This window comes from Bombilactobacillus apium (assembly GCF_013385145.1).
Lineage (GTDB): Bacteria > Bacillota > Bacilli > Lactobacillales > Lactobacillaceae > Bombilactobacillus > Bombilactobacillus apium.
Genome location: NZ_JABZEC010000005.1, coordinates 1 through 57,671, shown reverse-complemented (window position 1 = coordinate 57,671; position 57,671 = coordinate 1). Strand labels below are relative to the sequence as shown.

The window sequence follows — 57,671 nt, the reverse complement described above, 5'->3', positions numbered from 1 at the left end:
GGTTGATAAACCTGAGCTTGAATCGGGGTTAATTCGGAAAAATGAGCTTGCTTAAAGAAAGCCGCAAAATCAGTTGGTATTTTCATAAATTCCTCACTTTACTAATGGCCCTTGACGGGCGAATTTCTAATTAATCTCTACTTATAAGTTTCCGGCTTGGACATAACGGGCAAATTGACTAGGGGTTCCGTTAAAAACCGATAAATGATAACGTTGGGTAGAAGCCAAACTGGGAATCTTTCCTTGGGAATTATACTCCCAAAATAAAACTTTGCGATTTCGGAGCGGCTGAGGTCGCGAGCGCACCCACAAATAGGGTGTCGCCGATAAAATTGAAAAATCTTTCGTTTGCATTTGAATAATGACCGGACGATGATAATAATTTTCTAAACGTTGGGTAAAATCAACTAACCGCCGTTTCACTGTTGAAGTCCTAAGATTCGGTCGTTGCTGGCAATCAACTTGCACCATAATTGGCAAGTTGCCCAGACTTGTCCCCACCGTATCTTGAAAATTACGAAATTGCTGAGTCGGGGCCGACCAGAGACTAAAATAGTGATAAACTCCTACTGCTAGCCCCGAGCCTCGAATGCGCCAATAACTATCTTGAAAACGATCATCACTATAATTGGCCCCTTGAGTCACCTTTAAATAAACAAAACGAATCTGATGCTTTTGTAAGAGACCAAAGTCTTGATAGCCATCCTCTTGATTCAAGGTAACTCCTAGAACTGGATAATCCTGGCGATTGGGGCGACCCGAATTTTGCCAATAGTGAAAGAACAGCCCCCCACAAAAACAAAAGGTCAGTAGAATTAATATTAGCAAAAAGAAACGACCTTGTGTACTCTGATTTCGGGATCGACGGTAGCGATCTTCACGTTTTTCGTACATTAAAAACTACCCCATTTTTTCATTTTGCGTTATAATTCTTTAATGTTCTGTTTAAAATTCTAATTTCAAAAGTTAGGTAGGTTCCTTTATGACTACAAAACCCAAACAACTGGGAATTTTTACAATTTTGGCGACCGTTGTCGGAACTGTCATCGGCGGCGGCGCTTTTTTCAAAATCGCCAGCGTAACTGCTTTGACTGGCAGCCCCGGATTGACCCTCTTCGTCTGGTTCTTGGCGGGGGTGATTACGATGATGGCCGGTCTGACCGTGGCCGAATTAGCGGCCGCTTTTCCCCAAGCTGGAGGCCCCGTCCTCTATCTAGAAAAAATCTTTGGACCCCGCACTAGCTTTTTGTTGGGCTGGGCCTTGATTATTATCTATTATCCAGCAAACATGGCGGCCTTGGCAATTGTTTTCGCCCAACAGGCCCAACACCTTGGTTGGAACTTCGGCTTGTCACCTAGTATTTTGGCGGGAATCGTGGTCTTGACCATTATCCTAATCAACGCTTTAGGCTCTCAAGTCAGTGGAAAACTTCAGCAGATTACTTTAATTATTAAGCTAATCCCCATTTTTGCAATTATTTTGATGACGCTTTTTGCTCCCCAAAAGACACAATCGGTCTCCTTTTGGCCGCTCAGTCATGCCAGTGCTCCTAATTTCGCGGTCGCCTTAGGTCAAGGCTTGTTAGCTACCTTATTTGCCTATGATGGCTGGATCAGTATTGGGAACTTAGCCGGGGAAATGAAAAAGCCCGCCAAGCTTTTAACCCAAGCGATGATTGGGGGCGTGGGTCTAATCACCATCATTTACTTATTTCTAAATTGGAGTTTCTTAAAGTTACTCCCTTTTTCTCAAATTATGAATAATCCTAATACCGCCGCAATGAGCGCGGAAAAACTTTTTGGGGCCGGGGGCGGAAAATTAGTCACCTTTGGGATTCTAATTTCGGTTTACGGAGCAATCAATGGTTATTGCCTAACCGGTTCACGTTTGCCGCAAACTATGGGGGCTAAGAAACAAATCTTTGCAGCCAAATTCTTCGCCTACCAAAATCCCCACAGCTTTGCCCCCACACATAGTCTCTGGTTCGAAGGAGCAATTGCGCTCTTAATGATTGCCACAGGGTCTTTCGATAGCTTAACCGATATGTTGGTTTATATCTTTTGGATCTTTTCAATTCTTTTATTTATTGGGGTCTTTAAATTGCGAATCCAACAACCGGAACTCTTGCGTCCGTATAAGATTCTCTTCTATCCTTGGCCACCAGTCATTGCCCTGTTAGGGGGGATTTTCATCGTCGTGACCACGACCATCACTCAACCGCTCTTATCCCTGACGGGAATTGGCTTAACCTTGATTGGTCTCCCAATCTACTACGCTCAACAACGGTGGAATTAGTTTTCTATAAACTAAAAAAGATACCATCGCTACTCAAAGGTGAGTTGCAATGATGTCGCAGCAGTAAAACTTTTTAACTTTAGATCAAAAGAGCTAGTGGCCAACCTTAATTGCTGGGGCTGTAGTTGACGGTGAAGCTGGCCCATCTTGCAGAGTATAATGAAGCGTTGTCCGACAAGCGCCTAATTTAGTAACTCCCTTGGCAATTTCTGTCTGCAAAGAATCGGTCGGTAAATTAATTGAATAGTTGAGATTCTTCGGATCATACTTAAGAACCGGGGCTAATCCTTGGTAAATTGTCTGGGCCGTTCCCGTGTTCAGGGCCTGATTGTTCTTAGTTAAGATGGGCCAATTAGTCGAAGCTAACTGATTATCAGCTTTTTTCCGCCAAGGATCTGCTTGGGCTTGTAAGTTTATCTGTTTAGTTGCCCGATCCGCATCCGTTCGGGTATCCTCAATGGTAAAACTAAGGGGTTTTTGGAGAGGAACTTTACCAGCTTTATAGATACTCCAATTTTGAAATTGGAGTTGTTGGGGAACGGTAACGAAACGTAGACCACGATAGTAAGGCTCCCAAACGTAGGTGTGAATTCCACCAGGATTTTGCCCAGCATAACGCTTAGTCAGCTCATCCACTGTCATTGGACTGCCGATTAAATTACTTCTGTCAGAAATATCAGAATCATTTTTGATTTCTTGCCAGTTTTCTGAACGACTAATCTGGGGTGAATCAGCCTCAGGAAAACCCTGACTATCATTAGGGGCTGCTACTAAATTCGTATCACTACCATAAACCCCCATAAATTGAATATTAGGTCCCAGAACTAAGTGGGAGAGTTTCCTACACTGATTAAGCATGTAATTAATATTAGTTACCTTACTGGTGTTAAAAGAACTTAAATTCAAACTTGTTAAACTTGAACAACCAGCAAACATTGTACTCATATCGGTAACCTTGCTAGTATCAAATTTACTAACGTCTAAACTCAGTAAATCATGACAACCATAAAACATACCACTCATATTGGTTACCTGGGAGGTATCAAAATTACTAACATCCAAATTTGTTGAATGATAATTATAAAACATATAACTCATACTGCTGACCTGAGCCGTATCAAAATGACTAACATCCAAATTTGTTGAATGACAACCATAAAACATATAACTCATATTAGTTACTTGAGCCGTATCAAAACTACTAACGTCTAAACTTACTAAACAATTGACAAACATTCCCCCCATATCAGTCACATTAGCGGTATTAAAATGACTAACGTCTAAACTCGGTAAAATTTTACAACCAGCAAACATATAATTCATATCAGTGACCTTGATGGTATCAAAGTTGTTGACATATAAAACCGCTACCTTTGAACAACCAGCAAACATATAACTCATATCGGTGACCTTGCTGGTATCGAATTTGCTGACATCCAAAGCCGCTACTTTTGAACAACTAAAAAACATATAACTCATATTAGTGACCTTGGCGGTATTAAACTTACTAACATCTAAACTTGTTAAACTTCCACAATTATAAAATATCCTGTCCATATTAGTGACGCTATCCGTCCTAAAACCACTCAAATTTAAGTCCGTTAGCTTTGGAGGGACACCGGAAAATCCCATATCAAACATATGGCTCATATTAGTGACTTGGCTAGAATTCCAATTCGCCAACGATAAAGTGATTAAACCACGACAGCCTTGGAACATCCAACTCATGTCAGTCACATGGGAAACATCCCAATTGTTAAGTGCAACCTTTGTAAGTTTTTCATTACCTCTGACAAAGAACTAAGATCAGTCACTTGTCCCATCGTCCAACCATTTAGATCTAACTCTGTTAGTTGATTACAACCCGCAAAGAGTTCAGACAAGCTAATCGGCTGGCCAAAGTTCCAATTCTTAGCCGCAAGGGTGGTCATTTGGGCTGCGCCGGAAATTTCCGGGCTGCTTGGGCGCTGGCCTGGACCGGTTGGTTTAGGTTAAGGATACTACCCCCCAGAGAAATGAGTGAAAATGATAATATTATTTTAACTATTTTGAAGCTTAATCCTTGTCTTGACATTCTTTCTTCCCCTAGCAAGCAAATCGTAAGCATTAATTAATTTTCATTATACCATCTTCTGCTTCCTAAAAATCCCTAAAAAAGCAAGTCTATCCTAACCTTTTCTTACATTAAAAGTTATTTTTTGCTTTAATTTGAAACAATCATTCTCCTCTTAGCGTTTCCGATATTAGCTTTCAACTAACCATTAACTATTATTTGCCAAACCTTGGACACAAGCTATTAATAGCTTACTTCAAGATACAAAAACTTCCTTTCGATCTAGTTAGAGTTGATCTCAAAACTAAAATCCTGAAAGGAAGTCTTTTATATTAAAGTTATTGCGTGTTCCAGAAAGCTGTGGTCTTACTCGCGCAGCGTAAAAACAAAAAATCTCGATACTTTTAATGCTGCCTAAAAAATAAAATAAATTCAAGGATTAATTTACTTCTGTCAGCTTAAAACAATGATTAGAGTGCTACTAATTAATCAAAAAATCTGAGAGGGTATCATTTTTCCCATATTATATTTTGCAAGATTACGTGATTTATTTGTGCTATTTTAGTTTGTATCTCTGAATCACTTCTTGCAGCAAATTGCATAATTGCAAGATAATCCGTGGATTCAATCATGCCCTCATAGACCTTCCCAATTTTAAAATTAACTTCTAGGTTTTGAACCAAGGGTTTCAAAGCCGCTATATCAAATTTAAGTAATCTTCCAGTTTGAGGAAGTACCGTTAAAAAACCAGCCTCCAAGGTTGGTGCTTGGGGAACTAATTGGTAATCAAAACCAGCCTGTAATTTGTATGCAGCTTCATTCATAACTAATCCATACTTGCGTTCAATTGAATTAGTTATCATTAATCCTCCTGTACGACTTCCCATTTCGATAAAAAATGCCTGCCCTTGGGGATTGATAATAAATTCTAAATGAACGGTTCCACAATCTAAATAAGGGGGCGTTAGCAACTGCTTAGTGGCAGCCTTTAAAGTTTGAAAAGAAGATGAAGCTTCCGAAATTGTAAAGTCCGCCCGAGTACTGGCTGATTTACTTAAAGTGGTACTATCACCCAAGTCATTTAAGTATTTTGATACGGAAATAAACTGTAAATACCCTTGATTAACAATTCCATCAACATGATATAACTCGCCTTGAATAAAATCTTCTAAATCCATTTCACCATAACTCGCCAAGGCTTTAGCAACCGACACTGTATTTATATCAGCGCTGGTCTTTAAAACGAATATATCTTTCGATCCCGCCTGATCAACTGGTTTCAGTATTAAAGGAAAACCGTATTCATCAGCAAATCTTCTAATTTCTTCTATTGTAGTTACTCCAGTAAATGGAGGTACCTTTATCCCCTGCTTAATAGCTAATTGCTTCATCGTCAGCTTATCCCGAAACAAAGTTCCACTAAAATAATCTTGTCCCGGAATCTGTAAAAAATCACGTAATTTAGCTACTCTCAAAATATCAAACTCAGATAAAGTAATTAAGCGATCAAATGGTTGTTGAGCGTGTAAACGAAAGATAAGTTGGGCTAATTTTAAGTCGTTATCGTAATCTTTAAATACTATAACTTTTTTTAGCGAATCTCGCTCGTTAGCTGCCAACGGATAAGGTGTAATTAGTGTTACATCTGCCCCTTTGGGAGTCCATTGGTTAAATTGGGCTCGGGCTAAAGGAACTCGATTTATAATTCCAATTCTCATTTAGTCACCAACTTATTCGTAACAATTTTAAACTGTTGCAATACTGATTTACGTCTATCTTCCAACTTAAAATAGTCTGGATCACTAACAATAAAGTATCCCAAGCGTTTTTCTGAATCGCTAAAAGTCGTTACAGTATCACCAACGGCTACCGCCAATTGATGTGGATATTTTTTCAAAATATCTTCCCGTTTAATTTGAACAATTCGCCCCGGTTGGGCATCAAAGTAAGTCTGACTAGCGAATTTAATCGTCTTTTGCTCAAAGACCACGGATCTGTTAGCTAAAAGCTGGCAATATTTCCACAAGAAATCTTGCCCATAGGCTTCAGTAATTAAATCAACAATTCGATCCCCCGGTCTCCGACCTGCACATTCAACCAAATAGGCCTGGTTATTTGCTGTAACTAACCATTCGGCATGTAAAACAGCAGTCCCAATATCGGCCGCTTCAACTAAACAATTCATCATCCGATAAATATTCTGCTTTAAATTATCATTAACGATTGCGGGCACCAAGTGGCCTGACTCCACAAAGAAATCATTATGAAATTTAAACTTTTTCGTTATATTTTGAAAAACTACCTGACCATTATTTACCAAGTACTCACATGAATACTCTGAACCTGTAATCATTTCTTCAGCTATTAGTGAGACCTTTGGTTGAGATTTCTGACAAATTTCACGACTAGAAGAAAACTTTGCTTCTAGTTGTTCTGAACTAGTAATTTTAACCACCCCTAAGGACCCCGCGAGCCCTGTTGGCTTTAAGATCAGGGGACCATGCTGCTTAAAAAAGTGGCTTAATTGCGAAATTGAGTTAACCTCTTGATAAGCGGGCTGATTAAGCGGTAATGGTTGACAGAACTGTCTTAAAGCTGCTTTATTTCGAAAAATTTTAGTTCCCAAGTCACCTATTCTCGGTAAATTTAAAGCTTTGGCTAACTCATTTGCCAAGGTAACAGTGCGTTCAAATGCGGGAATTACGGCATCTACCGAAACTGTTGCCAACGCCTGTAAAACTTTAGCTATCGATTTAGTAGAATCGTGGCTAATTTCTATATAAGGCCCATTTTGAATCTCCGCAGGCATTGAAATTGAGTCTAGATAAGAAGACTCATCAACCACAATAATATTATTTTGGGAACTAACACTATACAACTTCCGTGCTACAACGACGCTTTTACCAACTAATACAAAATTCATGTTTTTACTCCTCTTTAAGCCTAATCCGTTTGAATTTAGGTAAACGGGCAATGATTACTAGTACAATAGCAACCAAGATAAGTATGAGGCCCAAACTCAAGAGCCCGGTTAATACTGAACGATCAATTAATTTCGAAAATAATGGAATCAGCGCAATCATTGATAATGAAACTAGTAAATCACGAAAGCCGGAAATTTTACCATGAATTGCCACGTTCAAATTTAATTGTAAACTCGTCTGAAATAGAGTAATTGATGTTCCATTAAATAACCCGATTACCCACATTACTACTAATGTTAGACCAACATTGTTTGCTTGTGATAAAACAGTAAAACCAAGTCCTTGGATAAAAAGTCCTATCCAAATCAAAGCCTTAAAACTCAAGTGTTGACTTAATCGATTAACCAACACAAAAGATAATACTGATCCCACCGCAAAACAGCCATCCATTATGCTCATCCAAGCGACGTTATGGAGGATTTTTACACTATATTTAATTTCCATTAGATTAACTACATTAACAGCTAGGTAATCAAAAATAGTAAAAATCAAGATAATGAGAATGGGCCATTGTCGCCATAAAGTTTCCAAAAATATTTTCCAATCAGTAATCAAGTTACTTGTTTTCGATTTTGGAATGATTTTTTCTTCATTAAGACTAATAATCTCAATCTGTGATGTACAAACTGCTGAAACAATAAAACTCAAAATATTTAATAAGAGCGCTCCAAAATACCACTTGTAATAAATAAATGGTGTAGCAATAGCAACTCCAATCAGCTGCCCCCCCTGATTTAAAGAACTTCGAACCGCGTTCAGAGATCCTAAGGCTAATCTTCCCCGTTTTATTTCAGAAACATTTTTGAAATTTGCGGCTCTAAAAAATGGCGCAGCTAAATTAATAAAGATCATAGCTAACAGTAGCGAAAGCAAGCGATATTCTGAATTAATTAATAATAAACTAGTCAGGACCGCAACGGCCTGGATTAAATCAGCAAAAATTGCGATATATTTAGAATTAAATTTATCAGCAATATGACCAGCAACTAAATTAAGAGTCCCAGCAATTACATTTTGGATGATAATTAACAGGCCAATCATAGATACCGAATTTGTTTGATCATAAATAATCTTACTGGTAATTAATGTAAAAACACCATTACCAATATTATTGATAAATGTACCCGATAAATAATAAAAAACACTTCGATTTAAATACTTAAAAATTGCTTCACGCATTAGACATTTTCCTTAACTGTTCTAACTAAATCTTTTGAAAATTCTCGTAGTTTATCCTGATCATCATCCTCAGGAAATAATTCAACCTTCACACTTTGGGCCCCTTTTGTGGCGCCTGTTTTTAATAGCCTTTTTTCAAAATTATCGACTGCTACACAAAAATCTTCATAAAAAGTGTCACCCGAACCACAAACCCCAAAAACTCTTCCCGGTAATTGAATACCCTCCAAATCTTCATATAGATCAAGTGCTGGTTCAGGAACCTCCCCATCATCATAAGTATAGGTGACAACAATAAGACAATCATTATCCTTAATATCAGTAACATCTGTAAAAGATAATTCTTGTGTCGTCACTTTAAGATCATCATTCTGGAGATTTTTTTGTAAGATACTTACTATTTCTTCATCATTGCCCGTCATGCTGGCATACGCAATCAATACTTTCACACTATTCCTCCACAATTTTTATTTCGAATTTATTTTCAATTCTTTCCAGAGCTGAGTCTAATTCGCCTAGGGATTTTCCCGTAACAATCATGGTTGCTGTATATAATGATGAATAATCTAGTGGCGGTAAAATAACCCTATCGCCCACCTCTTTCAGAGGCATAAAATTAATTACATTGGGATCTTCAAATATCCTTTGTAATCCACCAATTTTAACCACTCTGCCTTCTTTATTTGCCATAAAATCCTGATGGACCACCAGAGATTTTGGTGTTTTTGACCAATTCTCAAAGGCAATTTCAGCATCAATTGCCATACCTAAGGCATTTTTTATATTTTGTTCCACAAAAGAAATTCCAGAAGCGATTTTTACCAAATGGCTGGTTATGAACTCTCCCCCTGGTCGAGCAGCTATCTCAATTACTTTTAAACTGCCAGCATTAACTTTGCACTCCGCGTGAAAAGAACAACTAGTGATTCCCATACTCTTAATCGCCCGTTTGATATCTTGACGATAACCCTGTAAATTTACTGCTTCTTTTTGAGATGGTTCATACTCTAAGTATTCTGTTGAATATTTATCCGTCACAAATTTATCGGTCATTCCCGCAATAATAATTTCACCTGTTTTTGATGAAACGAAACCTTCGATCGATATTTCAGCGCCCGTCAAAAGTTCTTCATAAATATATTGATTAGGAAAATATTGATAAACTTTATCGGTCTGAACATTAGTCTCTTGTTTTAAGCGCTCCACCGCCTGCGGAATTTCAGATTTATTATTTAATTTAATAATCGATTTACTCCCCGATGCCCCTACCGGCTTTAAGACAGCTGGAAAGCCAATTTTCCTTACGGATTCATCTAAATCCTGAATACTTTTTACGGACTCATACTTAGGGCATAAATCGGGGTTGGTCTTAGAAATCGCCTCCCGCATCAACAACTTATTTCGAGCAATTTTACTTGCTTCAATTGTTGGTGCTGGAATGTGTAGTTTATCCGCAATTAGCGATACTAATTCAACGTCCTTATCTGCCCAAGTTAGCACACCATTAATTTCTTTTTTTTGAGCATACGCGACTACTTTCTTTAAAGCATTTTCCATATCATAAGTATCAGTCACTATATAATTTTCCGGGTCAATATAGCCATCGTCGATGTTAGGTACTTGATCCGTTAAAAGAACGACTTCAATACCTAATTTTTTAGCAGCATACAAGGGCTCCATCCGTTCCACTAGATGCGATCTTAAATTTACAAATAAAATTCTACTCATTTATTTAATCTTCCCTTCAGGTTATCAAACTGATCCGAATATAATTCTTTAGACATCTGCTCTAAAGAAAAGTCGTCGATTTTCATTTCTTCAACCAAATTCACTAAACTTTGGCAAAGGATTTGTAAATAATGAAGATATAAGAAAGATACCCTCAGATTGGACAATGAGAATTCTTCATCACCCTGTCTCATCAAACGGACATCCATTAGTGCCTGATACTCTTTATTATGAATTCGAATGGATCTTGGAATACGAATTGTATTATTAATTGACATTTTTACATGCCCTGCATGATGATATTTATCCAAATTGGCAATATCCGCCATGACCGCTGAAAAATAAAAGTCACGTTTATCCATCTTCAAATTTTCATTTAAAAAGTTAGCCGGCATATAATGCCAACTGTTGTAGAGCATCCTTGTGGTGACAGCCATGTTGATATTCGCAACCAACAGCTTAGGTAATTTAGCCAACATATTTTTTCCTGGAACAACGTAACAAAAATAATTTTTAGGATTTAAATCAATAATTTTTTGATATTCTTTAGCCTTATCCAAAGACAACAATTGACCAATATTACTAAAGAAGCGGGAAAAAGCCATATCAGAATGGGCCGCATCGGTTAACAAAAAAAGTTCTCCTTCTAACAACTTCAAAAAAGCAGCCCGTAAGTTTTGGATATTTTCTGCTAAATATTCTCTTATTCCCCGTATATAGGATTCATCATCATTGAATTTAATATTAAATCTTTGGCATAACATTTCTTGGAGCTTAGTTACTTCAATATTTGAGTCAGCTAACTTCAAAGCATCCAGATATGCTTCGCGCTTCTGTAAACTAATCCCGTTTATATCTCGATAAATAATCTTATTCTTCGATAGTATCTTAAATTCCCGATTTAAAACTTCAGTTTTTTCAAGCAAGGATAATGACGAAAAATCAGCGTCCATTTCAGCGACACCCATTTTTAAATATGTCTTATGCTTTTCAATTAAATATTTTTCTAGTTTCGTAATTGTGATTTGCTGACCATTAAATTCTTCCGCCCTGGTCTGCAACCCCGAAGAAAGAAGATAGTCAAGGAAACAGATAAAAATAATATCCTCTTTTGACCATTGCTCAAGCGCATGTGTTTTTAAAAAAGGAAATAGGAATTTATCTTGATCTCTTCGTCTTTTAGTAAAGAGGTTACTAAGGTAATCAAAATTTGAATACACCTTTTCATCTACGTAATAAATTATTGGTGCCATATGACTTAAATAAAATTCAATGTTATCAATGACGCTATTTAAATTGGTTTTAGCTTTTAAAAGATGCAGGGCCAATTTTCCTTCATCATCAATTCGCCGTGTAGAATCCTGGCAAATTTTTGTCCAATATTTTTTACTAAACTTGAATTTAGCAGCTAACTGATCATTTTTATCTAAAACAGCTTCGCCATCGCGCACCTCTATCTTATTATTGTGATGAAATATAAAAAGACTGATATCGTTCATTCCTGTTTTATTTTCAGACAATAGTTTGTAAATAGCCTTTTCTTTAAATCCCAAAGTCTTTAAGGCGTCTTCTTTCTTTAGTATTCCATCAAGTGTCAATAATCGGGAAAAAACAGCAAATGGATTCTCCTCCTGCTGCACGGCACTAATTACAGAAGCTACTAATGATTTATAATCCATCGTTATTTAATTCTCCCCTTAATTAAATTAATCAGATAATTTACATATAGTTTATATTGTATAAACTTATTTACACTTTATTTTCCAAACTAATTTAAAGTCCAAAATTTTCATATTCCGATCAACTATCAAAGATGGCTGATAAAATACTTTCCATTATTCAAGCTCAAGATACTCTGATCAAAGCTGCATTTACGCTCATTTTTCAACTTCTTAAGAATCAATCCTCTGTAATTTAATTAATAGTTTTTATTAAAATAACATTAAACTTATCAAGTTGTTAACCAGCTAACGTCCAAACCAATCATAGCCTCATTATTCACAACTTTACGCCTAATATTACTACTTGAGCTGAAAACTATTGCAGTTTTAAAAATTTAAAGATAGCTAATATTAGCATTAAATTAACGCGCCAATTTTAATGATTAAATAATTAAATTACCGTTTTATAATATATTGCACTTTTTATTTTGTCAACTATTTCGGTATTCAAATATAATAAAATCAATTAATAATATTAGATATATATTTATATAATATCCAATAATTTATTTAAATTAGGCAAATCAGTATCAAGAAAGGCCACCATTTTTTTATTAAGATTTATAGCTAACCACAGCCGCTAAAGTCAAGAATCCCAACGATACAGTCAGCAACAGCTTTTTCAAGAAAGACTTTTGACTAAAAAATTTTAACAGTCAAAAATTATCTCAACTTTTCTGCTACGTTTATCGAGCAGCCCCACTTACTTTATTCCTCCCAAAATAAAAATGAGCCTTGCATTTTTTGCAAGACTCACTTTTTCAATTCAATTAATTTTAAACTTCAACTGGAACAACCCAACCTTCAGGACCCGGACGGTCACCGAATTGAATTCCGGTTAAGATATCATATAACTTCCGAGTTACTGGACCAACCTCGGTCTCACTGTAGAAGACATGCATTTTGCCTTCATGCTCTAGACCACCAATTGGCGAGATAACAGCTGCTGTTCCACAAGCTCCTGCTTCTTTGAAGCGATCAAGGTCGTTGATATAAACATCACCTTGCTCGGTCTTCATGCCTAACTCATGCTCGGCGAGATAAAGCAGTGAGTACTTAGTGATACTTGGCAGGATAGAAGGTGACTTAGGAGTGACAAAGACATCATCTTGAGTAATCCCAAAGAAGTTAGCAGATCCCACTTCTTCAATCTTCTCATGATGGACTGGATCCAGATAAACACAGTCGGAAAATCCATGAGCATGGGCTTCTTCTCCTGGCATTAAGCTAGCAGCGTAGTTTCCACCGACCTTGCTTTGACCAGTTCCCTTATGGGCAGCCCGATCATATTCAGAAGTTGTAAAGTTCGTTGGGGTTAAGCCACCCTTGAAGTAGTTTCCTACTGGCATTGCAAAAATCCGAAAAATATATTCATCAGCTGGATGAACGCCGATGACTCCACCAACACCCATCATGATTGGGCGGACATATAAAGTTGCTCCATTACCGTAAGGAGGTACAAAACCAGCATTGGCTTTAACCACTTGCTTCACCGCATCTACAAACATTTCCGTCGGTACTTCTGGCATCAATAGCCGTTGACAACTCTTTTGCATTCGAACGGCATTGCGATCCGGCCGGAAAAGTTGAATTTGACCATTCTTCGTCCGGTAAGCTTTCATACCTTCGAAGTCTGATTGACCATAGTGCAAGACAGTGGAACCTTCGCTAATATGTAACGTACTGTCTTCTACCATGCCACTGTCTTGCCACTGACCGTCGCGATAGATGGCCTGATAGCGATACGGCAAATCCATGTAATCAAACCCTAAGTTATTAAAGTCGATTTCTGACGCGGTTACTTTAGTCATAATACCATGCTCCTTTTTAATTTTAAATTAATAAAATGATAGCATTTTATTAGATAATGTCAAGTTTTCCTATTAGTTATTTCATTCCAATATTTACGAGAGAATCCTATTCTAATCAGAATTAGACTTGCAAAAATAAAATTTTAAAATTATTTCCCCTTTCTTTTGTAATTAAAAAATGAAGAGGTTGGGACATAAATATTCTCATGTTTAGCCAATCCGAATAAACGTGTTCCATAAGTCAGACAAGTCCGCTCAAGATATGAACCCCCGCGGGAAAATGGTCACTTTCCTACGGAGGTTCGTTAACTATATGCCTTGTCTATCGGTTTATATCACATTCTCTTCATTTTTACTCCGAGAGTTTCTTGTTCCTATTTGAGCTTTTGGTTAACCTTTTCTACTTGGGACTTTAAAATAGACATCTTCAAAAACCAAACGACCAAATAAACGATGATAAAGGTGATGGTATAAGATATTAACCAATCCCACCGTAAAGGAAACCAACCAGCTAAGATTGCTAGGGGCGTGAAACCAAAGAAGGTCACTAGAAAATGCGTCTCTACTTGCTGTAATAAACTCCAATTATCTATCTTAAAAGCGCTTCGCCCCAAGTAAAAATCCACCCCATTAAGATCCAAAGAACGACCGAAGCAATGATTGCATCTAAAGGTGTGGCAAAATGATTCACGAAGATTGCTGAAGAAGGTCAATATTGTCCCTTCCCCACCAGGTAGGAAATACTAAAGAAATAAAGAAACCAATATTAATGCCAATTGATCCACCTACCATGAATTTCAAAACTGTTTTCGTTTTCATAAGTCTAATCTCTCCTTAATCTCTTGTACTTTTCCCCGGGAAATAGGAACTCGTTGTTGATTTTTTAAAAGCATATCGATCGTGCCGTTGTTATTAACCTCTAGATGATCCATTAACTGAAAATTAAAAGCTAGGTCTCGTCCAGCTACAATAAAATTCTGATTTAATTGCACGGCGACTTGATAAAAGCGCCCTTTAAATTCGGCTAATTGCAGCCAAACATGATCATCTTCTGTATAGACTTGATACAATTCATTCAAATTGATTGGTCTAATTTCCTGTTCTCGATAACCCCAAATATATTGGCTGTTATTTTCGATACTCGTAATTAATTGCTGCAATTCGGTGGTTAAAGTTTGAATATGAAAGCCAGCCCAATCTTCACTTAACTGCGAATCAATTTCTACTTCTACACGCATCTCATCACCTCCATGACCTTATTCTATGATAAAAAAATTTTTAATGAGTTCAAAAACAGTGAACGGTCAAATTCGATCGCTTAGTGATCAGATTTCCCAACTTGTAGGTCAAATACCGCTTGTCTTTTTCCTAGTAATCTAATATTCTTATTTTAATTTGAGGGGAAATCACCATTAGATAGGAGTGACAAAATGCACCCAAAATTACGCGGACTCTGCTTTGTAATCACCGGTGGGATTTTCTGGGGAGCTTCCGGAACGGTTGCCCAATACCTCTTTAGCCGTTATCATTTGGCCCCCCTGTGGCTAGTCGAAATCCGCCTCCTTTGTGCTGGTTTATTATTGCTCTTAACGGCCAGTTGCACTAATCCTCGGCAATTATTCACTATTTGGCGGCAAGCTACTCACCGGCGCCAACTTCTTTACTTTAGCTTTTGTGGCATGCTAACTTCCCAAGCTACTTACTTTTTAGCCATTAACTATGGTAATGCCCCCACGGCCACGGTTCTCCAATTTCTCGGACCTCTTTTTATTATTGCTTGGGTCACTTGGTCCCAACACCTATTACCCCGGCGAATTGATCTTTGGTGTGTCGCTCTCGCCTTAATTGGAACCTTTCTTTTGGTAACTAGTGGGAATTTAAAACAATTATCACTCACTCCGGCAGCCTTGTTTTGGGGATTAGTTGCCGGGATCGGGCAAGCCTGCTATACTTTACTTCCCCGTCAACTATTAAAAGAGTTTCCAGCGAGTATTGTTGTTGGCTGGGCAATGTTACTCGGAAGTCTCCCCTTTAGTTACTTACTTTTCACCCAGCCACTGCCCGCACCAAAACTTCCTCTCTGGGGAGGAATTGGCTTTATTATCGTTTTTGGAACCATGTTTTCTTATTGGCTCTACTTAAAAAGTCTACAAGATTTAAGCCCCGAAACCACGGGCATGTTGAGTTCTTTTGAACCTTTAACGGCGACAATTTTAGCCATTTTCTGTTTACAAACTCCTTTTTCCGGCATCCAACTTTTGGGTGGTGGCTTAATCTTGTCTACGACCTTCTTACAAGCCCTACCGGCTAAGAAGGCCTCAACTTAGATCTAGCAAAAAATCTTGACTAATCGTAGGAAAGAGGCTGGAACATAAGTATTCTCACATTTAGCAAATCTGAGTAAACATCTTCCATAAGCCAGACAAGTCCGCCCAAGACACAAAACCCCGTAGGAAAATGGTTACTTTCCTACGGGGTTTCCTTAGTTGTACTCCTTGTCTACCGGTTTATGTCACACTCTGGTTTACTTATATAAATTTTCTCGAAATTACTCTTTAAAGGCATAGCTAACTTCATCACTAATCCCACAAAGTTCGCTCATCTTACTAAGCAAGGCGACAATTTTATTTGCCGAAAAGTTAGTCTCAATCAACTCGCCGTTAGCCAATTTTTTGGGAGCTCGAAAATCAGTAAAAAGCGCCGTATTTAGAGCTGGATCTTGGCGGATCAACTGGTAGGTCGCACTATCATTTTCCCAAATATAATTTAAAAAGGTCAGTAGCATCTCGGTCCAAGACGTGATCCAATAGTCATTAGCCTGCATCGTTAAGCGGACCGGCTTGAGACCCGTGACACTTAATTCTTCACTGATCAGATGATCCCCACCCCAACTATCATCTTCAACAAACTTACTTAATTGGGGTCGGGGGAAAATCTGACAAAGTTCTTGGGCTAAGGTATCGGTCCGTTCCAAAATCGTCGCTTTATCCCAATGATCATAATTTTGGCCAACAGCTCGGGTCAAAGCAATATTTGATTGGGCATAATAATTTCTTTTTTCACTAAAAAGTTTGTTACTCATTTCTTGGTTATACTTGGTCAAAGTCAAATTTCCCAAGGTATCCCCGTAAATCTGGTTAATAGTTTCCGCTTGAGGTAACTGAATCCGCCAATCAGCAGATAACTGGCGCGGTAAGATATGTTCCACTTGGGCATCTTGAAAGTCAATGGTCTCTTTGGACTGCTCTTCTTCCAATAAAGTTAGGGTCAACTTGGCCCAACTCGTCCGCTTCTTATACAAAGGTAATTTCATCAAAGCATTACGAAATTCTCGATCTTGGGGAAAATCGCTATTTAAAACTTGCCGCTTGAGCTGATTCAATTCTTGGCTAAGATTTACCGGTTGCACCAAAGCTAAAACTAAGCGATTCAAATTATTACTGGGAATTCCACAGATCATTCGGCGGTACAATAAACTTTCCACGATTTGTCCCAATTCACAAACGGTCGTAATCGGCAATTGTTGCTGGTCTAGGAGCCGTAATAATTTCAAGAAATAAGGATAAACTACCTTCTTATCCATGATATTAATATGTTCAATGATGCGGTTCAAATCAGGAAAAGCAGTTTGCGCTTGGAGCAAAGAAGCATAATCTTGGGCAGCAACAAACAATTCTTGTAAGGCTTGCTCAGCAGTAAACTTTTGACTTTGATAATACTTCTTATACAAAGGATAGACTGCTTCCCGCTTAATCAGCTGTTGCGTTTGGACAATCAAATAATGGCGAATAAATTCCGTGAAAACTTGATTGGTAAACAATTGCTCAATTTTTGACCAATACTGCTGGTAAAGTTGCGCCTGCTGCTGCGAGTCTAAATTCATTAAAATAAAATTCCGAATCAAATCGGCTGCTGACAAAGATACTCCGGTTGAATTTAAACTTTCAAAAATCACTTGGGGATTTTCACCCTGACTGCCACTATCCAACTCAATATAAACCAAATTGAAATAATTCAAAGCCGCAAAAAGGTCGGCAACTGAAAGGGGGCTCGCAGCAATCAACTGTTGAAAGAGCTGATAATTGGCAATCACCTTGGAAGCTGCGGTCACCGGCGGTGTGTCGGGATCCATTACGGTCTCAAAAGCCGCGCGATCCTTAGCAACTGGAGCTAATTTCCAACCATTATCCAAGTAGCGATTTCGTAAAAAGCGATCTTCAATTTCGGCGGCTAAATCCTCAGGCGTCTCGGGATTAGTAGCCAAAGCCCGCAAAAGTAACAAACAACTGGTCAAACGCTGCTGACCATCAATAATAACTTCCACATGACTCATATTAGGACCCGATTCAGGAACATAGACCAGTGCTCCTAAAAAATGATCTTGTTGACTTTGAGCTGCCAAGGTTAAATCTTGGAATAACTGTCGACATTGTTCTTGGCCCCATTCATAGTTTCTTTGATAAACGGGAATTTTAAAAATTGTTTTACTCTGAGATAAAAAATCTACTAATTTCGTATTATCAGCTTTCATTCATGTGCTCCATTTTAATCAGTTTAGGCTGAATTTATAGATCTTATTCAATTTTAAACATCCCAAAGAACAAACGCCACTCTTGTTAGCAATTAATCAGCATAATTTTACTTTTGACAATAACGCTTTTTGCTGGGGAACACGAGGCTGAAACAAAGAAATAGTAATAAAAAGGATAACCAAAATTGATAGATTTGCGTATAAGCACGGGGCAGATGACTCAGCGACTTAATTTCTACTCCTTGTAAATTATTAGTCAACATTGAGAGGAAAACTGCTACTCCGAGGACCGAACCGATTTGTCGCAAAACCGCTAGCACACTCTGAGATGCTGTCAATAACTCTCCGGTCAAATTAGAAGCGGCTAAAACATTAACTGACCACAAATAATGCCAAATCCCTGACCACAGACTAAAGTAGCGCGGATAATTCGAAAATTGCTGAGAAGATCCAAGGTTCCTAGTAGATAATAATCTCCCACGAGAAAACTCCCACCGCCCAAAATTAAAAGGCGGGGACCAGGTTGATTAATCAATAAACTACCGAGACCTCCTAAACTAAAGACCGCTAACAACATTGGCAGCAAAACTAAAGCCGCCTGTAATTCAGACTGGGCTAATAGTCGAGTCAAGAAAGTCGGGCATCACTACCACCACCCCAATATAAAAGAATTATCCTAAAAGACCCACTACCGCTGAGCTAACAAAAGCCGGATTTCGAAAAAGTTGAAAATCAATCATCGGTTGCGAACTCTTTTTTTCAACTGTCCCAAAGATAAGCAAAAGTATGCGGCTCTCCCACAAACAACTTTCAGTCTTTAAAGAAGTCCAATGCCAAGCTTGTCCGTTGATCATTCTTAAAGTTAAAAGAAATAAACTGCCCATCGAAAACAAACTTCCCCAGTGGTATCAACTAATGAAATTGCCCGGCGGGCGGGTTTATCGATTGGCACTCTCTACGCCTACTACGACGATAAAAAAGCCATTCTCTTGGCCCTATTGCAACGCTACAATGATTCCTTTGAAATAATTTTCCAAAAATTAAATACTCCTGCTTCCCTTGATTTATTTCAGACCGCCCCGCGAGAATGGCTTTCTGGACTATTAGACTTACTTCTCAAACAGGAAAATCCTCAATTTCATCGGCAAATTGAAAGTTTAGGAAGCATGATCCCTGAAGTTCAACTAACTTTAAAAGTTCAAAAAGAAAAAATGCAAGAACTGACTTACAACTGTCTAACTAACTACTATGGTGATTCTCTGTCAGATAGAGTCCAAATTCGAGCGGGAGTTATTTTGTTATTTGATTTTATCACGGCCCTGGTAGATGAACTTCTTTATGGCCCAAAAGATCCGAAAATTAAAGCAACCATCGCACAACAAGGTTTAGATTTTCTCACTGCAATTATTCAGAATTGGCAAACTCCTTTTCAGCCAAACAAAAAGTCCAGCTAACAATTGCTAGTTGGACTAACATATTTACTTGAAAGATAACTAGTTCGGAATCTTCTGATCAAGGGCCTTTATGTTGGTCAAATACGGCTTGGGGCGGCAACCAAAGCCCCGAGCTCCACCTCCAAAATTTGGCTTCTACCGCGCAAAGTCTTGCGGTAACGATGGTTGACTGGGATATTCCTTTTTACAAACCTTATCCCCACTGGTTAATTTGGAACCTTCCGGTCCAAGATACGATTGCCGCCAATATTCCTCCCCAAGCGACAAAAACTCCTGCTAGCGGAGCTCTTCAAGGAATTGCTTATGGTAAACATCAATATCGGGATCCCAAAATTCCTTTTTATTTTCCTTGAATCCATCATTACCAATTTACAGTTTACGTCTTAGACAAATCTCTCAATTTAACTCCTAGGACCAAGTATCATTCTTTATTAATTGCTCTACAGCCTCACCTATTGCAAAAAGCAGCCATTACAAGCACTTTCCGTTATGCTGATCGAAAGGGTAGATGATTTAACCTTCTCCATTTTTAAATGAAGGGTACAAGGTCATTCCTCCATCAATAAACAAAGTAATTCCCGTGACGTAACTTGATTCTGCAGAAGCTAACCAAGCAGCCCCCGCAGCTACTTCTTCTGGTTTGCCTACCCGCTTCATGGGGATCATCGCCACGGTTTGCTGGTACTGCTTGGGATCGGCCAATTTTTCGGCATTAATCGGCGTAGAAATGGCGCCGGGACCCAAGGCATTGACCCGAATCTGATCAGCAGCATACTCCATCGCAATTGTTTGGGTAAATAATTTAACAGCCCCCTTAGCTGCTGCGTAGCTGGCAAAAGTTGGCCAAGGGATTTGCTCATGAACTGAAGATAAGTTAATAATATTTCCCGCTTGCTGATGGTCTCTAAAATACTGCAAAGCACTCCGCGCGCCCAAGAAGGTCCCTGTCTGATTGACGTCTAAGACTTTTTGCCAATCGGCTAAGGACACTTCATGGGTCGCTTGTTTAATTTCCAGACCAGCATTATTAACCCAAACATCTAAGCCGCCGAAGTGTTCTTGAGTGGCAGTCAAAAGTTTTTGATTTCCGGCTTCGGTACTAATATCCGCTTTCACCGCCACGGCTCGGCCACCAGAAGCCTCGATCTGATCGACTACTTTTTGGGCTGCTTCAGCTTGGCGATGGTAGTTAACGACAACTGCCATCTTTTCTTGACCAAAACGGCGGGCAATCGCACTGCCAATGCCTGTTGCTGCCCCCGTGACCACGGCAATTTTGTCCTGCAAATCTGCATACATTTTCTTAGCCTCTTTTATCTTTTTTCTTCAGAATACTCCCAAGTTAGGGACTAAAGGCAAGTACTTTGCTTACGCCGGAGATTTACTTAATTGTTAACCCCCGCTTCAGGCTCTTGAATAAGCCTAATTCTTCGGTCTGAAGAATTAAACCGGCATAAATTCGCCCAATATAAAGCACCATTAAGAATAGAGAAACTACTAATAAGGCTAAGGAGATTAGATTTTCACCGGTACTGGCCGTTTGATTGATAATTCGAATGGGCATGAAGAAAGAAGATAAGAAAGGAATATAGGATAAAATCTTCACGATTAGATTCTCAGGTTGTTGGCTCAAAATAATTGCCGCAAAAAAGCCAAACATCACTAAGTACATCGCTGGCTGGACCGCTTTATTAGCATCTTCGGGCCGGGTAACTAAGGCTCCGCAGAGGGCTGATAAAACAATATATATTAAGACGCCGAAAACTAAATAGACTAAATTCCAAGACCAGAAATTATGCACCACTTGATCAATCAAATGCTGGTTATCCCGAAATAGTCGCCGAAATTGTTGAATCTGGGGGATCAAATTATAAAGTAAATAGCCTCCCAAAATATAAACTGCGATTTGCGTTAAAATTACCCCCGCAATTCCCGCTAATTTTCCCAGGAAATATTTCATGGCCGTCGTGCTGGAAAAAATAATCTCCATAATTTTGGTTCCTTTTTCCGAGGCAATTTCTTGGGCGGTAATCGTACTGTAAATCAACAAAATCGTGTACATAATAAATAGGAGCACCATAAACGAGATCAGATTTAAATCTTTATTAACGGAATTTTTCATTTGTAAGCTTCGCTGTCTGAAGGTTGGTTGCTGGCGAATAGCTTGTAATTGAGCCGGAGTTAATTGGGCTTGTTGAAAATTATTCGCTAACTGAAATTTTTGGGCAAGCAGTAAATAAGTCTGTTTTTCCCGATTATCTAGCGGGTGTAAACTAGCGTACTGAAACTCAAATTTTCCTTTTTGTTCTTTAATTACTAAATAACCAGCGATCTTGTCTTTGCGCGCTGCTTGACGCGCCGCCGGAAGATTCTTATATTGGGAAGTAGTCGCAATCTTGGATTTCTTTAATTCTTGACGAACCGCTTGACGAATTTGGGGGTCAGAACTAAGGACACTGACTTTGGGATCAGGAGCAGCCATCTTTTCCGATAAATAACCGACACCTAAGGAAAGCAGAGTGATGAAGAAAGGTGCTAAAATCATCAAAACAAAGCTCCAGGATTTAATTTGCCGCCAATAAGTTTCTCCGGCAACCACCAATAACTTTTTCATGCTTCTACCTCCTGCTTAAAAATTTCGGTTAAAGTTGGCGGTTGTTGATAGAATCCTTTGAGAAATTGCCCTTGACTAACGGCTGCATAAATTTCCGGACCAAACTGGGGATCGTCAATAATTAATTTGTAATGATCTTGCTCGATTTCAACAGATAAGACATGTGGCAAAGCCTGTAATTGGGCTAAAGACCAAGAGGTCCGTAATAAAATACGCGTTTCGCCAAAACTTTCCCGGACCACTTGAATTGGCCCCTGCAACTTTAACTTTCCGCGATGAATTAAAGCCAGATCATCACAGAGACTTTCCACACTATTCATATTATGATCGGAGAAAATAATAGTTGCGCCACGCTTTTTTTCTGCCAAGATGGTCTTTCGTAAAATCTCAACATTAACTGGATCTAAGCCGCTAAAAGGTTCATCCAAAATAATCAGTTTTGGACGATGAATTAAAGTACAAATCAACTGAATTTTCTGTTGATTTCCTTTGGATAATTTGGAAATCTTATCGGTTGCTTTTCCTCTAACCTGAAGGCGTTCTAACCATCGTGGTAATTCTTCCTTTACTTTTTTGGCATTCATATTCTTCAGATTTGCTAAGTATTTAACCTGTTCATAGACGGTTAACTTGGTAATCAAACTCCGCTCTTCTGGTAAATAACCAATTTGATCGTAGGTCTTTTCCGTCAATGGTTGCTGATTCCAAGTGATCTGTCCCTCGTAAGTAATAAATTGCAAAATACTATGAAACAAAGTCGTCTTGCCGGCACCATTTTTCCCCAAGAGTCCCAAGATTCTCCCGGTCGGCGCCACCAAGCTAATATCATTCAAAACTTGATTCGCCCCAAAAGATTTCTTAAGCTAGCTGATCTCTAACATCCCATTACTGCCTCCACTCCAACATTCTAATTTGTCATAACTAAAACGCTCTCTTTAAACTTTAGCTAATAATATAATTAAAAAATCTTTTAAAGTCAACTTGCTTTAGAGTATCACTGGCAGTAAGTCTCTTTTGCTGATTTATTTTGATACTTACTAGTTATCTTCAAAGCTTCAACCATTTGTGCCGATTATCCATGGCTGTTTCTGAGTTTTTCAACAGTCAGTTCTGCCCGCCCCCTCTGAATAATAATATTTTTGAAAATCCTTCTGTTTACCAAAAAAAGGGGCCTTCTCTGCAGATAATGATTATCGCAATCAAATATCTGAAGAAAGCATCCCCTTTCAACAGGTTAAGATCGAAGATCTCACCTAGTGAGCATAATTAGTGTCCGTATTTTAATTTAATAAGTAAATTTTGCCTTTAAAGCTAGTCTCCACCAGCCAATCCATCCTAATGCTTACTTAGCAACTGTGACTAAAGATTTAATCGCTGTCCGTTGATCCATAGCCTCATAGGCCGCTTGAATATCATCTAGGGCAAATCGTTGGCTAAAGACCTTACCCGGATGAATTTCGCCTCGCAAAACAGCTGATAAAAGAACTTTTTGATCATCGGTCGTCACCGAGGCAATTCCGCCCCGCAGACCAGTATTTTGCCAGAATAAATTGTTGGTATTCATCTCAGCTTTTTGAGGAATTCCCACCCGACCGACAACCGCACCCGGACGAGCAACTTTAATTGCTGTTTCGACAGATAATTCCGTTCCAACGCACTCTAAAACGGCATCCACCCCGGCTCCTTGGGTTAGCTCTAAAACTTTTTTCACGGCGGCTTCACCCCGTTCCGAAACAAGATCAGTTGCCCCAAAATTAAGGGCTAACTTTTGGCGATCGGCATGGCGGCTCATCGCAATAATCTTTTGGGCTCCGAGTAACTTAGCCGCAATCACGCCGCATAAACCAACTGCCCCATCACCTAAAACGACAACCGTGTCGCCGGCTTTAACTTCCGCACTAGTTGCCGCATGATACCCGGTCGCCATGACATCTGCCAAAGTTACTAAAGAATTCAGCATCTCATCTGAATAATCTTCGGGCTGCCCCGGAATCTTAACTAGAGCCCAGTTGGCATTCGTAAAACGTAAATACTCCCCTTGATAACCTCCGTTGCTTCCAGCTTCTTGGTTACTACAATTACCATCAAAACCTGCCAAACAGGCCGCACAATGTCCACAACCATGGGTAAACGGGGCAATCACGAAATCACCGACTTGAACGTCCTTAACCGCGGATCCTTTTTCTTCCACAATTCCAATCGCCTCATGTCCTACTAAACTAGGAGCGGCACGTTCGGTCAGACCGCGAAACCACCAAAGATCCGATCCACAGACACTAGCGCGGACGATTTTGATAATTGCATCGGTTGGTTTTTGAAGCTTAGGTTTGGGAATATTTTGTACTTCAACTTTACCGGCTTTTAAAAAGACTGCTGCTTTCATAAAAAAACTCCTTAAATGATAACTAAAAACTTTTCAGTGTAATTCTTCTTAATCTTACTGCCCAGAGTTATCATAATCCTTAGTCCCAACTCCAAGGCAAGCTTTTAATTTACTAAATCCTCTGGATTAAAAGATTGCAATAACTCAGGTCGATATTTTTTGGCTTGCGGAGACTGCTTTAGCTGTTGCCATAAGTTGGCAGCAACTTGCAAACGTTGTTCAAACTGCCGGGTCTGAGGATCCGCGAAAAAATCCCGAACGAATTGATTCCACTGATAAGTTTGTTCCTCAGCTAGCTGACGCTTTTTTTCTGGATTTTTTTGTAAGTGGTCAGCTTGCTCTAACAACTGGCCCAAGGTCAGCGTACAATCATGATCACGTTCGGCCTGACGCTTAATCATCGCCATTTCTTTAGTAAATTTAAATTGCTTAACTTGAAAATAAGACCCTAAAAACTGGCGCAAAGCAGCGTTAAATTTTAACCCTGCGTCCACTACCGGTGTCTGCAAAGTAATCTGATCTGCAGTTAAAGAAGGTGCCGTCTGCTTAACTCTTTTTGCCCGAATTTTTCCTTGGGGAATTCCGGATAAATACTGTTCTAGATAACTATTTAATTCTGCCTTTGTCCCTGTAGTTGGCAAATGATATTGGCGACACAAAGTTTGGAGATCAGTCTTATAGTAATAATGTTTGCGAAAGTCAGTTCTGTCATCTTTACCCTCTTCTTTTTAGTTACCACTTGATTCAGCTTTCTAAAATCGGTATTCTAACTTTAGAAAGTAAAAACACAGTTTGGTTGGTAGTCCAAACATAGCCTAGCTATCAGTATCCTTCCCCCTCCTTGGGATGTCCTGCTTTCGGTAAAACTTGAAGGAGGGATTTTCCCATGGTAATTCAATCTTGTCTCACAATTGTCTTCGATGGTGCTTTTTATCAGGCTATTTTCGAACAGCAAACTGTAAAAACTTACTCCGTAGCCCGTATTTCTCTAGGACCAACAGCCCCCACAATGCCTGAGATTTGGCAATTAGTCAATCAGTCTTGGCGACGGTTAGCCTTTCAAACCGTTGTTAACGTACCCACAACTAAGTCCCGACATTTGAACCCCAAACGCCGCCAACGCCAAGTCCAAAAAGAACTGCGCTACCCTCGTTCTTCGACTCGCGCTCAAGTAGTTTTACAATAGCAGTACGAACAAAAAAAGACTAAAAAGCGCCAAGAAAGCCGGCAACAACGCCGATCTCGCCAAGCGATTAAGTTCCAGCAACATCAAGCTAAACGCCGCTCTAAACATCGCGGACACTGATCTGAAAAAGCCCTTTAAGTTGTTTTACACCTGACTTAGAGAGCTTTTTTAGTCCTCATTAGGAAGGAAGTTAAGAAAGCGCTGATTCCATATTTGCTCATAAAAATTAATTAACTGGGTTGCCTTAAAGTTGGGGCGATCAAAAGTCGAACTTGCTCCTCCAACCATCGATAATCGATAGCCCAAATCACGGGCCACCTTGATTGTCGTATCGACACAATATTCTGTTTGTGCTCCGCAAATTTCTAAATCGGTGACCCCTAACTGCTGGAGCAAATCCTGTAAACGGGTTTTATAAAAAGAATCAGCATGAATTTTATCAACTAAGGAATCTCCGAGACGATAGTCTAGTCCTTCTACTAACTGCCAAGCGGCACTCTGTTTGGGTAAATCAGCATCATGGTGTTGAATCCAAATAACTGCTTGTCCCAACTGGCGGTGATGATCAATATGTTGATTAACTAAGGCCAATAGTTGGGGAAAATGATCAATCAGCTGGGGTTGTTGACAAACACCTGCTTGAAGATCAATTACTAATAAAGCCTGCATCATTTTTTCCTTTCGCCTAAAATATCTTGTCGTCTAAGCTTATCCAATTGGACAATTAGCCCATTAACAAGGAACATTACTCCCGCAAAAATGATTAGATAGCAAACTAGTTGTCCCGGTTGGATTAAGTTGCCATCAGGAAAGTAGAGTTGAACTCCATAACCTTTTTCATAACTATCTTGGGCTCCTAAAGGAGCATTTTGAAAGACAGTTGTTAAAGAATCATGCATCATGATTTGTTTTAATAAAGCGTTGATTCCCGTAAGAGGAAACCAAGTAATTAGATTTTGGACTGACTTACCTAGAGAAGCCATGGGAATATAAACTCCCGCTAAAAAACCAATCACGGTTCCAATAATCGTACTAAAAGAGACAAACTGGGAGTTAGTTCGAATGAAATAAATAAAAGGATAAATCATTAATAAAGAAAGGGTAGTACCAGCAACAATTAAAATCAGTACCTCAAAAGTTTCCAGCCAGCCTAACCATAAGGCCGTACCGCCGATGAGGGCAACTGCACTGATAAGGTACAAAAGCAGGGTAATTAAAGAACCAATAATCACCGCTGCGATTAGGTAAGCTAGTTCAATTTGAAACGGACTCAATAAGGTCTGGCGAAAATCTTCATCCCGCTTATGCTGGCGATCATCAACCGAAATTCCGTAAGCCCCTAAAGTGCTCGACATACAAGTGATCGCCACTAGGCCAGAGACCAGCCAATAATTGACCATTTTCCAAGTCTCTGCAGAAACTGACTTCACTTGCATCGCCGCTTTAATCCCATCAACTTGCATCTGTGCCAAAAAAATCTTATATAAAAGCACCAAAATCAAAACCGATAACAAAGAAAGTAAAAAAGCCATTTTATCGCGTAAAAAAACTCGAATATCCCGTTTAATTAAAGCTAGCATTCACCGTCCCCCCTGTTCTTGCCGGACATGAAGTAAATTCAAATAAGAACGTTCTAAGGTCGCGTGGCTAACTTGAAAGTCAATAATCTCCGTGATGCTTTCTACCAAATTCAAAACAGCAATCATCTGGGTCGGCATCGCAGCCTCAACCTTAAATCGTGTTGGCGTCACCCAAGTTATAGGATAAACCGGAGCCAATTGTTCTTTTAATAGTGGCCGCGCCTTGGTCGTGGCCACTTCAATTTCTAACTCATTTTGGGAATAATGTTGGATAAACTTCTGCACGCTTCCGGTATAGTCAATTTGACCTTGTAATAAAACTACAATCTCATCACAATCGGTCATTTCCTCCAGATAATGGGAGACTAAAATTAAAGTCAAACTTTGTTCTTGGTGTAAGCGGGAAATAGCTTGCCACATTGTCAAGCGAGTTTGCGGATCTAACCCCGTCGTCGGTTCATCCAAAATTAAAAATTGGGGATGATTGATCAAGGCGCGAGCAATCTCACATTTTCTTTTTTGACCCCCAGATAAGGAGCCAAAACGCTGGTCAAAAGTTGCCTTTAAATCTAAGTATTGATCAATTTCCTGTAAACGTTGCTCAATTTCTGGACTCTTAAGTCCGTACATTTTCCCCCGAGTTTCCAAATTTTCTTGGACAGTTAATAAAGGATCCAGGCGATTATCTTGAAAAACAACTCCCAAATTTTGACGAATAGCCTTGGAACTTAAACTCTGATCCTTCGCGCGCCAAGTAAAATCCCCACTAGTTGGCGCTAAATTTCCCGTTAAAATATTAATTAAGGTTGATTTTCCCGCACCATTAGGCCAATTAGACCGTAAAACTTCCCTTCTCGAAAATTTAACGAGACTTGCTTCAATGATTGCTGCGTCCCATATTTTTTAGTTAAATTTTGAATTACGACTTCCATAATTAAACTTGTAACCCCCCTCTGTTTAATTTTTATTTAACTATTAATTAAACTTATTTTATATTTATTTCTCTTCCAAAAATTAATGTTTAAGAACCTTTTAATTATTAACATTTGTATTTTAACCCTAAAATAATTTAATCACAAGACTAAACCTATTAGCTTTTCTCCACAAAAAAAGCCTCAAACTGCGCTTAAAACCAGCTTCAGACTTAATTTTTGTTAACTATCCCCAGCGACAAATCAGCCACAAGACGAAGGTAATTCCGGTTCCTAATAAGAGATTATTTTTAAAAACGGCTTTAATATCTTCTCCCAAACTGGTCAAGGGACGTCGTTTAGTTGTCAATTGCTTTAAAATAAAAATTAGCCATTCCGTTAAATAAAGGGCCAAAACACTGCATAAAAACAGGCCCAAAGCTAGATGCGGTTTAACCCCCGTCTTCCACATAACCGGGGTGTTATTGCTCAACAGGGTTACACCAGCCAGTAAGGTTAAGAAATTATACAAGCCCACCCGATTAAAATTCAAGAAAACTAAGATCAATAACATCAAGCTTAGACTGAGAATAATTAAAGCCCACAGACAATAACGTCCCCAACCACCAACTAGTTGGCTACGAAGTACGCTCAGGCTAACGAAAGCGACAATAGCGCCCCCCATAATTCCGGCATCGGCTTCCACTTTAATCTTGGTAAAGCCACTACTATGATCTTCCGGTTCATCTAACCACCAAGAATCATGAACTGCTGCCGAATAAATTAAAGTATATAAATAACCTAAAATGGAAAACTGGATAAAGGCTAAAGTTTCAGCAGCAATTAGCCCCCAGTTTGAAGTTGGGAGCTGCAAGAGCCAAGTATAATAATTACCTCCTAGTGTATAAATAAACTGGCCTAATAACAAATATACCAACAGGGTTAACGGTACCAAATATCTTTGAGCCTGATAAATAGCATCAACAATTGCTATGTAAAACATTGACAGAATATAAAAGATCCCTAGACAAATAGTAAATAATAAAAGTACATTTTGTAAATAAACCTTGCCCAAGGCAACTCCAGCTGACGGCTGACTCAAGACCTGGACTATTTTTTCAACTAAAAAGTGGGGAAACGATTTTTGAAAATGAAGTGGCGCAACTAATAGAGCTAGAAAAAGGGGATAGATGAGCACGCATCCCACCGCAAACCACCGGTAATTACCCGGGTGATTGCGGATCCGATCTGGGGCATTATCAGCTTCGTATTGTTGCCGTAATTTCTGCATAATAGTATTCACGATGGGAACTCCTTCAATAATTTACTTTCGATCAGTCCCCCAAATTAAATAAAAATCCCTCAGCAGTAATTTTACTGCTTTTAGGATTGAGATAAAACTAGGAAATCAGAAAAATAACTAAAAATTAAATTTTTAAGGCCCCGCAAACAAGATTTTTTACGGATCCTGCTGATTTCCAGCCGGAAAACTTGGCTTGGATCAACTCTTCGGCTTAAATTTAATTTCTGAAGTTCATTTTCAAGCCCATCCGGCTTGGAGTAATTGGTAAATCAAAGAAGATTCATCATCGTTCTTATAAAATCTTTAGATCTGCCATCTTTTATTAGACTTACGATCGGTTATCCGCGCAATAGACCTTAATTGCGGCCGCTACAAACCTAGCAGTCCCCACTCCCCCTGCTCGATCAATTGCCAGCGCAAAATCAGAATCTCGTTCATACGAGGGGCCCAGATCAGCCAAATCAGCCTTGGAACAAGGATAGAAATTTTGACTAATAAAATTTTGTAAAGTTCCAACTAACTTTTGAACACTTTCCTCAGCTGGCGCTTGCTCTTTTAACTGACCAAACTGTTCAAAAATGGTCATCATCGCTGCATTTAATTCTTGTCCAGCTAAAGTTTGCTTATTCATTCTCTCCTCGGCTTTCTTTTAATAATCCCCAAATTTACCTAAACGATTTAATCTCAGTAAGGATTCTAAATAATCTGGCAATGTTTCGTTTTTAAACCCTTGCCAACTCGTTAAAATCTTAGTTTGCTCACTAGCAATATCCCAGACTTGATAGCGATCATTAACAAAAGCCTGCAATTGCATCTGCTCAATAAATTGAACAAAACTATTATTGAACTGCTCTAACCAAAGAGCCGTCGTTTGATTAAGATAGACCTTTTGCATTGGCGTTTCCTGGCCTGAAAAATAAGCCTTTAGGTCAACTAATAAGTAATCAATTCGGTCCCGATACCGAACATAGCGATAAGTATTGATTGTTGGTGCCCGATGTTTAGGCCATAGAAAATGGAGATTCAAATTTCCTCGAATTTGGCGATAATCCTCCAACCAAGCCGCTGAATTAGCCTGATGCTGCATTAATTGTTTCCAACCACAAATAATATCGGCAGCTAAGCGAATTTCTTCTCCTGCAACTTGTTCCAATAAACAATAACCTTTGTGCGGCAATTGAAATTTATTACTCAAGGCTTGATACAAACTAGGATCTCTAGCATCACAATCTAGACAGAGTTGATCCACAATACTTGTAATTAATTGCGGATCATTAGTTTTCAAATCTTGATAATAGTCACTTTGATAAAATCTCTCTAACCGGGCCAAATTTTCTCGATAGCCAACTAGCTCGTTTTTCAAGAACTCTTTCCCCCAATCCTAAAAGCTCTGCTTAAAGTTTACATCCGCTGGCTAAAATTCGTCATATTTTTTCGATTAGTAAAATCGTGGCCATTAATTATGAATCTTCACCTGATAGTAATGGACTTCTTAATAGGCCTCATAAAGTCGTTAAAATTATTCATAGTATGTTTGGTAAACAAAATGGGGATAAATAATTACCCCTGACCTTAATTGATTGGTTCTCGATATGGCCCTCAATCAGCTACTGCTTTTATTATCTTTTCCAAAAAATAATTTTCAATCAAATAAAAATGAACCTCTCATTTCTGAAAGGTTCATCATCAATCTAATTTCAAATAAAACTGTTCCGTATGCCAGACAAGTCCAGCCACAATACCCAATAACTCAACTAAAAGTCTCCCAATCACTTATGGCCTTGTTAACTGTCCTGCTTTGCTACCGGTTCTAGTTTCAATCTTCTTCTATTTTCTTTCTAAGGCGATGACACTTTCCACATGTTTAGTTAAGGGAAACATATCCACCGGAGTGACCTTTTGAGCCTGATAATCAGCTTCTAAGAGCTGTAAATCCCGCGCTAGAGTTGCTGGATTACAACTAATATAAACAATTCGTTGCGGCTTCAAAGCCCGGATACTAGCGATTAAACTGGCATCTAGACCCTTGCGAGGTGGATCAACAATCAAAACATCAACAGCTTGCTTTTCTTGCGCCCATTGAGCCAAAACAGTTTCTGTCTTCCCCTGAATAAAACGAGCATTGTGGACATTGTTAATTGCCGCATTGGTTTGGGCATCGTGAACGGCGGCTTCAACAACTTCAATACCGACCACTTCGCGGGCTTGGTTAGCCAAACAAATTCCAATGGTTCCAATTCCACAGTAAGCATCAACGACCAACTCATCACCTTGAAGTTGGGCTGCTTCCAAGGCTAATTGATAGAGCTTTTGCGTTTGAACCGGATTAACTTGATAAAAAGATTGCGGCGAAATCCGAAATTGATGTCCCAAAATTTGATCAGTGATGTATTCTTGACCGGCGACTAATTCAAAACGCGATCCCAAAATGACATTGGTCTTTTTAGAGTTTACGTTAACATACAAAGACGTAATCTCAGGCTTTTGGGCCAATTGCTGTAAAAGCTGCGGTAAGAGCTTTGTTTTTTTGCTGGTTACTACTAAGACAACCATCATCTCGCCCGTGAAATAAGCCCGTCGAACCATAATATGGCGAATCTCGCCCCGATTATGAAGCTCATCATAACCCTTCAAGCCTATTTCCCGGCACAAATCACGAATTTGATTAATCAAAGTATCAATCTGGGGATCTTGAATTAAATAATCATCTAGGGCGACTAAATCATGGGAGCGACTACGGAAAAATCCGGTTGTTGCTTGACCAGCCACTGTCCGAACTGGAATCTGCGCTTTATTCCGATAATGAAATTGTTCATCGGCGCCAATAATTTCCTGAACTAAACCAGAATCTAGTCCCTGCTTACTCAAATTGTTAATAACTTGTTGTTGTTTAAATTGTAATTGTTGGGGATAAGCTAAGTGAATTAAGGGTGCGATTCCCGTTTGCACATACTTTTGTTCGAAGTTTTCCACTCGATAAGGTGATTTCTTAATAATCTTTAGAGTTTTCGCAAAACCATATTTGCGACCAACCTTAGTTACTACAGCCTCAACTTTTTCTTCGGGCAAAGCATTGCTAACAAAAAGCGAATAACCGTCAACTTTGGCTACTCCCAGGCCTTCATAGGACAAATCAATAATTTCTAAAGTTAAAACTTGGTTCTTGGTAACGGTAGTTGTTGTTTTCATAATACTCCTTATAAAAAATCTGCCCCGAATATTACGGTGCAGATTTTAATTACTTCTCTTCTTGGGTGAGCGAATTTACGCCTTCCACAAACTGTTGTTCCGCTTCCTGTTCAGCCGGGGTTTCCGAACTAATCGAATCATCGGGAATGGCATCAACATCCGCAAACATTTCCAAATGATGCTTGAGCACTGAAAAGTGCATTGGAGCATCCCCACCGTACTCGCCATCTAAATTGATCATCAATTGATGATCGTCGTTTGGACGAACATACAGGTGTCTTGTTTTGGTATAGATAATTTTAGAATCATTGAGATGTTTACCACCATTCAAAGCTTTGGCCACTAAAATTAACATTTCAGCAATATTAGCACCCTTAACAATCATCAAGGAAAACTTTCCATCCCCTAATTCGGCGTTCGGGTCAACTTGTTCAAACCCCCCCACGGAATTGGTTAATCCGGATAAAAATAAGGTTACATCCCCATTGTATTCACCATCGTCATATTCTATATGCATGTTCATTGGGCGAATCCGAGGCAACATTTCCGCACCTTTAACCAGATAAGCTAAATAACCTAAGATTGATTTATATTCTGAAGGTACCTGATAGGTTAATTCCGACATTGCTCCCCCACCAGCAATATTCATAAAATAATGTTCCCCAGCCTGACCGATATCCATCATCAAAGTCTGGCCCTTTAAGACTAATTGAGCTGCTGCGACTGGATCATTTCGCGGAATCTTCAAGGCCCGCGCATAATCATTAGTCGTTCCGCCCGGAATAATAGCCATTTTGGGACGCTTTTTAAGACTACTCAAACCATTGACTACTTCATTAAGAGTCCCATCACCGCCAGCAGCCATTACCAATTCAAAACCGGCTAAACCAGCTCGATAGGCTTCTTTTTGAGCTGATAGCGGTTCGGGTGTCGTTCGAAAAGCGCTAGCTTCATAGCCAGCTTGTTCCAAAATATCTAAAATATCAGCAACACTTTTAGCAATGGTCTCATTGCCGGAAGTGGGATTATAAATTAACCGAGCCTTCGCCTTCATCAAAATCACCTTAGCGTTTGTTTATTTCAGCAGTCAAAATCTGGTTGACTACCTTAGGATTAGCTTGACCGTGCGTTTGCTTCATAATTTGTCCAACTAAAAAGCCAAAGGCCCGATCTTTACCATTTTTAAAATCAAGAATTGATTGTTCATTGGAATCCAAAATTCCGGTAATAATAGGAATTAAAACTGCTGGATCAGATTGCTGAATCAGTCCTTTAGCTTCAACCCAAGCCCGCGGTTCATCACCTTGAGCAATCGTCTGGGCAAAAACTTTCTTCGCAATTTTAGAAGAAATTGTGCCATCTTTAACCAAACCGATCATGGTAGCCAAATGTTCGGGAGTTAATTTAGTTTGCGCTAACTCTAAATTGTGTTCATTCAGATAAGCATTAACATTCACCATTAACCAGTTGGAAGCTTGCTTTGGTTCTGCTCCTAGAGCAACCGTCTTTTCAAAGAAATCAGACATTTCCTTGGTATCCGTCAAGACTTGAGCGTCATATTCCGGAATTTCCAAGTCCTTAATATAACGTTGGCGTCTTTTATCAGGCATTTCCGGAATTTGGGCTTGAATTTCGGCAATCCAATCTGAAGAAATTTCGTAATCTGGTAAGTCTGGCTCTGGGAAGTAACGGTAATCATCGGCTCCTTCTTTGACCCGCATCAAAATGGTCGAAGCAGTTGCTTCATCATAACGACGAGTTTCCGGTTGGATTTCTCCACCAGCCCGTAAAATTTGGGCTTGCCGTTTAACTTCATAATCCAAACCATTACGCACATGTTTAAAGGAGTTTAAGTTCTTTAATTCGACTTTTTGTCCTAATTTATCGGAACCAATCGGACGAATCGAAATATTAGTGTCGACCCGCATCGATCCTTCTTCCATCTTCACATCAGAAGCACCAGTAAATTGAATGATTTGTCGGAGTTTTTCAAGATAAGCATAAGCTTCTTCCGGTGAAGACATATCTGGCTTTGAAACAATTTCCACTAGCGGTGTCCCCTGACGGTTCAAGTCCACCAAGGAATAGCCCCCCCGACCGTGAAAGTTCTTGCCGGCATCTTCTTCAATATGCAGTTCTTCAATTCCGATCTTCTTCTTTTGATCATCAATTTCTATTTCTACCCAGCCATCATGTCCTAAAGGTTTTTCCTTTTGGGTAATCTGGTAAGCCTTGGGGTTATCCGGGTAAAAATAGTTTTTCCGATCGAAATGCGTTTCTTGTTCAATCTCCGCATTTAAAGCCAAACCAGCCATAATTCCCAAACGGTACGCATTTTTATTCAGGACAGGTAAAGTCCCAGGAAAACCAAAGTCAATGACATTGGTTTGGGTATTCGGTTCAGCTCCGTAAGAAACGGGCGACGGACTAAAGATTTTAGTTAAAGTTTTTAATTCTACATGGACTTCTAAACCAATCGTAGTTTCAAAATTCATTAATTTTGGCCTCCAATCAACGGACGATTTTGTAAAAAGTCAGTTTCATTTTCTAAAACTTGGGCCGCATTAAAGATAGTCTGTTCGGCAAAAGGACGGGCAATTAATTGAACCCCTACCGGCATTCCTGCACTTAGACCCACGGGTACTGAAGCTGCTGGTAAACCAGCTAAGTTTGCAGGAATCGTTAGGATATCATTCATGTACATAACAACGGGATCATCAATCCGCGAATTCAAATCAAAAGCGGTTGTCGGAGTGGTTGGTCCAACGATTAAATCGTAATCTGCAAAGATTTTATCAAATTCTTGAATCAATAAGGTCCGAACTTGCGCTGCCTTAGTAAAGTAAGCGTCGAAATACCCAGCTGATAAAGCAAAGGTTCCTAACATAATCCGCCGTTGAACTTCTGGACCAAAACCTTGCGTCCGAGACTTAACATAAACCTCTTCCAAGTTATGAGCGTCACTAGCCCGATAACCATAACGAATTCCATCGTAACGTTGTAAGTTCGACGAAGCTTCACTGGAAGCAATAATATAATAAGCCGGAACAGAATATTTGGTATGAGGGAGATGAACTTCATCGACCTGAGCCCCTTGTTGAACCAAGAGATCGATGGCCTTTTGAACTTCAGCCTTAACCCCACCGTCAACTCCGGAACCCATGAATTCAGCTGGAACAGCAATCTTCATTCCGCGAACATCAGCCTTTAAGTCGCCGACAAAATCAGGAACGTCCGTAGCAGAACTAGTGCTATCGTGTTCATCATAGCCACTCATCGTCTGTAAAATTTGAGCTGAATCAGCAACATGACGGGATAAAACTCCCACTTGGTCTAAGCTGGAACTAAAAGCGATCACGCCCCAACGAGAAACTCGCCCATAAGTCGGTTTAATCCCAAAAACCCCGTTAAAGGCTGCCGGTTGGCGAACTGAACCCCCGGTATCAGTTCCTAAAGCTGCTAAGACTTGCCCTGCAGCAACCGCGGCTGCGGAACCACCGGAAGAACCGCCAGGAACCTTATTGGTATCCCAAGGATTTTTTACCGCGCCAAAATAGGAAGTTTCACTAGAAGAACCCATTGCGAATTCATCCATATTTGTCTTCCCAATATTAACCATTCCCGCTTTTAATAATTTAGTCGTCACGGTTGATTCATAAACGGACTGAAAATTAGCTAACATTTTGCTGGCAGCCGTTGTTTTCAACTCTTTAGTTAAAATATTATCTTTAATGGCTAAGGGAATTCCCGCCAAAACTTGATCTGAAATTTCTGTTGGAACTGTTGCTGCTTCATTAACCGCAATAAAAGAATTTAAAGTCGGATTCGTAGCTTTAATCTGGTCAAGCGTAGCTTGTTTCAACTCCGCCGCGCTCAATTTTTTTTCTTGCAACTTTTGGTGTAAAGAAGCAATCGTTTCATCAAAATAATTCACTAGTCATCCTCCCCCTGATCTAAAATTGCTGGTACTTTAATCAAACCTTGATCCTGTTCGGGGACATTAGCTAACAATTCTTGGCGAGAATTATCCTTTTGCGGAACATCAGCTCTAAAGGTCGACTTTTGCCGGGCAATGTGGGTCGTTGGCTTTACTCCCGTTGTCTCGACTTGAGATAACTGGTCCTCCATCTGAATAATTTTATCTAGCTGGCCGGTAAATTTTTCCAAAGTTGCATCATCAAATTGCAACTTGGCTAAACCAGCGACATGAGCTACAAGATCTTTATCAAGCATCAAATCATCCTTCCTACTATGAATCTTAAATTAGTTGCGCCAAAATACCAAGGAAAATATTTAAACTATTTTAATAGGCAGCTAAAACATGACTATTATACTGTTTGCTATTGACGTCCTTAGTAATCAAGGCTTGCATCTCTTGCACGGTTTGAATTCGAATCTCAACTGCTGGTTGTTGCGGCAAATACTTATTAGCTTCATCCTGCACAAATTGGGTAAAACTACTGATCTGCGCCGCACCATAAAATTGAGTCGTAATCGTAATTGACATCCGCTGTAAATTGCCCTCTTGGTAGTGAACTTGGGCTGTTACTCCACTTAAATTAGGGAAGTAACTTTCAATATCATTTTTGAAATTACCAAAATCTTCCGAGTCGTTACCACTGATCGCCTTTTCCCCATTAATCAAAGGTAAAACTTGATTGCGTTGACTCACGTTTTTCCAAGAACCAATTCGATCTTGTCCGCGATCGCTCACCCCAGAACTAAAGAAATCCCCGCCAACTAAGGAATCATTGACATTATTCTTATACAAACCAACCAAAATAGGAACATCTGCTCCCTGTCTTTGCTTGCGCAAGTACTTCACAATTTGCTCGGCCATTTTCTGACCTTCAGCTTGGCGCTTTTCAGCGTCAATCTTGGTCTCAAAAGTTGAACCAAATTTTTCTTTGGTATAGTAATCAACCTGATTTAAAGAAAGCCCCACTGTAATCCCAGCTAACTTATAACCATCGTCGGTTTTTGTATAAAAATTTTGTTCCAGTAATTGTTGTAAATACAAAGGTTCTCTTTTTTCAGGATCACTCTGACCATTATCAGCCGGATTTAAACCTTGCGGATTTTGGTCAGACTTGCGTGCTAACCATTTCTGAGCCGTCGGGGCGGAAATCAAATTACCCTCTTGAAAATAGTACTTATCGGTCGAGAACTGCTGCTTTGACAACTCCAAAAGCCCATTTTCAAACGAACTTTGATTACTACCATTAGTATTATTATTATTTGCTGTCACCCCGGCAATTGGACTTACTCGATATTTTCCATTTTGTAAAATCGTATTATATTGACCGGATTTAGAAACTCCCGTGGTGCGGACTTTGGGGGTTTTACTACCACTAGAGTGAGCGGAAAAGGCAGAACTTCCCAAGTTACCACATCCCGTTAATACCAGCAAAACCAATAACAAACTTAGTAAGCGGCCCATTTTCTTCATGATTGTAACTCCTCAATTTGATTAAGTTCGGTTCGTAACTGTGCTTCATCGATAATTCTAATCCCCAACTGCCGGGCCTTAGCCAGTTTGCTGCCGGCCTTGGCGCCTGCAATCAAAAGATCCGTCTTTTTGGAAACACTATTGGTAACTTGAGCACCTAACTGTTCTAACAAACTACTCAAATCACTGCGCCGATAGTGCTCTAAACTTCCGGTAATGACAACTCTTTGATCTTGCCATGGTGATTGAGAAGTGGAATCTCTGGTTGACGCTCCCTTAAATTCCAAGTTGACTTGCAGTTGGCGTAAATCAGAAATCAAGTCTTGGACTTGGGGATTAGCAAAGTAAAGTTGGACACTATTGGCGATAATTTCTCCCAAATTTTTAATTTCTGCTAATTCAGTAACGGTGGCCGTTTGTAAACGCTCCATCGTCTGAAACTTTTGGGCTAAAATCCGCGCAGCCTTGGCGCCAACATGGCGAATTCCTAGACCGAAGAGCAAACGTTCTAAAGAATTACTCCGGGATTGGTCAATTGCGGTTAACAAATTAGTAATTGATTTTTCCTTAAAACCAGCAATTTTTGCCAGATCATCAGCTTGGAGCCGGTACAAATCGGCAACATCACGAACTAAATTTTGTTGCCAAAGTTGGGCAATAATTCGGGGACCCAATCCCTGAATATTCATGGCAGCTCGCGAGGCAAAATGCGTCAAACCTTCCTGAACTTGGGCCGGACACATTGGATTTAAACACCGCAAAGCCACCTCATCTTCCAAATGGACTAACTGCGAGCCACAGGAGGGGCAGGTCGTAGGAACTTGATAAGGCTGACTTTGCATTGGTCTTTTAGCAAAAACAACCGCAGAAACTTCGGGAATAATATCTCCTGCCTTATGCAATTGAACGGTATCTTCTATCCGGACATCTTTTTGCTGAATCAAATCGGCATTATGCAAGGTGGCTCGAGCAACCGTGGTTCCCGCTAAAGAGACAGGATCCATCACTGCTGTCGGAGTTACAGCCCCAGTTCGGCCCACGGTCCATTCAATATCCCTAACAACTGTCTCTACTTCTTCAGGGGGAAATTTATAGGCAATTTCCCAGCGTGGAACCTTAACCGTATTTCCTAATTTAGCCTGCAAGGAAAGCGGATTAACTTTCAAAACTACGCCGTCAATTCCATAGGCCAATTGATCACGATCAGTTTGGGCTTTTTCAATGAAACGAATAATCTCAGTTAAATCGGAACTCACTAGCCGTTCGGGATTGACACTAAAATGCCAAGCGGCCATTTTAGCTAACGCTTGGGCTTGAGTTGTTACTTGAAGAGCTTCCGGTTGCATTACTGTGTAGATAAAGGTACTTAATTGGCGCTGGGCAGTAACTTGGGCGTCTAACTGACGCAAACTACCAGCCGCGGCATTTCGTGGATTAGCAAAACTAACTTTCCCGGCTTTTTCTTGTTGCGCATTCAATTGGGTAAAAGCGGCCTTGGGCATGTAGCATTCCCCGCGAACTTCTAAATCTAGCGGTTCTGGCAACTTACGAGGAACATTAGCAATCGTTAGGACATTGCGGGTCACATCTTCACCAATGGTGCCATCGCCACGAGTGGAAGCTTGAACCAATTTTCCTTGTTGATAAACTAGTGACAAGGCTAAGCCATCAATTTTTAGTTCAACACTATATTCTACCGGTTGGCCGAGGCTTTTTTGTACTCGCTGATCAAACTCTTGTAATTCAGCTAGGGAAAAGACATCCCCCATTGATAACATCGCTACTTGATGATGAACTTTGGTAAACTCCGCCAGTGGTTTAGCCCCCACTAACTGACTAGGCGAATCAGCCGTTACTAATTGGGGAAACTGCTGCTCTAATTGGAGTAAAGTTTGATACTTTTGATCGTAAACATAATCCTCGAGGACCGGAGCATCTTTGGTATAGTAATCGGTACGCGCCTGATTCAATTCCGTTCGTAATTCTTGGAGTTTTTTCTGTGCTTCTTGGGGAGTCATTTTCTCACCTCGCTTAATTTTCCAATTTTTTAATCGGAGCAAATTCAGCTAATAGTCGCTTAATTCCTCGATCCTTAAAGGCAACATCCAACTCCGCTTCATTACCTTGGCCGTTGACCTTAACAACTGTTCCCGGTCCCCACTTCCGATGTTCGACTTGATCCCCCACCTGCCAGTGCTTTTTCCCAGCAGAACTTTGATGAGCCACCTGGGGTTGAGCCTTGGGACCAGCAACTGGATTTGCCATCCGGCGGGCAAAGGGATAGCGCGGTGTCGCATTCGTCTGGGTCGTTCCCGGATTATCACCCGCTATTTCTAACAAATCAGGTTCAATTTCGGAGACAAAGCGCGAAGGTCGATTAGATTGAACCCGTCCATAAAGCATTCTTTGCCAAGTATTCGTCAAATAGAGTTTTTCCTTAGCTCGGGTAATTCCCACATAAGCTAAACGTCGCTCTTCTTCTAACTCAGCGGGTTGATCTAAGGCCCGCGAAAGCGGGAAAATCCCTTCTTCTAAACCAATTAAAAAGACTCCCGGAAATTCCAAACCTTTAGCAGCGTGAAGGGTCATCAAAGTCAATTGGTCACTATTTTCATCTTCTTGATCCTCGCTACTAACCAAGGCTAAATCGGCTAGAAAGTCAACCAAAGGATCTGAATCTGGCAATTCGGGCTGATAATTTTGATCGAATTGTTGCGTAACCGTCAGTAATTCTTGAATATTCTCTAAGCGCGTCTGCGCTTCTAAGTTATCTTGCTGCTCCAAAGCGGCCACATAACCACTTTTTTCAATTGTTTTGGTGACTAATTCAGTAATTGACCAAGAGTCGCGTTGCTCCATCAAATGGACAATCATTTGCGCAAACTGTTGTAATTGATTGCGCGCGCGACTAGTGATTGTTGAAACATCCGCATTTAGCGCTGCTTCTAAAAGACTCCAATTTTGTTCTTGCGCCAATTCTTGTAACTTATCCAAGGAACTTTGACCAATTCCGCGCTTAGGTGAGTTAACAATGCGCCCGAAACTTAAAGAATCCTTTGGATTAGCAACTAGTTGCAAATAAGCCAAAACATCTTTAATTTCCTTGCGGTCATAGAATTTATGCCCGCCAACAATCTTGTAAGCTAAATTGGCCTTCAATAAGCGATCTTCTAAGACCCGGGATTGGGCATTAGTTCGATACAAAATCGCAAAATCACGTAAATGATATCCCTGTTGCTGTTGTAATTTTTGAATTTGACGGACAACGTACAAAGCTTCATCTTGTTCATTTTGAGCCCGGTAATAGACAATCTTGGAACCTCGATCATTATCGGTCCATAAATCTTTGGGCTTCCGTTCATTATTATGCGCGATTACTTGGTTTGCCGCTTGTAAGATTGTCTTCGTCGACCGATAGTTTTGTTCCAGTAAAATAGTCTGGGCTTGAGGATAGTCCTGTTCAAAATTCAAGATATTGGCCATATTGGCTCCCCGCCAACCATAAATACTTTGGTCACCATCGCCAACCACACAGAGATTATGATACTTTTGTGCCAATAATTGAATTAAGCGGTATTGCGCATCATTAGTATCCTGATATTCATCCACATGAATATACTGAAATTTCTCTTGGTAATTTTCGAGGACTTCAGAATTTTGTTCAAATAATTCAATCGTCTTCATAATTAAATCATCAAAATCAAAACTTTGATTAGCTTCTAGCGCCGCTTGATAAGCTTCATAGACTTGTGCCGCCACTTTAGTAAAAGGGGTATTGGCATTTTGTTGATAATCCAAAACCGTTTGTAATTCATTTTTGGCCCGACTAATCACACTCAATAGGGCCCGGGGATCGTACTTCTTGGGATCTAAATTGAAGCGTTTCAAAATTTGCTTGATTAAGGTTCGTTGTTCGGCAGCCCCGGTAATTGTAAAAGCAGAACTGTAGCCCAAAGTCGGCGCTTCTCGGCGTAAAATCCGCACACACATGGAATGAAAAGTAGATACCCAAACACCCTGAGCTTGATCTCCCAAAAGTTTCTCCACGCGCGCTTTCATTTCTCGAGCAGCCTTATTGGTAAAAGTAATCGCTAAAATATGCCAAGGCATAACTTGACACTCTTCAATTAAATACGCGATTCGACGGGTTAAGACCCTGGTTTTTCCACTCCCGGCACCAGCTAAAACCAAGAGTGGTCCTGCCGTTGTTGTCACTGCTTGTTGCTGTTCTTTATTTAAGCCTTGAATAATTGCCGCTTCTGCCATTCAATTCTTCCTTCATTCGTAAAATATATCCATCTAATTATAGCAAAAACCCTTCGACAATTCAGGGTCGAACTGATTCTTCCAATCAAAAAAGGCCCGAACCTAATTGTTCTAGCCTTGAAAATATTTATTCCAAACCAACCCGGTGGAAAATTTCATCTACGTGGCGTAAATGCCAATGATAATCAAAAGCATCATCCAAATCAGACCGACTTAGTCGGTCTGTTACTTGGGGATCCGCTTCCAATAAAGTTCGAAAATCACCTTGTTCCGCCCAAACTTGCGCGGTTTTTGGTTGCACCAAATCATAAGCTGCTTCCCGACTCAAGCCCGCTTCAATTAACTTCAGCATGACCCGTTGTGAATAAATTAAACCATGAGTCACATTTAAGTCAGCCTCCATCTTGTCTGGGAAAACAGTCAATTCTTCAATGATTTTCGTAAAACGATGCAACATGTAATCCAAAAGTTCCGTGGTATCCGGTAAAATAATTCGTTCAGCTGAGCTATGAGAGATATCTCGTTCATGCCACAATTCAATATCTTCCAAAGCCGTAAATACGTGCCCCTTAATGACCCGCGCCAAGCCGGTTACATTTTCCGAACCGATTGGATTGCGTTTATGCGGCATAGCCGAAGACCCTTTTTGTCCGGCAGCGAAAAATTCCTCAACTTCGCGAACTTCAGTTCGCTGTAAGTGGCGAACTTCTAAGGCAAAACGTTCAATACTGGCTGCAATTAAAGCCATAGTCATAATGTATTCTGCATGTAAATCTCGAGGAAGAACCTGCGTGGAAATTTCTTGGGCAGTTAAGCCCAATTCTTGGCAGACCAAAGCTTCAGCTTGCGGGGCAATATTCGCAAAAGTTCCCACAGCCCCACTGATTTTACCAGCCTCGACTCCCTTAGCCGCGTGTTCAAAGCGTTCTTGATCTCGTTTTAACTCGGAGTACCAGTTCGCTAAGACTAAGCCAAAAGTTGTTGGTTCGGCATGAACTCCGTGAGTTCGGCCAATCATCACCGTATTTTTGTACTGCCGAGCTTTTTGCGCCACCACTCGCATCAATTGCTGTAAGTCGGCCCGCAAGATTTCATTGGCTTGCTTGAGTAAGTAACCGTAAGCCGTATCCACGACATCCGTGGAAGTAACCCCAAAATGAATCCACTTTTTTTCCGGCCCTAAGCTTTGCGAAACTGTCCGGGTAAAAGCAACCACATCATGCTTGGTAATCTTTTCCATGGCCAAAATATCCGCCACTTTGAAACTTGCATGCGCCTCAATTTTCTCTAAATCAGCATCAGGAATTTCTCCCAGTTGATTCCAAGCTCGATCGACCGCAATTTCGACATCTAACCAAGCTTGGTATTTATTTTCATCGCCCCAAATTTGCGCCATCTGCGGACGTTGATATCTCTTAATTACCATTATTTCTCCTTAAATTTCCCAGGATTTCGTCGGAGCCACTGCGGCTTGTAACTGCTCAAAATCGGCGTCTAAAGCCGTAATCACTCCACAGTAAGGTTGAGGTACTAAAGCATTTAAATTCAAATGCCAAGTAGGATTTTGCTGAATCAAATCAGTGGCTAAATCCAACTGGTCCGGCCGGACCAGTAAATTACTTCCGTTAGTTTGTAATTCTACTGGGGGAATGGGCCAGCCAGCAACACTTCTCCAGAACAATTCCTCTTGACTAAAGCCCGTTGTCGGCTGATAAATTGAACCCCAAAAGTCGGTTCCCAAACTTAAATGCTCTACGTATAATAAATCAGTAGTCGTTAAACAAAGATTCACTGCCAATAAACCTTGATAGTTGAGGTTTTGGGCTACAGTTTGAGCAACGTCATAAATTTCCGCGGTCAAAGAGGCGGTCCCGGTCTGTTGCACCGTAGCACTCAAATTTTGGGCACTGGCCTTTTGAATTTGAATAAAAGGATAAACTTGCACGGCGCCGCTACGATCCTTGCTGACAAAAACAACTTGTTCAGTTTGAATTTCAAAAAAAGGCTCCAAAATAAAAGTCCCGTGTGGTACCTGATAAGCCTGTAGTTCAGCTTCATGATGGAAAACCACTTCCGCGTTAGTCGATAAATCCTTTTGAATCGGCTTTAAAATACAAGGATAACCAATCTCTTCGACTGTTTTTTGGAGATCAGCTTCATCAACAACGACCGCGAAAGGTCCAATATTTAATTTTTGGTCGTTTAAAAAACATTTTTCCAAATAACGATCTTGCACTAGATCCAAAATCTCGGTCCCTTGAACTAATTTTTCAGCCCCCGTAATTGCTGAAACCACATTTAAATCAAGTTGCGAATCGTTATAGACTACTAAGTCGCAACGATCAAAAAAATCTTGGAGAACTTGTGGATCTTGGTAGTCTCCTCGGATAACTTGGACAGAAGATGATCTAGTTGTAATTGCCTGCGTCTGTAAGACTAAAACCCGCAGTCCCATTCGCAAAGCCTGCTCTTCTAACCGAGCCCTGCTTGCTGCTGCGCCTAAGATTCCCACTGTCATAGTTGGTCTCAAAAGCTCCATTCTATCGCCGCCATTCTCTCCTATTCTGTTTCAAAAACTACTTGTCCATCAACAAAAGCTTTAATTCGAGCTAGAGATAAAATTGGAATTTGTTGTTCTTCAATCAGCTTCCGCCCTTTTTGGAAGCTCTTTTCAATTACAATCCCAATCCCTTCCAAATTAGCTCCGGCTTGTTGAATAATATCGGTTAAACCAGCAACTGCCTGACCGTTAGCCAAGAAGTCATCAATAATCAAAACATGATCATCAGCTGCTAAGAATTTCTTGGAAATACTAATTTTATTGCTGGTTTTCTTAGTGAAAGAATAGACATCTGCTACATATAAATCATTATTCATCGTAATTGATTTATGTTTCCGAGCAAAGACAACCGGCACTTGAAAGGCCAAACCAGCCATCACTGCAGGCGCGATTCCCGAAGACTCCACCGTCAAAATCTTAGTTATCGGGTAATTCTGGAAGTACTGATAAAATTCTTGCCCCATTCTTTGCATTAAGGCGGGGTCAACTTGATGATTCAAAAAACTATCCACTTTCAAAACGTCAGCGCCTAAGACACGCCCATCTTTTTGAATTCGTTCTTCTAATTCTTTCACAATTTTCACCTCAACATTTTATTTAAGGGTATCATTTTTCTTCAGAAAAAGGGGCATTTATTACGTAATTCTTTAATTACGATCATAGCTATCTAATTGATATTTCTTGATCAGGTTGATTAACTTTTGAGCATAGTTGGGATCCGTAGCATAGCCTGCCTTTTGCAAACTTCGGGCTGCTTGGACATAATTATCAGCCTGCAAAACTTGTTGATATTGGTCCGTATTCCAACTAGTACCTTGCGTTAGGAGTTGATTATGGGCCTCAATTGAAGCCGCAAAATTAGGATAAACGCGAAAGCTAGCATCAATTTCTAGCCATTGTCCCTGACGATATTCTTTTGTTTTTAGAACTTGTGAATTTTGAGGATCATCGCTTTTAACGCCAAACAAATTATGGTACTGGCTGGCCAGCTGACTTGTCCCCCAATCACTTTCTAAAATAGCTTGAGCAATGGTAATACTCGGCAAAACATTGTATTGATGTCCATATTTAACTGCTGCCGGTCCAACTTCATCTAAAAATTGTCGCCGCACAGGGGTTAACTCCGCCGTCGCCGGTTGTGAGTCAAGAGGGCGAAATTGTTGTTCCAAAAGATGCCAAATTCCCACCAAACACAAACTGAGCGCAATTACCTTCCAAGTTACGCCCCACACCTGCTGCCATTGTTGCCATTGAATACTATGTTTTCGCGACTGCTTCCGCCGGTGAACTTTTTTCTTAGCCACGCCCAAACTCCTTTGAGAAAAATCAACTCCATCATAATTTTTTTGATACAAAAAAGCCAGCCCCTTGGCTGGCTTCTAGTGTTTAACTAAGACTAGTCCTTGTTAACGTTCACAGCTTGTGGGCCACGATCGCTTTCTTCGATATCAAAAGTTACGCCTTGGCCTTCTTCTAAGGTCTTGTAGCCTTCGCCGTTAATAGCGGTGAAGTGAACAAATACGTCGCTACCATCTTCGCGAGTAATAAAACCATAACCTTTTTCAGCGTTAAACCACTTTACTGTTCCATGTTCCATGTGAACATCCTCCTAAAAATTACTATATTTTGCATTTCTTTGTGGCACTTATGGAAGTTAGTTGCACATGAACCATCGAACCATAACCATTTAAAAATACATTAATAATATAACATCTCAGGTCACTTTTAGCAAATGATTTAGCTAAATAAATTAAATTCTTTTACCAACTTCTAATTCAAGAAAAAAAAAAGTCGCCTCACAGGCGATCCTTCTATAATGCGGGTAAGAAGACTCGAACTTCCACGGAGATAATTCTCCACAAGATCCTTAGTCTTGCGCGTCTGCCAATTCCGCCATACCCGCGTCTAATACTTTTACATTTTAATCCTTTAAAGGCAGAATTGCAACTCATTTTTGGCAGTTGGTGCAAGAGAAATTAATCAAGCTAGCTAAGGAAATGAACGCTAAGTTCATTACGATTTTTGTTTTCCAAGAGACTAAATCTGGCAACTAGGGTTTTACTTTAATTGCCGGGGCCGTGGTTGACGGTGAAGCTGATAAATCCTGTAAAGTGTAATGAAGCGTTGTCTGATAAGCGCCTAACCTAGTAACACCCTTGGCGATTTCTGTCTGCAAAGCATCAGTTAGTAAATCAATTGAATAGTTGGGATTCTTCGGAGCATATTCAAGAACCGATGTTTGCCCTTGGTAAATTGTTTGGGCTGTTCCCGTATTCAGGGCCTGATTATTCTTGGTCAAGATGGGCCAATTAGTCGGAGCTAATTGATTATCAGCTTTTTCCGCCAAGAATCTGCTTGAGCTTTTAAGTTTATCTGTTTAGTTGCCCGATCCGCATCCGTTCGCGTATCTTCAATGGTAAAACTAAGGGACGTTTGCAGGGGAACTTTACCCGCTTTATAAATACTCCAATTTTGAAACTGGAACTGCGGGGGAGTTCGTAACGAAACGCAAACCACGGTAGTAAGGTTCCCAAACATAGGTGTGGACTCCTCCACCCGGATTTTGTCCAGTATAACGTTTAGTCAGCTCATCTGCTGTCAAAGGATTGCCAATTAGATTACTCCTGTCAGAAATATCAGCATCATTTTTGATTTCTTGCCAGTTTCCTGAACGACTAATCTGCGGGGAATCAACTTCGGGAAACCCTTGTCCATCATTAGGAGCTCCTATCAATCCAGGATAGCTTCCTAATCGAATATTGGAGTCCAAAACTAAACGGGAGAGTCTATTACATCCAATAAACATATAGTCTGTCCGATATAATCTAGGAGTATTCCAGTTTCGCAAATTCAAACTTGTTAAATTTTTATAGTAACTAAACATATATTCTGTATATTGTAAACTATCTAGTTTAAAATTACTGAGGTTTAATTTTCTTAGATTCGTACAATTATTAAACATCCACTCTATTTTAGTCACATTAGTTGTATCAAAAGAACCAAGATCCAGATTTATTAACCTTTGACAAAATGTAAACATACTCCCCATATTGGTGATCTTGCTGGTATTAAATTTGCTGATATCCAGATTCAATAAGGTGATGATAATATTATTTTAACTATTTTGAAACTTAATCCTTATCTTGCCGTTCTTTCTTCCCCCAACAAGCAAATCGTAAGCACTAATTAATTTTCGTTATACCATTTTCTGCTTACTAAAGACCTCTAATAAATTGATGCTATTTTAATTTTTTTTGGCTTTCTTAGCTTAAATTAAAACTATAGCAAATCTTTATTTAAATAACGACAAATAAAAAGTAATCCCTCAATCTAAAAGATCAATAAGATTACTTTTACTAAAAACCAATCACCCAAGATCGACTGATCGACGATTTCGGGACAGATATTAAACGAAAAATTCTAATATTAGAATTGATCAAAAACCGTGTAAGGCAGACGCCGCTTATGGGCCGTTTTTTGATACCAAGATTCAATTTTTTCCGCGGCAGCTGGATCAATTTCTTTTCCCTCTAAATAAGCATCAATTTCAGCATAAGTGACACCTAACGCGACTTCATCAGCCAATCCCGGTCGGTCTTCTTCTAAGTCTGCCGTTGGCGTCTTGGTAATTAAAGCTTGGGGTGCCTGTAAATATTTCAATAACAAGCGGCCTTGCCGTTTATCTAAGCGGAATAATGGAGTAAGATCGGCGGCTCCATCACCGTATTTCGTATAAAAACCAGTAATATTTTCCGCGGCATGATCGGTTCCCACAACAGCTCCCTTTAAATCTCCAGCCAAGGCATATTGCACAATCATCCGCTGCCGAGCCTTGATATTTCCCTTATTAAAATCAGAAATCTGCAAAGATAAGCTGGCGACCGTCGCTTCAACTGCCGGTTGAATATCTACCCGCTTGACTTGATCCGGTTTAATCCAAGCCAGTGCAGCCATCGCATCTTCTTCATCAGCCTGTTGGCCATAAGGCAAGCGAACTGCAACAAACTGATAATCTGCATTGCCAGTTTTTTCTCGCAACTGCTCCATCGCTATTTGGCACAAACGACCCGCCAGTGTGGAGTCTTGACCGCCAGAAATTCCTAAAACTAAAGTCTTGAGTCCAGTAGTTTCTAAGAAATCTTGCAACAAGGTCACAGAACGTTGAACTTCGGCCGCGGGGTCAATCTGGGGTTGAACTCGTTCATAAGCAATAATTTCCTTTTGTAAAGGGCGCATTCTGTTCTCCTTAGTCATTGGTTCCTAAATCCTGAACCATTTGGTGGATATGTTCAATATATTTTAATTTATGATCGGATAATTTTTGCGATAAATCGACTGGATAATCTTGCGGATTTAAATTCCGCTTATACTCATCCCATAAGGAATCCAAGTTTTGCCGACAGTAATTTCTGATATCTTCCAACTCTGGGAGCTGATAGATCAATTTACCATTTTCGAAAATCTTTTGTAAAACCGGTCGGGCCTTAAAATCGGTAATCGTCTTACTAATATACTTGTATTGGGGATGAAACATGGTTAATTCTGAAAGTTGTCTAGGATCTTCATCGTTTAAGGTCACATAATCCCCTTCAGATTTATCTTCTTTCTTACTATTGGTAATCCGCCAAACTTGCTTCTTACCCGGGGTACTAATTTTTTCTGCATTACTTGATAATTTCAAGGTGTCTAACATGTTCCCCCGTTCATCTTCGATTGCTACCAATTTATAGACCGCTCCTAAAGCGGGCTGATTATAACCAGTTACTAACTTGGTCCCGACTCCCCAAGAATCAATCTTGGCTTCCTGCATCTTCAGACTTTGAATCATATCTTCATCTAAATCATTAGAAGCCACAATCTGAGCATCCGGAAACCCAGCAGCATCTAATTTTTCCCGGACCCGCTTCGAAATATAGGCCATATCGCCCGAATCAATTCTGACCCCTTTAAAATTAATTTTCGAGCCCATTTCTCGAGCAACCTTAATCGCACTGGGAACCCCACTTTTAAGAGTATCGTAAGTGTCGACCAGAAAAACACAATCATGGTGAGTTTGGGCATAAGCCTTGAAGGCCTCATAATCATTTTGATAACTCTGAACCAAGGCGTGGGCATGGGTCCCCGTCACGGGGATACCAAATAATTTCCCAGCTCGAACATTACTGGTCGCCGCAAAACCGGCAATATAAGCCGCCCGGGCACCCCACAAACCGGCCTCTAACTCCTGAGCCCGGCGGGAGCCAAATTCTAGTAAGGTATCATTGCCGACAACGGACTTAATCCGAGCCGCCTTAGTCGCAATCAGGATTTGATAATTCAAAATACTCAAAATTGCAGTTTCGATTAAGGAACACTGATCCAGAGGTCCTTCAACTTGTAAGATCGGTTCATTGGCAAAGACTAAGTCCCCTTCAACAGCTGAACGAACATCGAGGTTAAATTTCATCCCCTCTAAATAATGCAAAAAATCAGGCTCGAATTCACCATATTCCTCAAGATAAGCAATATCGCTGGCGGTAAACTTTAAGTTTTGTAAATACGTCACGACGTGTTCTAAACCCGCGAAAACCGAGTAGCCATTTTCAAACGGATTCCGGCGAAAGTAACATTCAAAAATCGCCCGGCGATGATTGATGCCCTTTTTCCAATAGGTATACATCATATTTAAAATATAATAATCAGTATGCAACGCTAAACTGTCATCTGGAGCTTTTGTCATATGCTCAACCTACTTTTTTAATTTAAATATTTTTTTATCTGAGAATCCTGTCAACCTAGTCTTCCACAGATTGTAATAATTATATAACTCCCGGCGATGGCAAACAATCAATGCCCGTGATTTATCCCCGATTTCTGATTGTAACAAAAAAACTTTTTCCAGAGTAAGTCCTTGTTTCGACTAGGAAACTGAAAAAAGTCTTGTTCAATTAGTACCTAACTTCAACGTTCTAAGTAAAATTCAAAGCGTTCCCCCGCATACTGGGTCCGCACATACTCAAAAGGCTGCCCATCAGCCAAAAGAGTAATCTGACGCAAACGCAAAATTGACGATCCGCGTTTAACTGCCAATAACTCAGCCACCTTTTCGGAAGCCAGCATGGAAGAAACCGTTTGTTGGGCGTGCCCCAGTTTAAGATTCTTCTCTTCTAAGGCATGATAAAAAGACTGCGTAATTTCTTGGCGATTTAAACATTGACCTAACCAGTCGGGAATTGAGGTGATTTCAAAACAAATCGGTACTTGATCAGCCAAGCGAATCCGTTCCATACGAATGATGCGCTTGCCCTTATCTAATTGCAAATGTTCCTGCTCACTGAGTGTCGGCTCACTCCAACGATAAGAGACCACTCGACTGGTAGGTTCTTTTCCCTGGGCCAACATGATATCCGTGAAACTGGTAGTTCCAGACATCTTCTCTTGAACTTTTTGACTGGCAACATAGGTCCCGGAACCGACTTTCCTTTGTAAAATTCCTTCATCAACCAAGGTTTGAATTGCTTGCCGCAGGGTCATTCGACTGACATGAAAATCCTGAGCTAAAACCCGTTCTGGAGGGATTCGCTGTCCCACTTTCCAGCGTCCTTGGCTAATATCTTGCTTAATTTGATTATGAATTTGAACATAAATTGGTAAATTTTCCAACAATCATTCTCCCCAAATCTCCCATTATAGGAAAAATTCTTGTCTTTAATCATAGTCCAAAATTCTTTTAAAGTCGAGATTGAAAGCTCTCCTTAGGATACAAAAAAACTGGGATAATCATCCCAGTTTCGTGAAAAATTTAGTTGGGTTAGCTGGATTCGAACCAGCGCATAATGGAGTCAAAGTCCATTGCCTTACCACTTGGCTATAACCCAATCAATGGAAGGGAGTGGATTCGAACCACCGAACCCGAAGGAGCGGATTTACAGTCCGCCGCGTTTAGCCACTTCGCTACCCTTCCGTTACTGTCATTAACTTAACGACAGTAAATATAATAATAAACTTTCCCCAATTATGCAAGAGTTAACTGGGATTTTTTCTAATTTTTTAGTTAACTCCGACCATAAGCTTTTCAAGTTTCGGCGTTAAGAGCCATAAAATTAAGGCAAAGACCAAAGCTATAATTCCGACAACCGCAAAATAAACTAATTGATGTCCCGGATAAAAACGGACAATTTGCGCGTTAATTGCTTGTCCAGCAGCATTCGATAAGAACCACATACTCATCATTTCTGAGGAGAAAGCCTTCGGAGCCAATTTGGTGGTTACCGAAAGGCCAATCGGAGAAATCAACATTTCCGCAATTTCAACAATCGCCCAACTCAAAACCAACCACCAAGGATTAACTTTAACATTCAGTCCGTGGAGCAAAGGAATAATCAAAACTAAATAAGAGATTCCTGTAAAGACTAGTCCCAACCAAAACTTCTTTGGTGAAGAAGGCTGCTTCTTCCCCAATTTCGTCCATAGCCAAGCGAACAGCGGTGTATAAACAATGATAAAGAAAGGATTTAACATTTGAAACCAACTAGGATTCAATTGGAATCCACCGACTTTTAATTGAGTGTTATTAGCCACAAATAATCCCAAAACGGTTGAGCCCTGTTCTTCAATCGCCCAAAAGATCACGGAAGCGATGAAAAGAGCGATATAAGCTCGAACTCGGGATTTTTCTACGGCAGTGACCTTCGAACTGAGAAGCATCATTACAAAATACAAAATAGGAAGTAAAATTCCCACAATCGTCAATAATAAAATAATTGCATTTAAATTAATTTGGCCCATCGCACCTAAGACAGCCGCGATGACGATCAACAAGCCTACAATTACTAACAGCCGCTTCTTCAGTCTTTTACTTTCAACAGCGGTTAAAGGACTAGGAGCTTTTAGGCTGCTAGCTGGTAAGTATTTCTTTCCCTGAAAGTAATAGGTAATTAGGCCTAAAAACATGCCCATCGCCGCTAGAGAAAAACCAACATGGAAATTGAACCATTTCCAAGCCTGTCCAACAATATAAGGAGCAATTAAAGAACCAAAATTGATCCCCATGACAAAAATACTAAAGCCGGCATCCCGACGAGGATCTTCTTCACTATATAAGCCGCCGACAATTTCTGAAACATTAGGCTTTAAAAGTCCTGTTCCGACAGTAATGAAAAGAATTGATAAATATAAGGTTGGTCGGCCAAAGGGCAATGAAAGAAAGATATGACCAAACATGATCAATACTCCGCCCCAAAAGACAGTCCTTCGACTACCTAAAATTCGATCACTAATATAACCACCCAAAGCACCGGTCATATAAACTAAAGAACCGTAGATCGACATAATTGCCGCTGCGGTGACTTGGTCAAAACCTAGTCCACCTTGGCTCACAGCATAATATAAATAGTACAGTAAAATAGCCCGCATCCCATAATAACTAAATCGTTCCCAAAATTCAGTCATAAAGAGCGTTTTCAAGCCATAAGGTTGCCCTAAAAAGGTTCGCTCACTTTTTTCTGGATTATCCATTGTGTTTCTCCTATTTTGATATTCGATAAGATATTTTAGACTTTCGGCCTCAGAAAGTCAAAAGAGAGTCTCCCCCTAAACACTGGATAATCAAGCTTATCGAAGTTAAAATAAATCAAAATCTGAGACCTTTAATTCATTTTTTTATCTATTTTCCAAAAATTAACAACCTTTTAAAACAAGCCTTTAATTACTGAAATTGCGTCAAGGTCATTAATTTAATTGTTTGATTTAAGGCCAACAAACCGGCTCTTTCTTGGTCTGAGTTCCAACCCAAATATTGTCCCATAGCCTTGACTAAGGCCTCTTTCCAAGATTCAACTTGATCTAGCCCGAACAACAAATAATTAGTTCTCCGACTCAAAAAATCAAGTGGTGTCAAGACCATCTCCTGATCAATCATATAGTAGAGAAGGGCCGTTTGTAGTTTAGTTAATCCTGGTGCAGCTTCAATTAACGCCATTTTTTCAAAAACTGCCTGGGCACTGGTTCCTAACAAATCCACACATTGTTGAGCCGATTGAGAGCTTAATCCTTGTTCAACCCCCAATTGGGCATATTGCGCTAAACTAGCACTAACCCGCCGCCAATCAAAATCTCCTCCTGCAATCGGTAAACTTTGGGAATCAACCAAGGCGATCGCTGTAAATCCTTGTCTTTCTAATTGCTGCTTAATTTTTAACATTACTCCGGCCGCGATCTGACGATATTCCATTAATCGTCCCCCCATGACGATAAATAGCCCATCATTAGTAATCGTCACCGCGGCTGAATCGGAAACTAGACTGGTTTGCGAGTCCGCATGGATCTGTTTTTGAGCTTGAGGATTTAATAACTTTTGAATGGTTTCTTTTTTCCCAATTCCAGAATTATAACGGAGAACCGCATTCACAAACTGATCCCATTTTTGACCATCCATCGTTAAGGTCGGATTCCAATTTAGATTCGACCAATCATGTCCGACTAAGAGCGGACGCACCCCACTCCAAGTCGTTTCCACATCAGCTAAAGTTAAATGAGCTTGCGGGAAGCGCCGATTAGTAACCCGTAATAAATATTCAATTTCCGAACGTTCCAGCGGCGGATTTTCTAAATCTCCTTGATATTGACGATTAGTCGTCCCCAGACAAACCTTATTAAAACGGGGAATCGCAAAGCACATCCGACCATCATCTTCCCGAGTATCAAAATAGGTCGTCATCTTTAAAGGCAAGCGGGCCTGATCAACCACCAAATGGACTCCTTTCATTAAATAAAGTGGAGATACTTGTTGGTCATAGTGATCCAGTTTGCGAACTTGGTTAGACCAAGGGCCTGTACAATTAATCACTAAGCGGGCAGATAAGTGCAGTTCTTCTTTTCTTAAACGATCCCAAGCCTGAACCCCATTGACCTGTCCCTGCCGATCATGGGTAATCGTCTGAACTTGAATTCGACTAACTAATAAAGCCCCATAAGTCATGGCCGCCTTTAAGTTATCGATCACTAACCGCGCGTCATTAATTTCATAATCTAAACAGATTCCAGCTCCCACTAGATATTCGGGATTTAAATTGGGCTCTAACTGGAGGGCTTCTTTCCGGGAAACTAAGCGATTGGTGAATTTAGGTCTTTCGGGCGCTAATTCATTACATAAGCTCAAGGCAATTTCAGCGGAAAAAGGACTGAAAGTTGCTCCTGCTTCCTCATAAAGGGGTGTCAAAACTAAATTAGGTTTCAAAATATGCGGGGCAATTTTTCTAATTACTGCTCGCTCATGTAAATTCTTATTCACACTCTCAACTTGAAAGTTCTTGAGAGTTTGTAAGCCCAAATGGGAAAATTTCGTCGAACGCGAAGAGGCCCCCGCCGCAAAATCTTGCATTTCTACTAAGCCCACGCGAAGTCCAGATGCCGCCGCTTGTAAAGCCAAGCCCGCCCCCATAATTCCCCCACCAATAATTAACACATCGACCGGTTCTTTCTTTAAGCGCTTAATAATTTTTGGTCGATCGCGAAATGAAAAGGTTATCTTTTTTTTATTCATATTTTATAGACCCACTTTGTAATCAAAATTACAAAACCTTACCGTTTTGAAATTAAACTTCAATCATCCTTCTTTCTAGTTTGGCTCTAAATAAGTGTCAATTTTTGCACAAAAAAATACTGTTAGCTACACTACGAAGAAAATAATGGTTCAAATATTATTCCCCAATAGTGTGCTAACAGTATCTAAATTATGTTTAGAAAAGAAAGTTAATAATTACCTCAAAATAGTTCGTATCTGTTGTAGATATCAGATTACAAAATAAATTATATGGATTTTTAATCTAATACGCAAGCTTTTATTTATGGTTTCTATAACTTTTTTCTAAACTTGCCAACCATAATTCGTCAAATCCATCCCCGATTTACGCATTTGTGAAACATAAGGATTATGAGCCACGCAAAAACGAAGCGGTTTATCCGTCCAATCTCCCCGAGAACTGACATTTATTCGGGCCGTGGCGGCAATCTCTGCTGGCTCTTTAATTCGCTGAGCAGAAATAGTTAACGGCGATTGTGACAACAACAATAAATTTAATTCCTTAGAAGTGATCCCCAAAGCTTGGGTTAACTTCCCTGGACCATTAGTCAAATTAAAGTTCTTTTGGGGACGGTTTTTGAGCATCAGCTCTTGTCCTTGAGTCGGTTCTAAGCCCCGAATTAAAATCCCCTCCGGCTGGTCTTGGGCCTGAGTCGCGATATCTAACATATGGTGTCCCCGTAAGGTATAGATATAAATTGTCCCCGGGGGCCCGTAAAGAGCCTCATTTGCTGGCGTTCTCCGTCCCTTATAGGCATGAGCGGCGGAATCCTTGGCCCCTAAATAAGCCTCTGCTTCCACAATTATTCCCGCTAGTATTCCTGCCGGAGTCTGGTAACTTAATTCATGACCCAATAAATCTCGACTTAACTCGGCGGTTGATTTTCCACTAAAAAGTTGATCATCTATCATCATAATTTCCTTTTCTTCATCAAATAAAAGTAAATTGAAGCCTAATTCAAAAACAATTATAATCTAATTTAATCATTAAAAACAATCCACAAGAAAGTTGAGATTTGCACATGAACCATTTAATAATTAAAACAAGTCAAGATCTTGCTAGTACTATTTACCAAGATAGCCTTCAAATCAGAAAAGAAGTCTTCGTCAAAGAACAAGCAGTTCCCCCAGAGCTAGAAACCGATGCGGATGAAAATCACTGTCTCTACTATGTCCTTTATCTGAATCAAAAACCAGTCGCAACTGCCCGCGTTTTACCAGAAAAGCAAGGTTGGCACCTTCAAAGAGTAGCTGTTAGTAAAGAATATCGGAAACGGGGCCTGGCTCGTCAACTTCTGCAAAAAATTGAAGCAGACGCGCAAAAACAAGGACAAGGCTACTTAACTCTAGGGGCTCAAGATCAAGCCCAAGGTTTTTATCTAAAATTGGGTTATCAAGTTTTGGGAGTTGGCTTTTTGGATGCTGGAATTACCCATCATCAAATGCGCAAAATTCTTTGACAACTTAATCGACTTAGTACTAAATTGGTGCCAAATATTTTTAATTTCTACTATTTTCCCCAATTATCAAAAATAGGAATCCTCGCAAACCAACGTTTGCGAGGATTCCTATTTTTAAAATTGTTCTGGAATGCCGGTTGCAGGACTCGAACCTGTGACCCTCGGTTTACGATACCGATGCTCTACCAGCTGAGCTAAACCGGCAGGAGAACTTAAAGATACAAAAAAAGCCGGTAATCCGACTTTAGCTCCGGTTGTCAGACTCGAACTGACGACACCCTGATTAACAGTCAGATGCTCTACCAACTGAGCTAAACCGGAATTACAACAGCGTGGCAACGACCAATCCTCGCAGGTAGTTTCCCACCAACTACTTTCGGCGTTAAAAAGCTTAACTTCTGTGTTCGGCATGGGAACAGGTGTATCCTTCTCACTATCGCCACCACACTTGC

General features: G+C 40.0%; 55 protein-coding genes, 5 tRNA genes, 1 rRNA gene and 2 pseudogenes (1 of these 63 running past the window's edge). 6 read left to right on the top strand and 57 right to left on the bottom strand.

Annotated elements, in window-relative coordinates; translation table 11 throughout:
- On the bottom strand, positions 1-86 hold the 5' end (the start) of the coding sequence (locus HU830_RS06215; RefSeq protein ID WP_176942913.1) for a DEAD/DEAH box helicase. 1,093 nt of this gene lie to the left of the window's left edge; 86 of the gene's 1,179 nt are visible here — the first part of the coding sequence; its start codon is at positions 84-86; the stop codon falls past the left edge of the window.
- A gap of 55 nt (positions 87-141) precedes the next feature.
- Positions 142-894, bottom strand: a complete 753-nt coding sequence (locus tag HU830_RS06210; protein WP_176942912.1) for a GH25 family lysozyme — start codon at positions 892-894, stop codon at positions 142-144.
- Between the two features lie 88 nt (positions 895-982).
- Here HU830_RS06210 and HU830_RS06205 point away from each other — a divergent pair, with 88 nt between their 5' ends.
- Positions 983-2,296: an APC family permease gene (locus HU830_RS06205; protein ID WP_176942911.1), complete on the top strand. Its 1,314-nt coding sequence runs from the start codon at positions 983-985 to the stop codon at positions 2,294-2,296.
- Between the two features lie 93 nt (positions 2,297-2,389).
- Here the strand turns inward: HU830_RS06205 and HU830_RS06200 are convergent, their stop codons facing one another.
- From HU830_RS06200 to HU830_RS06150, 11 genes are all read right to left on the bottom strand, one after another.
- A complete protein-coding gene (locus HU830_RS06200; RefSeq protein WP_228765855.1) occupies positions 2,390-4,024 on the bottom strand; it encodes a BspA family leucine-rich repeat surface protein in 1,635 nt (544 codons plus the stop codon).
- A gap of 834 nt (positions 4,025-4,858) precedes the next feature.
- A complete protein-coding gene (locus tag HU830_RS06190; protein ID WP_176942908.1) occupies positions 4,859-6,067 on the bottom strand; it encodes an ATP-grasp domain-containing protein in 1,209 nt (402 codons plus the stop codon).
- Positions 6,064-7,272 carry an ATP-grasp domain-containing protein gene (locus tag HU830_RS06185; RefSeq protein ID WP_176942907.1) on the bottom strand — a complete coding sequence of 403 codons (1,209 nt, stop codon included), beginning with the start codon at positions 7,270-7,272 and terminating at the stop codon, positions 6,064-6,066. The genes HU830_RS06190 and HU830_RS06185 overlap by 4 nt, the downstream gene beginning before the upstream one ends.
- A gap of 4 nt (positions 7,273-7,276) precedes the next feature.
- Positions 7,277-8,512 (bottom strand): MFS transporter, encoded by a 1,236-nt coding sequence (locus tag HU830_RS06180; RefSeq protein WP_176942906.1) that lies wholly within the window; start codon positions 8,510-8,512, stop codon positions 7,277-7,279.
- Positions 8,512-8,961 (bottom strand): flavodoxin, encoded by a 450-nt coding sequence (locus HU830_RS06175; RefSeq protein ID WP_324196337.1) that lies wholly within the window; start codon positions 8,959-8,961, stop codon positions 8,512-8,514. The genes HU830_RS06180 and HU830_RS06175 overlap by 1 nt, the downstream gene beginning before the upstream one ends.
- Before the next feature lies 1 nt (position 8,962).
- Positions 8,963-10,240, bottom strand: a complete 1,278-nt coding sequence (locus tag HU830_RS06170; protein ID WP_176942905.1) for an ATP-grasp domain-containing protein — start codon at positions 10,238-10,240, stop codon at positions 8,963-8,965.
- The gene (locus tag HU830_RS06165; protein ID WP_176942904.1) at positions 10,237-11,919 is read right to left on the bottom strand and encodes a hypothetical protein; all 1,683 of its coding nucleotides are present in this window, start codon (positions 11,917-11,919) and stop codon (positions 10,237-10,239) included. The genes HU830_RS06170 and HU830_RS06165 overlap by 4 nt, the downstream gene beginning before the upstream one ends.
- 818 nt (positions 11,920-12,737) lie before the next feature.
- Positions 12,738-13,772 carry a branched-chain amino acid aminotransferase gene (locus tag HU830_RS06160; protein ID WP_176942903.1) on the bottom strand — a complete coding sequence of 345 codons (1,035 nt, stop codon included), beginning with the start codon at positions 13,770-13,772 and terminating at the stop codon, positions 12,738-12,740.
- A 374-nt stretch (positions 13,773-14,146) separates the two neighbouring features.
- A complete protein-coding gene (locus tag HU830_RS06155; RefSeq protein ID WP_324196336.1) occupies positions 14,147-14,398 on the bottom strand; it encodes a DUF3021 domain-containing protein in 252 nt (83 codons plus the stop codon).
- Positions 14,399-14,459: 61 nt separating this feature from the next.
- A complete protein-coding gene (locus HU830_RS09040) occupies positions 14,460-14,591 on the bottom strand; it encodes a hypothetical protein (RefSeq protein ID WP_267463551.1) in 132 nt (43 codons plus the stop codon).
- Positions 14,588-15,010 (bottom strand): LytTR family DNA-binding domain-containing protein, encoded by a 423-nt coding sequence (locus HU830_RS06150; RefSeq protein ID WP_176942901.1) that lies wholly within the window; start codon positions 15,008-15,010, stop codon positions 14,588-14,590. Before HU830_RS06150 ends, HU830_RS09040 begins: the two co-directional genes overlap by 4 nt.
- 192 nt (positions 15,011-15,202) lie before the next feature.
- Between HU830_RS06150 and HU830_RS06145 the strand changes: the two genes are divergently transcribed.
- Positions 15,203-16,099 carry an EamA family transporter gene (locus HU830_RS06145; RefSeq protein WP_176942900.1) on the top strand — a complete coding sequence of 299 codons (897 nt, stop codon included), beginning with the start codon at positions 15,203-15,205 and terminating at the stop codon, positions 16,097-16,099.
- Between the two features lie 221 nt (positions 16,100-16,320).
- Here the strand turns inward: HU830_RS06145 and HU830_RS06140 are convergent, their stop codons facing one another.
- From HU830_RS06140 to HU830_RS06125, 4 genes are all read right to left on the bottom strand, one after another.
- On the bottom strand, positions 16,321-18,303 hold the full coding sequence (locus HU830_RS06140; protein WP_176942899.1) for a DUF262 domain-containing protein: 1,983 nt from the start codon (positions 18,301-18,303) through the stop codon (positions 16,321-16,323).
- 107 nt (positions 18,304-18,410) lie between these two features.
- Positions 18,411-18,689: a hypothetical protein gene (locus tag HU830_RS06135; protein WP_176942898.1), complete on the bottom strand. Its 279-nt coding sequence runs from the start codon at positions 18,687-18,689 to the stop codon at positions 18,411-18,413.
- Positions 18,668-18,934 carry a hypothetical protein gene (locus HU830_RS06130; RefSeq protein ID WP_176942897.1) on the bottom strand — a complete coding sequence of 89 codons (267 nt, stop codon included), beginning with the start codon at positions 18,932-18,934 and terminating at the stop codon, positions 18,668-18,670. Before HU830_RS06130 ends, HU830_RS06135 begins: the two co-directional genes overlap by 22 nt.
- A 40-nt stretch (positions 18,935-18,974) precedes the next feature.
- Complete coding sequence (locus tag HU830_RS06125; RefSeq protein WP_176942896.1) at positions 18,975-19,187, bottom strand: hypothetical protein; 213 nt, start codon at positions 19,185-19,187, stop codon at positions 18,975-18,977.
- An 18-nt stretch (positions 19,188-19,205) separates the two neighbouring features.
- Between HU830_RS06125 and HU830_RS06120 the strand changes: the two genes are divergently transcribed.
- Positions 19,206-19,757: a TetR/AcrR family transcriptional regulator gene (locus HU830_RS06120; protein ID WP_176942895.1), complete on the top strand. Its 552-nt coding sequence runs from the start codon at positions 19,206-19,208 to the stop codon at positions 19,755-19,757.
- A gap of 35 nt (positions 19,758-19,792) precedes the next feature.
- Positions 19,793-20,110, top strand: coding sequence for a YbhB/YbcL family Raf kinase inhibitor-like protein (locus HU830_RS08915; RefSeq protein WP_324196339.1), 318 nt, complete (start codon positions 19,793-19,795; stop codon positions 20,108-20,110).
- A 160-nt stretch (positions 20,111-20,270) separates the two neighbouring features.
- Here the strand turns inward: HU830_RS08915 and HU830_RS06110 are convergent, their stop codons facing one another.
- From HU830_RS06110 to HU830_RS06090, 5 genes and pseudogenes are all read right to left on the bottom strand, one after another.
- Positions 20,271-21,056 carry a glucose-1-dehydrogenase gene (locus tag HU830_RS06110; RefSeq protein ID WP_176942894.1) on the bottom strand — a complete coding sequence of 262 codons (786 nt, stop codon included), beginning with the start codon at positions 21,054-21,056 and terminating at the stop codon, positions 20,271-20,273.
- 82 nt (positions 21,057-21,138) lie between these two features.
- Entirely contained in the window at positions 21,139-22,371 is a 1,233-nt protein-coding gene (locus HU830_RS06105) for an ABC transporter permease (protein WP_176942893.1), read from the bottom strand.
- The gene (locus tag HU830_RS06100; RefSeq protein WP_228765843.1) at positions 22,368-23,204 is read right to left on the bottom strand and encodes an ABC transporter ATP-binding protein; all 837 of its coding nucleotides are present in this window, start codon (positions 23,202-23,204) and stop codon (positions 22,368-22,370) included. Before HU830_RS06100 ends, HU830_RS06105 begins: the two co-directional genes overlap by 4 nt.
- Positions 23,205-23,713: 509 nt before the next feature.
- Complete coding sequence (locus HU830_RS06095) at positions 23,714-24,754, bottom strand: zinc-dependent alcohol dehydrogenase family protein (RefSeq protein ID WP_176942892.1); 1,041 nt, start codon at positions 24,752-24,754, stop codon at positions 23,714-23,716.
- Positions 24,755-24,858: 104 nt separating this feature from the next.
- A pseudogene (locus tag HU830_RS06090) lies at positions 24,859-25,443 on the bottom strand (SAP domain-containing protein); the annotation flags it as partial.
- 197 nt (positions 25,444-25,640) lie between these two features.
- Between HU830_RS06090 and HU830_RS06085 the strand changes: the two are divergent.
- Positions 25,641-25,940 (top strand): YjdF family protein, encoded by a 300-nt coding sequence (locus HU830_RS06085; RefSeq protein ID WP_176942890.1) that lies wholly within the window; start codon positions 25,641-25,643, stop codon positions 25,938-25,940.
- A 168-nt stretch (positions 25,941-26,108) separates the two neighbouring features.
- On the opposite strand, the gene HU830_RS06080 is transcribed toward HU830_RS06085, so the two are convergent.
- The 32 genes and pseudogenes from HU830_RS06080 to HU830_RS05935 all read right to left on the bottom strand — a co-directional run bounded on the left by HU830_RS06080 (position 26,109) and on the right by HU830_RS05935 (position 56,674).
- Complete coding sequence (locus tag HU830_RS06080) at positions 26,109-26,612, bottom strand: cysteine hydrolase family protein (protein WP_324196335.1); 504 nt, start codon at positions 26,610-26,612, stop codon at positions 26,109-26,111.
- A complete protein-coding gene (locus HU830_RS06075; protein ID WP_176942889.1) occupies positions 26,609-27,520 on the bottom strand; it encodes an ABC transporter permease in 912 nt (303 codons plus the stop codon). The genes HU830_RS06080 and HU830_RS06075 overlap by 4 nt, the downstream gene beginning before the upstream one ends.
- The gene (locus HU830_RS06070; protein WP_324196338.1) at positions 27,521-28,315 is read right to left on the bottom strand and encodes an ABC transporter ATP-binding protein; all 795 of its coding nucleotides are present in this window, start codon (positions 28,313-28,315) and stop codon (positions 27,521-27,523) included.
- Positions 28,316-28,320: 5 nt separating this feature from the next.
- Positions 28,321-28,452, bottom strand: a complete 132-nt coding sequence (locus HU830_RS09035) for a hypothetical protein (RefSeq protein WP_267463548.1) — start codon at positions 28,450-28,452, stop codon at positions 28,321-28,323.
- Positions 28,453-28,678: 226 nt separating this feature from the next.
- Positions 28,679-29,734 (bottom strand): hypothetical protein, encoded by a 1,056-nt coding sequence (locus HU830_RS06065; protein WP_176942888.1) that lies wholly within the window; start codon positions 29,732-29,734, stop codon positions 28,679-28,681.
- Between the two features lie 328 nt (positions 29,735-30,062).
- Positions 30,063-30,365, bottom strand: coding sequence for a TipAS antibiotic-recognition domain-containing protein (locus tag HU830_RS06060; protein ID WP_176942887.1), 303 nt, complete (start codon positions 30,363-30,365; stop codon positions 30,063-30,065).
- 18 nt (positions 30,366-30,383) lie between these two features.
- The gene (locus HU830_RS06055) at positions 30,384-31,097 is read right to left on the bottom strand and encodes a DUF6994 family protein (protein ID WP_176942886.1); all 714 of its coding nucleotides are present in this window, start codon (positions 31,095-31,097) and stop codon (positions 30,384-30,386) included.
- 464 nt (positions 31,098-31,561) lie between these two features.
- Positions 31,562-32,923, bottom strand: a complete 1,362-nt coding sequence (gene rlmD / locus HU830_RS06050) for a 23S rRNA (uracil(1939)-C(5))-methyltransferase RlmD (RefSeq protein WP_176942885.1) — start codon at positions 32,921-32,923, stop codon at positions 31,562-31,564.
- Positions 32,924-32,972: 49 nt separating this feature from the next.
- Positions 32,973-33,977, bottom strand: a complete 1,005-nt coding sequence (locus HU830_RS06045; RefSeq protein WP_176942884.1) for a diacylglycerol kinase family lipid kinase — start codon at positions 33,975-33,977, stop codon at positions 32,973-32,975.
- Positions 33,978-33,987: 10 nt separating this feature from the next.
- Positions 33,988-35,418 (bottom strand): Asp-tRNA(Asn)/Glu-tRNA(Gln) amidotransferase subunit GatB, encoded by a 1,431-nt coding sequence (gene gatB, locus HU830_RS06040; protein ID WP_176942883.1) that lies wholly within the window; start codon positions 35,416-35,418, stop codon positions 33,988-33,990.
- The gene (gene gatA / locus HU830_RS06035) at positions 35,418-36,857 is read right to left on the bottom strand and encodes an Asp-tRNA(Asn)/Glu-tRNA(Gln) amidotransferase subunit GatA (protein ID WP_176942882.1); all 1,440 of its coding nucleotides are present in this window, start codon (positions 36,855-36,857) and stop codon (positions 35,418-35,420) included. Before gatA ends, gatB begins: the two co-directional genes overlap by 1 nt.
- Positions 36,857-37,156, bottom strand: coding sequence for an Asp-tRNA(Asn)/Glu-tRNA(Gln) amidotransferase subunit GatC (gene gatC / locus HU830_RS06030; RefSeq protein ID WP_228765841.1), 300 nt, complete (start codon positions 37,154-37,156; stop codon positions 36,857-36,859). The genes gatA and gatC overlap by 1 nt, the downstream gene beginning before the upstream one ends.
- A 70-nt stretch (positions 37,157-37,226) precedes the next feature.
- Positions 37,227-38,372, bottom strand: a complete 1,146-nt coding sequence (locus tag HU830_RS06025; protein ID WP_176942880.1) for a CamS family sex pheromone protein — start codon at positions 38,370-38,372, stop codon at positions 37,227-37,229.
- Positions 38,369-40,390 carry an NAD-dependent DNA ligase LigA gene (gene ligA, locus HU830_RS06020; RefSeq protein ID WP_176942879.1) on the bottom strand — a complete coding sequence of 674 codons (2,022 nt, stop codon included), beginning with the start codon at positions 40,388-40,390 and terminating at the stop codon, positions 38,369-38,371. The genes HU830_RS06025 and ligA overlap by 4 nt, the downstream gene beginning before the upstream one ends.
- Before the next feature lie 13 nt (positions 40,391-40,403).
- Positions 40,404-42,638 (bottom strand): DNA helicase PcrA, encoded by a 2,235-nt coding sequence (pcrA, locus tag HU830_RS06015; protein ID WP_176942878.1) that lies wholly within the window; start codon positions 42,636-42,638, stop codon positions 40,404-40,406.
- A gap of 127 nt (positions 42,639-42,765) precedes the next feature.
- Positions 42,766-44,064, bottom strand: coding sequence for an adenylosuccinate lyase (gene purB / locus HU830_RS06010; protein WP_176942877.1), 1,299 nt, complete (start codon positions 44,062-44,064; stop codon positions 42,766-42,768).
- Positions 44,065-44,073: 9 nt separating this feature from the next.
- Entirely contained in the window at positions 44,074-45,177 is a 1,104-nt protein-coding gene (locus HU830_RS06005; RefSeq protein ID WP_176942876.1) for an ATP-grasp domain-containing protein, read from the bottom strand.
- A 20-nt stretch (positions 45,178-45,197) separates the two neighbouring features.
- On the bottom strand, positions 45,198-45,773 hold the full coding sequence (locus HU830_RS06000; protein WP_176942875.1) for a xanthine phosphoribosyltransferase: 576 nt from the start codon (positions 45,771-45,773) through the stop codon (positions 45,198-45,200).
- Positions 45,774-45,845: 72 nt separating this feature from the next.
- Entirely contained in the window at positions 45,846-46,553 is a 708-nt protein-coding gene (locus HU830_RS05995; RefSeq protein ID WP_176942874.1) for a glycoside hydrolase family 73 protein, read from the bottom strand.
- A 41-nt stretch (positions 46,554-46,594) separates the two neighbouring features.
- A complete protein-coding gene (locus HU830_RS05990; RefSeq protein WP_176942873.1) occupies positions 46,595-46,795 on the bottom strand; it encodes a cold-shock protein in 201 nt (66 codons plus the stop codon).
- A 220-nt stretch (positions 46,796-47,015) separates the two neighbouring features.
- Positions 47,016-47,101: transfer RNA gene (locus tag HU830_RS05985), tRNA-Leu, on the bottom strand.
- A gap of 147 nt (positions 47,102-47,248) precedes the next feature.
- Positions 47,249-47,545 (bottom strand): hypothetical protein, encoded by a 297-nt coding sequence (locus HU830_RS05980; protein WP_176942872.1) that lies wholly within the window; start codon positions 47,543-47,545, stop codon positions 47,249-47,251.
- Between the two features lie 108 nt (positions 47,546-47,653).
- Positions 47,654-47,932: a hypothetical protein gene (locus tag HU830_RS08910; protein WP_228765839.1), complete on the bottom strand. Its 279-nt coding sequence runs from the start codon at positions 47,930-47,932 to the stop codon at positions 47,654-47,656.
- A 57-nt stretch (positions 47,933-47,989) separates the two neighbouring features.
- Positions 47,990-48,292: pseudogene (locus tag HU830_RS09210) on the bottom strand (BspA family leucine-rich repeat surface protein); the annotation flags it as partial.
- Between the two features lie 332 nt (positions 48,293-48,624).
- Entirely contained in the window at positions 48,625-49,434 is an 810-nt protein-coding gene (gene nadE, locus HU830_RS05970; RefSeq protein WP_176942870.1) for an ammonia-dependent NAD(+) synthetase, read from the bottom strand.
- Between the two features lie 10 nt (positions 49,435-49,444).
- Positions 49,445-50,917 carry a nicotinate phosphoribosyltransferase gene (locus HU830_RS05965; RefSeq protein ID WP_176942869.1) on the bottom strand — a complete coding sequence of 491 codons (1,473 nt, stop codon included), beginning with the start codon at positions 50,915-50,917 and terminating at the stop codon, positions 49,445-49,447.
- 221 nt (positions 50,918-51,138) lie between these two features.
- Positions 51,139-51,843: a GntR family transcriptional regulator gene (locus HU830_RS05960; protein ID WP_176942868.1), complete on the bottom strand. Its 705-nt coding sequence runs from the start codon at positions 51,841-51,843 to the stop codon at positions 51,139-51,141.
- Between the two features lie 140 nt (positions 51,844-51,983).
- Positions 51,984-52,055 (bottom strand) — tRNA-Gln (locus HU830_RS05955).
- Between the two features lie 5 nt (positions 52,056-52,060).
- A tRNA-Tyr gene (locus HU830_RS05950) sits at positions 52,061-52,141 on the bottom strand.
- An 86-nt stretch (positions 52,142-52,227) separates the two neighbouring features.
- Positions 52,228-53,694, bottom strand: a complete 1,467-nt coding sequence (locus tag HU830_RS05945; RefSeq protein WP_176942867.1) for a peptide MFS transporter — start codon at positions 53,692-53,694, stop codon at positions 52,228-52,230.
- A gap of 190 nt (positions 53,695-53,884) precedes the next feature.
- On the bottom strand, positions 53,885-55,720 hold the full coding sequence (locus HU830_RS05940; protein WP_176942866.1) for a glycerol-3-phosphate dehydrogenase/oxidase: 1,836 nt from the start codon (positions 55,718-55,720) through the stop codon (positions 53,885-53,887).
- Positions 55,721-56,044: 324 nt separating this feature from the next.
- Positions 56,045-56,674: a DNA-3-methyladenine glycosylase gene (locus HU830_RS05935; protein WP_228765837.1), complete on the bottom strand. Its 630-nt coding sequence runs from the start codon at positions 56,672-56,674 to the stop codon at positions 56,045-56,047.
- A gap of 107 nt (positions 56,675-56,781) precedes the next feature.
- On the opposite strand from HU830_RS05935, the gene HU830_RS05930 reads away from it, so the two are divergent.
- The gene (locus tag HU830_RS05930) at positions 56,782-57,219 is read left to right on the top strand and encodes a GNAT family N-acetyltransferase (RefSeq protein WP_176942865.1); all 438 of its coding nucleotides are present in this window, start codon (positions 56,782-56,784) and stop codon (positions 57,217-57,219) included.
- 131 nt (positions 57,220-57,350) lie between these two features.
- Here HU830_RS05930 and HU830_RS05925 read toward each other — a convergent pair.
- From HU830_RS05925 to rrf, 3 genes are all read right to left on the bottom strand, one after another.
- Positions 57,351-57,423: transfer RNA gene (locus HU830_RS05925), tRNA-Thr, on the bottom strand.
- Positions 57,424-57,467: 44 nt separating this feature from the next.
- Positions 57,468-57,540: transfer RNA gene (locus HU830_RS05920), tRNA-Asn, on the bottom strand.
- A 9-nt stretch (positions 57,541-57,549) separates the two neighbouring features.
- Positions 57,550-57,666: ribosomal RNA gene (gene rrf, locus HU830_RS05915) — 5S ribosomal RNA — on the bottom strand.
- Positions 57,667-57,671: the final 5 nt, after the last annotated feature.

Coding starts and splice junctions, on each gene's coding strand:
- HU830_RS06205 (WP_176942911.1), top strand. CDS start 983: ATGACTACAAAACCCAAACAACTGGGAATTTTTACAATTTTGGCGACC.
- HU830_RS06150 (WP_176942901.1), bottom strand. CDS start 15,010: ATGCGTGTAGAAGTAGAAATTGATTCGCAGTTAAGTGAAGATTGGGCT.
- HU830_RS06200 (WP_228765855.1), bottom strand. CDS start 4,024: ATGAGTTGGATGTTCCAAGGCTGTCGTGGTTTAATCACTTTATCGTTG.
- gatB (WP_176942883.1), bottom strand. CDS start 35,418: ATGAATTTTGAAACTACGATTGGTTTAGAAGTCCATGTAGAATTAAAA.
- HU830_RS06080 (WP_324196335.1), bottom strand. CDS start 26,612: ATGATGCAGGCTTTATTAGTAATTGATCTTCAAGCAGGTGTTTGTCAA.
- HU830_RS06170 (WP_176942905.1), bottom strand. CDS start 10,240: ATGAGTAGAATTTTATTTGTAAATTTAAGATCGCATCTAGTGGAACGG.
- purB (WP_176942877.1), bottom strand. CDS start 44,064: ATGGTAATTAAGAGATATCAACGTCCGCAGATGGCGCAAATTTGGGGC.
- HU830_RS05935 (WP_228765837.1), bottom strand. CDS start 56,674: ATGATGATAGATGATCAACTTTTTAGTGGAAAATCAACCGCCGAGTTA.
- HU830_RS06145 (WP_176942900.1), top strand. CDS start 15,203: ATGCACCCAAAATTACGCGGACTCTGCTTTGTAATCACCGGTGGGATT.
- HU830_RS06210 (WP_176942912.1), bottom strand. CDS start 894: ATGTACGAAAAACGTGAAGATCGCTACCGTCGATCCCGAAATCAGAGT.
- HU830_RS05965 (WP_176942869.1), bottom strand. CDS start 50,917: ATGACAAAAGCTCCAGATGACAGTTTAGCGTTGCATACTGATTATTAT.
- HU830_RS05945 (WP_176942867.1), bottom strand. CDS start 53,694: ATGGATAATCCAGAAAAAAGTGAGCGAACCTTTTTAGGGCAACCTTAT.
- HU830_RS06190 (WP_176942908.1), bottom strand. CDS start 6,067: ATGAGAATTGGAATTATAAATCGAGTTCCTTTAGCCCGAGCCCAATTT.
- HU830_RS05940 (WP_176942866.1), bottom strand. CDS start 55,720: ATGAATAAAAAAAAGATAACCTTTTCATTTCGCGATCGACCAAAAATT.
- pcrA (WP_176942878.1), bottom strand. CDS start 42,638: ATGGCAGAAGCGGCAATTATTCAAGGCTTAAATAAAGAACAGCAACAA.
- HU830_RS06165 (WP_176942904.1), bottom strand. CDS start 11,919: ATGGATTATAAATCATTAGTAGCTTCTGTAATTAGTGCCGTGCAGCAG.
- HU830_RS09040 (WP_267463551.1), bottom strand. CDS start 14,591: ATGAAAACGAAAACAGTTTTGAAATTCATGGTAGGTGGATCAATTGGC.
- HU830_RS06025 (WP_176942880.1), bottom strand. CDS start 38,372: ATGAAGAAAATGGGCCGCTTACTAAGTTTGTTATTGGTTTTGCTGGTA.
- HU830_RS06180 (WP_176942906.1), bottom strand. CDS start 8,512: ATGCGTGAAGCAATTTTTAAGTATTTAAATCGAAGTGTTTTTTATTAT.
- HU830_RS06125 (WP_176942896.1), bottom strand. CDS start 19,187: ATGGGCAGTTTATTTCTTTTAACTTTAAGAATGATCAACGGACAAGCT.
- nadE (WP_176942870.1), bottom strand. CDS start 49,434: ATGCGCCCTTTACAAAAGGAAATTATTGCTTATGAACGAGTTCAACCC.
- HU830_RS06110 (WP_176942894.1), bottom strand. CDS start 21,056: ATGTATGCAGATTTGCAGGACAAAATTGCCGTGGTCACGGGGGCAGCA.
- HU830_RS06005 (WP_176942876.1), bottom strand. CDS start 45,177: ATGGAGCTTTTGAGACCAACTATGACAGTGGGAATCTTAGGCGCAGCA.
- rlmD (WP_176942885.1), bottom strand. CDS start 32,923: ATGAAAACAACAACTACCGTTACCAAGAACCAAGTTTTAACTTTAGAA.
- gatC (WP_228765841.1), bottom strand. CDS start 37,156: ATGCTTGATAAAGATCTTGTAGCTCATGTCGCTGGTTTAGCCAAGTTG.
- HU830_RS06140 (WP_176942899.1), bottom strand. CDS start 18,303: ATGAAAGCTGATAATACGAAATTAGTAGATTTTTTATCTCAGAGTAAA.
- HU830_RS05930 (WP_176942865.1), top strand. CDS start 56,782: ATGAACCATTTAATAATTAAAACAAGTCAAGATCTTGCTAGTACTATT.
- HU830_RS06060 (WP_176942887.1), bottom strand. CDS start 30,365: ATGAATAAGCAAACTTTAGCTGGACAAGAATTAAATGCAGCGATGATG.
- HU830_RS06185 (WP_176942907.1), bottom strand. CDS start 7,272: ATGAATTTTGTATTAGTTGGTAAAAGCGTCGTTGTAGCACGGAAGTTG.
- HU830_RS06095 (WP_176942892.1), bottom strand. CDS start 24,754: ATGAAAGCAGCAGTCTTTTTAAAAGCCGGTAAAGTTGAAGTACAAAAT.
- HU830_RS06085 (WP_176942890.1), top strand. CDS start 25,641: ATGGTAATTCAATCTTGTCTCACAATTGTCTTCGATGGTGCTTTTTAT.
- HU830_RS09035 (WP_267463548.1), bottom strand. CDS start 28,452: ATGGAAGTCGTAATTCAAAATTTAACTAAAAAATATGGGACGCAGCAA.
- HU830_RS06160 (WP_176942903.1), bottom strand. CDS start 13,772: ATGACTAAAGTAACCGCGTCAGAAATCGACTTTAATAACTTAGGGTTT.
- HU830_RS06075 (WP_176942889.1), bottom strand. CDS start 27,520: ATGCTAGCTTTAATTAAACGGGATATTCGAGTTTTTTTACGCGATAAA.
- HU830_RS05990 (WP_176942873.1), bottom strand. CDS start 46,795: ATGGAACATGGAACAGTAAAGTGGTTTAACGCTGAAAAAGGTTATGGT.
- HU830_RS06105 (WP_176942893.1), bottom strand. CDS start 22,371: ATGAAAAAGTTATTGGTGGTTGCCGGAGAAACTTATTGGCGGCAAATT.
- HU830_RS06045 (WP_176942884.1), bottom strand. CDS start 33,977: ATGAAGGCGAAGGCTCGGTTAATTTATAATCCCACTTCCGGCAATGAG.
- ligA (WP_176942879.1), bottom strand. CDS start 40,390: ATGACTCCCCAAGAAGCACAGAAAAAACTCCAAGAATTACGAACGGAA.